The organism is Allobosea sp. 47.2.35, assembly GCF_024655635.1.
Classification (GTDB): domain Bacteria; phylum Pseudomonadota; class Alphaproteobacteria; order Rhizobiales; family Beijerinckiaceae; genus Allobosea.
Window position 1 is genome coordinate 330945 of record NZ_JANLGI010000001.1, and the last position, 54016, is coordinate 384960.

At 66.8% G+C, this 54016-nt stretch carries 60 protein-coding genes and 1 pseudogene (2 of these 61 only partly in view); 29 read left to right on the forward strand and 32 right to left on the reverse strand.

Annotated features, from left to right (window positions below; translation table 11 throughout):
* Together uvrC and NUV79_RS01670 are read right to left on the reverse strand one after the other, a co-directional pair.
* Nucleotides 1–432, reverse strand: the 5' end (the start) of a protein-coding gene (gene uvrC, locus NUV79_RS01665) for an excinuclease ABC subunit UvrC (RefSeq protein WP_257731335.1). It extends 1662 nt beyond the left edge of the window; only the first 432 of its 2094 coding nucleotides appear in the window; the start codon lies at nt 430–432; the stop codon falls past the left edge of the window.
* A gap of 91 nt (nt 433–523) precedes the next feature.
* On the reverse strand, nt 524–745 hold the full coding sequence (locus NUV79_RS01670) for a hypothetical protein (RefSeq protein WP_257731336.1): 222 nt from the start codon (nt 743–745) through the stop codon (nt 524–526).
* 105 nt (nt 746–850) lie between these two features.
* Between NUV79_RS01670 and NUV79_RS01675 the strand changes: the two genes are divergently transcribed.
* From NUV79_RS01675 to NUV79_RS01720, 10 genes are all read left to right on the forward strand, one after another.
* Entirely contained in the window at nt 851–1060 is a 210-nt protein-coding gene (locus NUV79_RS01675) for a cold-shock protein (protein ID WP_257731337.1), read from the forward strand.
* A gap of 138 nt (nt 1061–1198) precedes the next feature.
* Nucleotides 1199–1474: a 30S ribosomal protein S21 gene (gene rpsU, locus NUV79_RS01680; protein WP_257731338.1), complete on the forward strand. Its 276-nt coding sequence runs from the start codon at nt 1199–1201 to the stop codon at nt 1472–1474.
* Nucleotides 1475–1515: 41 nt separating this feature from the next.
* Nucleotides 1516–1776: a hypothetical protein gene (locus tag NUV79_RS01685; protein WP_257731339.1), complete on the forward strand. Its 261-nt coding sequence runs from the start codon at nt 1516–1518 to the stop codon at nt 1774–1776.
* Between the two features lie 102 nt (nt 1777–1878).
* Complete coding sequence (locus NUV79_RS01690) at nt 1879–2457, forward strand: chloramphenicol phosphotransferase CPT family protein (protein ID WP_257731340.1); 579 nt, start codon at nt 1879–1881, stop codon at nt 2455–2457.
* A gap of 141 nt (nt 2458–2598) precedes the next feature.
* The gene (locus NUV79_RS01695) at nt 2599–3618 is read left to right on the forward strand and encodes an NADP-dependent oxidoreductase (protein WP_257731341.1); all 1020 of its coding nucleotides are present in this window, start codon (nt 2599–2601) and stop codon (nt 3616–3618) included.
* A gap of 83 nt (nt 3619–3701) precedes the next feature.
* Nucleotides 3702–4556 (forward strand): prolipoprotein diacylglyceryl transferase, encoded by an 855-nt coding sequence (lgt, locus tag NUV79_RS01700; protein WP_257731342.1) that lies wholly within the window; start codon nt 3702–3704, stop codon nt 4554–4556.
* On the forward strand, nt 4553–5644 hold the full coding sequence (locus NUV79_RS01705; protein ID WP_257731343.1) for a class I SAM-dependent methyltransferase: 1092 nt from the start codon (nt 4553–4555) through the stop codon (nt 5642–5644). Before lgt ends, NUV79_RS01705 begins: the two co-directional genes overlap by 4 nt.
* A gap of 50 nt (nt 5645–5694) precedes the next feature.
* The gene (gene pgeF / locus NUV79_RS01710; protein WP_257731344.1) at nt 5695–6459 is read left to right on the forward strand and encodes a peptidoglycan editing factor PgeF; all 765 of its coding nucleotides are present in this window, start codon (nt 5695–5697) and stop codon (nt 6457–6459) included.
* Nucleotides 6460–6596: 137 nt separating this feature from the next.
* Entirely contained in the window at nt 6597–6881 is a 285-nt protein-coding gene (locus NUV79_RS01715; protein ID WP_257731345.1) for a hypothetical protein, read from the forward strand.
* A 132-nt stretch (nt 6882–7013) separates the two neighbouring features.
* A complete protein-coding gene (locus NUV79_RS01720) occupies nt 7014–7643 on the forward strand; it encodes a 2-hydroxychromene-2-carboxylate isomerase (RefSeq protein WP_257731346.1) in 630 nt (209 codons plus the stop codon).
* A 3-nt stretch (nt 7644–7646) separates the two neighbouring features.
* On the opposite strand, the gene NUV79_RS01725 is transcribed toward NUV79_RS01720, so the two are convergent.
* Both NUV79_RS01725 and NUV79_RS01730 read right to left on the reverse strand, forming a co-directional pair.
* On the reverse strand, nt 7647–8393 hold the full coding sequence (locus tag NUV79_RS01725; protein ID WP_257731347.1) for an SDR family oxidoreductase: 747 nt from the start codon (nt 8391–8393) through the stop codon (nt 7647–7649).
* Nucleotides 8386–9201 carry a glycosyltransferase family 2 protein gene (locus tag NUV79_RS01730; protein WP_257731348.1) on the reverse strand — a complete coding sequence of 272 codons (816 nt, stop codon included), beginning with the start codon at nt 9199–9201 and terminating at the stop codon, nt 8386–8388. The genes NUV79_RS01725 and NUV79_RS01730 overlap by 8 nt, the downstream gene beginning before the upstream one ends.
* A gap of 374 nt (nt 9202–9575) precedes the next feature.
* Between NUV79_RS01730 and NUV79_RS01735 the strand changes: the two genes are divergently transcribed.
* A complete protein-coding gene (locus NUV79_RS01735) occupies nt 9576–10223 on the forward strand; it encodes an outer membrane protein (protein ID WP_257731349.1) in 648 nt (215 codons plus the stop codon).
* A 159-nt stretch (nt 10224–10382) separates the two neighbouring features.
* Here the strand turns inward: NUV79_RS01735 and NUV79_RS01740 are convergent, their stop codons facing one another.
* From NUV79_RS01740 to NUV79_RS01755, 4 genes are all read right to left on the reverse strand, one after another.
* Complete coding sequence (locus tag NUV79_RS01740) at nt 10383–10985, reverse strand: glutathione S-transferase (RefSeq protein ID WP_257731350.1); 603 nt, start codon at nt 10983–10985, stop codon at nt 10383–10385.
* Nucleotides 10986–11021: 36 nt separating this feature from the next.
* Nucleotides 11022–11873: a 23S rRNA (adenine(2030)-N(6))-methyltransferase RlmJ gene (locus tag NUV79_RS01745; protein ID WP_257731351.1), complete on the reverse strand. Its 852-nt coding sequence runs from the start codon at nt 11871–11873 to the stop codon at nt 11022–11024.
* Between the two features lie 63 nt (nt 11874–11936).
* Complete coding sequence (locus NUV79_RS01750) at nt 11937–12602, reverse strand: ribonuclease T2 family protein (protein WP_257731352.1); 666 nt, start codon at nt 12600–12602, stop codon at nt 11937–11939.
* Between the two features lie 14 nt (nt 12603–12616).
* A complete protein-coding gene (locus NUV79_RS01755; RefSeq protein WP_257731353.1) occupies nt 12617–13075 on the reverse strand; it encodes a hypothetical protein in 459 nt (152 codons plus the stop codon).
* A 186-nt stretch (nt 13076–13261) separates the two neighbouring features.
* On the opposite strand from NUV79_RS01755, the gene NUV79_RS01760 reads away from it, so the two are divergent.
* Nucleotides 13262–13894 (forward strand): pyridoxamine 5'-phosphate oxidase family protein, encoded by a 633-nt coding sequence (locus NUV79_RS01760; protein ID WP_257731354.1) that lies wholly within the window; start codon nt 13262–13264, stop codon nt 13892–13894.
* Between the two features lie 24 nt (nt 13895–13918).
* Here the strand turns inward: NUV79_RS01760 and NUV79_RS01765 are convergent, their stop codons facing one another.
* On the reverse strand, nt 13919–14821 hold the full coding sequence (locus NUV79_RS01765; protein ID WP_257731355.1) for a DMT family transporter: 903 nt from the start codon (nt 14819–14821) through the stop codon (nt 13919–13921).
* 136 nt (nt 14822–14957) lie between these two features.
* Here NUV79_RS01765 and NUV79_RS01770 point away from each other — a divergent pair, with 136 nt between their 5' ends.
* Nucleotides 14958–15281 carry an ArsR/SmtB family transcription factor gene (locus NUV79_RS01770; protein WP_257731356.1) on the forward strand — a complete coding sequence of 108 codons (324 nt, stop codon included), beginning with the start codon at nt 14958–14960 and terminating at the stop codon, nt 15279–15281.
* Nucleotides 15278–15832, forward strand: coding sequence for an SRPBCC family protein (locus NUV79_RS01775; protein WP_257731357.1), 555 nt, complete (start codon nt 15278–15280; stop codon nt 15830–15832). Before NUV79_RS01770 ends, NUV79_RS01775 begins: the two co-directional genes overlap by 4 nt.
* Here the strand turns inward: NUV79_RS01775 and NUV79_RS01780 are convergent, their stop codons facing one another.
* From NUV79_RS01780 to NUV79_RS01795, 4 genes are all read right to left on the reverse strand, one after another.
* Nucleotides 15833–16363 carry a winged helix DNA-binding protein gene (locus NUV79_RS01780; protein ID WP_257731358.1) on the reverse strand — a complete coding sequence of 177 codons (531 nt, stop codon included), beginning with the start codon at nt 16361–16363 and terminating at the stop codon, nt 15833–15835. It abuts the gene before it with no gap.
* A gap of 81 nt (nt 16364–16444) precedes the next feature.
* The gene (locus NUV79_RS01785) at nt 16445–17434 is read right to left on the reverse strand and encodes a TRAP transporter substrate-binding protein (RefSeq protein WP_257731359.1); all 990 of its coding nucleotides are present in this window, start codon (nt 17432–17434) and stop codon (nt 16445–16447) included.
* Between the two features lie 35 nt (nt 17435–17469).
* On the reverse strand, nt 17470–18774 hold the full coding sequence (locus NUV79_RS01790) for a TRAP transporter large permease (RefSeq protein ID WP_257731360.1): 1305 nt from the start codon (nt 18772–18774) through the stop codon (nt 17470–17472).
* Between the two features lie 2 nt (nt 18775–18776).
* Entirely contained in the window at nt 18777–19325 is a 549-nt protein-coding gene (locus NUV79_RS01795) for a TRAP transporter small permease (RefSeq protein ID WP_257731361.1), read from the reverse strand.
* A gap of 220 nt (nt 19326–19545) precedes the next feature.
* Here NUV79_RS01795 and NUV79_RS01800 point away from each other — a divergent pair, with 220 nt between their 5' ends.
* Both NUV79_RS01800 and NUV79_RS01805 read left to right on the forward strand, forming a co-directional pair.
* The gene (locus tag NUV79_RS01800) at nt 19546–23145 is read left to right on the forward strand and encodes a hydantoinase B/oxoprolinase family protein (RefSeq protein ID WP_257731362.1); all 3600 of its coding nucleotides are present in this window, start codon (nt 19546–19548) and stop codon (nt 23143–23145) included.
* 176 nt (nt 23146–23321) lie between these two features.
* The gene (locus NUV79_RS01805) at nt 23322–24017 is read left to right on the forward strand and encodes an SDR family oxidoreductase (RefSeq protein ID WP_257731363.1); all 696 of its coding nucleotides are present in this window, start codon (nt 23322–23324) and stop codon (nt 24015–24017) included.
* A gap of 12 nt (nt 24018–24029) precedes the next feature.
* On the opposite strand, the gene NUV79_RS01810 is transcribed toward NUV79_RS01805, so the two are convergent.
* Nucleotides 24030–24647: a LysE family translocator gene (locus tag NUV79_RS01810; RefSeq protein ID WP_257731364.1), complete on the reverse strand. Its 618-nt coding sequence runs from the start codon at nt 24645–24647 to the stop codon at nt 24030–24032.
* 57 nt (nt 24648–24704) lie between these two features.
* Here NUV79_RS01810 and NUV79_RS01815 point away from each other — a divergent pair, with 57 nt between their 5' ends.
* On the forward strand, nt 24705–25322 hold the full coding sequence (locus NUV79_RS01815; protein WP_257731365.1) for a GNAT family N-acetyltransferase: 618 nt from the start codon (nt 24705–24707) through the stop codon (nt 25320–25322).
* 17 nt (nt 25323–25339) lie between these two features.
* On the opposite strand, the gene NUV79_RS01820 is transcribed toward NUV79_RS01815, so the two are convergent.
* Both NUV79_RS01820 and NUV79_RS01825 read right to left on the reverse strand, forming a co-directional pair.
* Complete coding sequence (locus NUV79_RS01820; protein WP_257731366.1) at nt 25340–26194, reverse strand: alpha/beta fold hydrolase; 855 nt, start codon at nt 26192–26194, stop codon at nt 25340–25342.
* A gap of 19 nt (nt 26195–26213) precedes the next feature.
* Nucleotides 26214–27203, reverse strand: coding sequence for an alpha/beta hydrolase (locus NUV79_RS01825; RefSeq protein ID WP_257731367.1), 990 nt, complete (start codon nt 27201–27203; stop codon nt 26214–26216).
* A 183-nt stretch (nt 27204–27386) separates the two neighbouring features.
* Here NUV79_RS01825 and NUV79_RS01830 point away from each other — a divergent pair, with 183 nt between their 5' ends.
* The 5 genes from NUV79_RS01830 (at nt 27387) to NUV79_RS01850 (ending at nt 33509) form a co-directional block, all read left to right on the forward strand.
* Nucleotides 27387–29063 (forward strand): methyl-accepting chemotaxis protein, encoded by a 1677-nt coding sequence (locus NUV79_RS01830; protein WP_257731368.1) that lies wholly within the window; start codon nt 27387–27389, stop codon nt 29061–29063.
* Between the two features lie 81 nt (nt 29064–29144).
* Entirely contained in the window at nt 29145–30236 is a 1092-nt protein-coding gene (locus tag NUV79_RS01835) for an ATP-dependent DNA helicase (protein WP_257731369.1), read from the forward strand.
* A gap of 22 nt (nt 30237–30258) precedes the next feature.
* Nucleotides 30259–30657, forward strand: a complete 399-nt coding sequence (locus NUV79_RS01840; protein ID WP_257731370.1) for a DUF1801 domain-containing protein — start codon at nt 30259–30261, stop codon at nt 30655–30657.
* A gap of 153 nt (nt 30658–30810) precedes the next feature.
* Entirely contained in the window at nt 30811–32253 is a 1443-nt protein-coding gene (locus NUV79_RS01845; RefSeq protein WP_257731371.1) for a DUF1800 domain-containing protein, read from the forward strand.
* 5 nt (nt 32254–32258) lie between these two features.
* Nucleotides 32259–33509, forward strand: a complete 1251-nt coding sequence (locus NUV79_RS01850; RefSeq protein ID WP_257731372.1) for a DUF1501 domain-containing protein — start codon at nt 32259–32261, stop codon at nt 33507–33509.
* Nucleotides 33510–33564: 55 nt separating this feature from the next.
* Here the strand turns inward: NUV79_RS01850 and leuD are convergent, their stop codons facing one another.
* From leuD to NUV79_RS01880, 6 genes are all read right to left on the reverse strand, one after another.
* Complete coding sequence (gene leuD, locus NUV79_RS01855; RefSeq protein ID WP_257731373.1) at nt 33565–34167, reverse strand: 3-isopropylmalate dehydratase small subunit; 603 nt, start codon at nt 34165–34167, stop codon at nt 33565–33567.
* Between the two features lie 49 nt (nt 34168–34216).
* A complete protein-coding gene (locus NUV79_RS01860; RefSeq protein ID WP_257731374.1) occupies nt 34217–34849 on the reverse strand; it encodes a LysE family translocator in 633 nt (210 codons plus the stop codon).
* Nucleotides 34850–34852: 3 nt separating this feature from the next.
* Entirely contained in the window at nt 34853–35302 is a 450-nt protein-coding gene (locus NUV79_RS01865) for a metallopeptidase family protein (protein WP_257731375.1), read from the reverse strand.
* Entirely contained in the window at nt 35302–35547 is a 246-nt protein-coding gene (locus NUV79_RS01870; RefSeq protein WP_257731376.1) for a hypothetical protein, read from the reverse strand. The genes NUV79_RS01865 and NUV79_RS01870 overlap by 1 nt, the downstream gene beginning before the upstream one ends.
* 23 nt (nt 35548–35570) lie before the next feature.
* Nucleotides 35571–36989, reverse strand: coding sequence for a 3-isopropylmalate dehydratase large subunit (leuC, locus tag NUV79_RS01875; RefSeq protein WP_257731377.1), 1419 nt, complete (start codon nt 36987–36989; stop codon nt 35571–35573).
* A 109-nt stretch (nt 36990–37098) separates the two neighbouring features.
* Nucleotides 37099–37251, reverse strand: a complete 153-nt coding sequence (locus NUV79_RS01880) for a hypothetical protein (protein ID WP_156134498.1) — start codon at nt 37249–37251, stop codon at nt 37099–37101.
* A 251-nt stretch (nt 37252–37502) separates the two neighbouring features.
* On the opposite strand from NUV79_RS01880, the gene NUV79_RS01885 reads away from it, so the two are divergent.
* Nucleotides 37503–37820, forward strand: coding sequence for a hypothetical protein (locus tag NUV79_RS01885; protein WP_257731378.1), 318 nt, complete (start codon nt 37503–37505; stop codon nt 37818–37820).
* Nucleotides 37821–37837: 17 nt separating this feature from the next.
* On the opposite strand, the gene NUV79_RS01890 is transcribed toward NUV79_RS01885, so the two are convergent.
* From NUV79_RS01890 to rplS, 4 genes are all read right to left on the reverse strand, one after another.
* Complete coding sequence (locus NUV79_RS01890) at nt 37838–38878, reverse strand: HlyD family secretion protein (RefSeq protein ID WP_257731379.1); 1041 nt, start codon at nt 38876–38878, stop codon at nt 37838–37840.
* 5 nt (nt 38879–38883) lie between these two features.
* Entirely contained in the window at nt 38884–40452 is a 1569-nt protein-coding gene (locus NUV79_RS01895) for an MFS transporter (RefSeq protein ID WP_374678700.1), read from the reverse strand.
* 56 nt (nt 40453–40508) lie between these two features.
* A complete protein-coding gene (locus tag NUV79_RS01900; protein ID WP_257731381.1) occupies nt 40509–40958 on the reverse strand; it encodes a MarR family winged helix-turn-helix transcriptional regulator in 450 nt (149 codons plus the stop codon).
* Nucleotides 40959–41135: 177 nt separating this feature from the next.
* Nucleotides 41136–41531, reverse strand: coding sequence for a 50S ribosomal protein L19 (gene rplS, locus NUV79_RS01905; protein ID WP_257731382.1), 396 nt, complete (start codon nt 41529–41531; stop codon nt 41136–41138).
* 176 nt (nt 41532–41707) lie between these two features.
* Between rplS and NUV79_RS01910 the strand changes: the two genes are divergently transcribed.
* Nucleotides 41708–42496 carry an SDR family NAD(P)-dependent oxidoreductase gene (locus tag NUV79_RS01910; RefSeq protein WP_257731383.1) on the forward strand — a complete coding sequence of 263 codons (789 nt, stop codon included), beginning with the start codon at nt 41708–41710 and terminating at the stop codon, nt 42494–42496.
* A 12-nt stretch (nt 42497–42508) separates the two neighbouring features.
* Here NUV79_RS01910 and NUV79_RS01915 read toward each other — a convergent pair whose 3' ends face one another.
* Nucleotides 42509–42697 carry a hypothetical protein gene (locus NUV79_RS01915; RefSeq protein ID WP_257731384.1) on the reverse strand — a complete coding sequence of 63 codons (189 nt, stop codon included), beginning with the start codon at nt 42695–42697 and terminating at the stop codon, nt 42509–42511.
* A gap of 148 nt (nt 42698–42845) precedes the next feature.
* Between NUV79_RS01915 and NUV79_RS01920 the strand changes: the two genes are divergently transcribed.
* From NUV79_RS01920 to NUV79_RS01935, 4 genes are all read left to right on the forward strand, one after another.
* Nucleotides 42846–43157 (forward strand): hypothetical protein, encoded by a 312-nt coding sequence (locus NUV79_RS01920; protein ID WP_257731385.1) that lies wholly within the window; start codon nt 42846–42848, stop codon nt 43155–43157.
* A gap of 232 nt (nt 43158–43389) precedes the next feature.
* Complete coding sequence (locus NUV79_RS01925; protein WP_257731386.1) at nt 43390–45474, forward strand: elongation factor G; 2085 nt, start codon at nt 43390–43392, stop codon at nt 45472–45474.
* Between the two features lie 212 nt (nt 45475–45686).
* Entirely contained in the window at nt 45687–47402 is a 1716-nt protein-coding gene (locus NUV79_RS01930) for an AMP-binding protein (RefSeq protein ID WP_257731387.1), read from the forward strand.
* 99 nt (nt 47403–47501) lie between these two features.
* Entirely contained in the window at nt 47502–48611 is a 1110-nt protein-coding gene (locus NUV79_RS01935) for a sulfite oxidase (RefSeq protein WP_257731388.1), read from the forward strand.
* Nucleotides 48612–48739: 128 nt separating this feature from the next.
* Here NUV79_RS01935 and mtaB read toward each other — a convergent pair whose 3' ends face one another.
* A complete protein-coding gene (gene mtaB / locus NUV79_RS01940; protein WP_257731389.1) occupies nt 48740–50011 on the reverse strand; it encodes a tRNA (N(6)-L-threonylcarbamoyladenosine(37)-C(2))-methylthiotransferase MtaB in 1272 nt (423 codons plus the stop codon).
* Nucleotides 50011–50895 (reverse strand): diaminopimelate epimerase, encoded by an 885-nt coding sequence (gene dapF, locus NUV79_RS01945; protein WP_257731390.1) that lies wholly within the window; start codon nt 50893–50895, stop codon nt 50011–50013. The genes mtaB and dapF overlap by 1 nt, the downstream gene beginning before the upstream one ends.
* Before the next feature lie 336 nt (nt 50896–51231).
* On the opposite strand from dapF, the gene NUV79_RS01950 reads away from it, so the two are divergent.
* Complete coding sequence (locus tag NUV79_RS01950) at nt 51232–51936, forward strand: GyrI-like domain-containing protein (protein ID WP_308218145.1); 705 nt, start codon at nt 51232–51234, stop codon at nt 51934–51936.
* Between the two features lie 56 nt (nt 51937–51992).
* Here NUV79_RS01950 and NUV79_RS01955 read toward each other — a convergent pair whose 3' ends face one another.
* The 3 genes and pseudogenes from NUV79_RS01955 to NUV79_RS01965 all read right to left on the reverse strand — a co-directional run.
* The gene (locus NUV79_RS01955) at nt 51993–53051 is read right to left on the reverse strand and encodes an MBL fold metallo-hydrolase (RefSeq protein WP_257731391.1); all 1059 of its coding nucleotides are present in this window, start codon (nt 53049–53051) and stop codon (nt 51993–51995) included.
* A 33-nt stretch (nt 53052–53084) separates the two neighbouring features.
* Nucleotides 53085–53693: pseudogene (locus tag NUV79_RS01960) on the reverse strand (class I SAM-dependent methyltransferase).
* A gap of 8 nt (nt 53694–53701) precedes the next feature.
* Nucleotides 53702–54016 carry the 3' portion of a LysE family translocator gene (locus tag NUV79_RS01965; RefSeq protein WP_257731392.1) on the reverse strand. It continues 312 nt past the right edge of the window, so only the last 315 of its 627 coding nucleotides appear in the window; its start codon lies off the right edge, out of view — the gene reads right to left on this strand; it ends in the stop codon at nt 53702–53704.

A 54016-nucleotide genomic window follows, 5' to 3' on the forward strand; every position in this document is an offset into this window, starting at 1 on the left:
CAGGATATAGGGGAACGACTTGTCGTCGCGCAGCAGCACGTTGTAGCGCGGCCGGAGCTGCTTGATCAGGTTCGACTCGAGCAGCAAAGCCTCGGTCTCGGTGCCGGTGGTGACGAACTCCATATTCGCCGTCTCGGCGATCATCCGGGCGACGGCGTTGGTATGCGCCATGCCGCGGGCATAGGAGGTCACGCGGTTCTTCAGGCTCTTTGCCTTGCCGACATAGAGCACCTCGCCGGCGCGATCGAACATCCGGTAGACGCCGGGCCGGTTCGGCAGGTGCTTCGCGAATTGCTGGATGACCTCGATGCCGGCCTTGAGCGCGCCGGGCGCGGCTTCCGCGAGGGCGAGCGCGGGCTCGGCGCCGGGGAGGGTGTCCTCCTCGTCCTCGAACTCGTCCTGCGGCAGATCGTCCTGGCGTTCGCGACTCATGCGCTTGCGTACTCTATCCCGCGTCGTCTTGCCTGCGCCGTCTTGGGCCTGCGTTGTCTCGGCCTCCATGTAGGATGCCGGAGCCACTTCGTCATGTCAGGAGAGGTGCGGTTTCCTGCGTCGAATGAACGGTCGTGATCCGCCTGATAAAACCGATGTGAAGCTGAGCGCGGCGATCGTCTTCCACGGTTGTTCTTGGTTGTTCAGGCCGGTCATTTTCGTTTTCCGGCAGCGGCATCGTTGTTGTCGATTTGACATCGGGGTAGTCGGAGCCTATCTCTTGGTCTCGATTTAGGCCTGATGACTTGGCCATTCGCGCCTCTTGAGCGCGACACGCTGATGATTTTCTTCCTCTGATCGAATTCGCCGCCGCATGTTTTCCATGGGGCTTGGATAAGCATGTTTGCGGGAGGCTCAGATGGCTTCTGGTACGGTCAAGTGGTTCAACGCCACCAAGGGTTTCGGTTTCATTCAGCCTGACGATGGCGGGCAGGACGTGTTCGTCCATATCAGCGCTGTCGAGCGCGCTGGCATGCGCGATCTGCGCGACGGCCAGAAGATCTCCTACGAGATCGTCCAGGACAAGCGTTCGGGCAAGAGCTCGGCCGACAACCTGCGGGCCGAATAAGCCGCCTGGAGGCGGAACGACGACGCTTTGAGGCGACCACGGACGTACCGGCGCCACGACACGACGTTTCGCACAAGCGGTTGATGGAGGGTCGGGACCAACAAGCCCGGCCCTTTGTGCTTTCTGGAAAGGATGACCATGCAAGTTCTCGTTCGGGACAACAATGTCGAGCAGGCGCTGCGCGTCCTGAAGAAGAAGCTGCAGCGCGAAGGCGTGTTTCGCGAGATGAAGCAGCGTCGCGAATTCGAGAAGCCGTCCGAGCGCCGGGCCCGGGAGAAGGGCGAGGCGGTTCGTCGCGCCAAGAAGGCCGCCCGCAAGCAGGCGCAGCGCGAAGGCCTGCTGCCGGCGCCGAAGCGCAAGCTGCCGGCCGGCAAGGCCCGTCCTGGCGCCCCGCGTCCGCCGTCTGCCGTCTGATCGACGGAAGGCCGATCCGCGCCGTTGAGCAGGAGTTTCGCATGTCGAGCCGCAGCATGAAGCTGGACGAGATCGCTGCCCGCGCGCAGGAGGCCGTCTCGGCGACCGAGCAGCGCCGCCAGGACGCGCTCGATGCGTGGCAGGCGCTCGAGGATGAGGCCGGTCAGGCCCGCCTCAAGACCGAGAAGCTGCGGGCGCTGCGGCTGGCCCGGGACGCCGCGGAGGCCGCTGCCAAGGCGGCCGCCCCGGTTCGCAAGGTCGCTTCGAAGCGCCCGAGCCGAGCCGCCGCGAAGGCGCTCTGACGTTCTTCCCTTGACGAGGTTTCGGACGGGCGGCCATCAGGATGTGCCGCCCGTTTGCGTTTCTGCCGACGGGGCCTGCGCTTTGCCGGGAGAACGCGTGTCATGAACGATTCCTCTCCGGCACCCGGCCGCATCATCCTGCTCAACGGCGCGTCGAGCAGCGGCAAGTCTTCAGTCGCTCGCGCCATCCAGGCGCGGATCGATACTCCGTTCTGGCATATCTCGATCGATCACCTGCGCGATGCCGGCGTGCTGCCGAGCGCCCGGATCAAGAGCGGTGAGTTCGATTGGCGAGCCATGCGGGAAGCCTTCTTCCTCGGCTTCGAACGCTCGCTGCTGGCCTATGTCGAGGCCGGCAACGACCTGATCGTCGAGAACATCATGGAGAGCGAGGCCTGGCTGCTGCGACTGGCCGATACGCTCGCCGGCCATGACGTGTTCTTCGTCGGGGTGCATTGCGCGCTAGAGGAATTGGAACGACGCGAGCGTGAGCGCGGCGACAGGCCGATCGGCGATGCTCGGCGCGACTTCTACCGCATTCATTCCTATTGCCTCTACGATGCCGAGGTGGATGCGATGCAGGATCGGGACGCCAATGCCGACGCCGTCATCGCGGCATGGCGGGCGCGTTTGCTGCCGTCTGCCTTCGAAAGGTTGCGCGAGCGTCGCGACGGCGGCTGAGCCAGGTTCGACGACCAGGTCGCCATGTCGTCGACGCGTTTGCGTTGGCTGCGAATGCAGGGCGAGGGGACTGCCGATCGCTTCGGGCCGAGCCAATATGAGGACACTGGCCTGCGCCATTCACTACGAGGATCGAAACCCATGTCCCAGTCCGACAGCGTTCGCATCGTTCTCGCTTCCCGGCCCGAGGGGCGTCCGGCGCCGCAGAATTTCCGGCTGGAGCATGCCGCGATCCCGGCGCCCGCCGAGGGGCAGGTGCTGCTCAAGATTCTCTATCTCTCGCTCGACCCCTACATGCGCGGGCGAATGAGCGCGGCGAAGTCCTATGCGGCCGCGACGGAGATCGGGCAGCCCATGGAAGGCGGGACCGTCGGCGAGGTGATCCAGAGCCGTGATCCGGCCTTCAAGCCGGGCGACATCGTGCTCTCCCATTCCGGCTGGCAGTCCTACGCGGTCGCCAATGCCGCCCAGTTGCGCAAGCTCGACCCGAAAGCAGCGCCGTTGACCACGGCGCTCGGCGTGCTCGGCATGCCCGGCTTCACCGCCTATGCCGGCCTGCTCACCATCGGCCAGCCGAAGCCGGGCGAGACGGTCGTGGTCGCGGCGGCGAGTGGGCCGGTCGGTTCTGCCGTGGGGCAGATCGCCAGGATCAAGGGCGCGCGGGCAGTCGGCATTGCCGGCGGCCCCGAGAAATGTGCCTTCGTGCGCGACACCTTCGGTTTCGACGCCGTGATCGACCATCGCGATCCCGAGATGGCGGCGAAGCTCGCTGCCGCCTGCCCGGATGGCATCGACGTCTATTTCGAGAATGTCGGCGGCCATGTCTGGGATGCGGTCTTCCCGCTGCTCAACACCTTCGCGCGCATTCCGGTCTGCGGACTCGTCGCGCATTACAATGCGAGCGGCGAATTTCCGGGGCCGGACCGCTTGCCGGGGATGATGCGGCAGGTGCTGTCGAAGAGCCTGACCATCCGGGGCTTTATCCAGCGCGAATTCGCGGCAGCGCAGGGGCCGACCTTCCGGGAGGAGATGGCTGGCTGGATCGCGGAGGGCGCGGTCAAATACAAGGAAGATATCGTGACCGGGCTGGAGAACGCGCCGGAGGCCTTCATTGGCCTGCTGGAAGGCCGGAATTTCGGCAAGCTGATCGTCAAGCTTTGAGAGGGGCGCCACGCGCCAGCCTTTTTCCTTGACCATTCAGCGGGCGCGCGGCCATCTCGCCGCGCCCGCCACCGGACTTTGCCATGCCCGTCTTCGCCATTCCCTTCCCGATGATCGATCCCGTCGCGGTGCAGCTCGGGCCCTTGGCGATCAAATGGTACGGGCTCGCCTATGTCGTCGGGCTGCTTGGTGGCTGGTGGTATGCGCGCAAGTTGGTCGCCGCCGATGGCCTGTGGGGCGGGCGGGCGCGGCCTCAAGCCATCGAGCTCGACGACATGCTGCTCTTCGTCGCCTTCGGCGTGGTGCTCGGCGGGCGCATCGGCTTCGTGCTGTTCTACGATCTCGCGCGCTATCTCGAACGCCCGCAGGACATCTTCGCGATCTGGCAGGGCGGCATGTCCTTCCATGGCGGTCTGATCGGCGCGACGCTCGGCCTATGGCTCTTCGCGAAGCGGCGCGGCTATCCGGCGCTGTCGGTGTTCGATCTCGCCGCCGCGGTGGTGCCGATCGGCCTCCTGCTCGGGCGCATCGCCAATTTCATCAATGGCGAACTCTGGGGCCGGCCGGCGCCTGATTTCCCCTATGCGATGGTCTTCCCGAATGGCGGGCCGCTGCCGCGCCATCCGAGCCAGCTCTACGAGGCCTTTGGCGAGGGCCTGCTGCTGTTCATTCTCGTGAACGTGCTGGTCCGGTTCGGCGGCTTCAGGCGGCCGGGCTTCGTCGCCGGCGTCTTCGGCATGGGCTATGCGGTCGCGCGGATCGTCTGCGAGTTCTTCCGCGAGCCCGATCCGCAGCTCGGCTTCCTGTTCGGGACATCGGTCGATGCGCTCTCGGGCGGCATCACCATGGGCATGCTGCTCTCGCTGCCGGTGTTCTTCGCCGGCCTGTGGCTGGTGCTGCGCAGCAAGCGCGAGGTGCCGGGCGAGGCGCGGGCGTGACCACGCTCAAGGCCGAGATCGTCGATCTGATCCGGCAGGAGGGGCCGATCGGCATCGGCCGCTACATGGCGCTGGCGCTCGGCCATCCCCGCCATGGCTATTACATGACGCGCGATCCGCTCGGGGCTGAGGGCGACTTCACCACTGCGCCTGAGATCAGCCAGATGTTCGGCGAATTGATCGGGCTCTGGGCGGCCCATGCCTGGCAGGCGATGGGCGCGCCGGCACGCTTCCGCCTGATCGAGCTCGGGCCCGGGCGCGGCACGCTGATGGCCGACATGCTCCGGGCGACGCGGATCGTTCCCGGCTTCCATGCGGCACTCTCCGCCCATCTCGTCGAGACCAGCCCCGTGCTGCGCGGCAGACAGGCTGCCGTGCTGAAAGGCTTTGAGCCGGTCTGGCACGACACGGTTGCCGGCGCGCTCGATGGCCCGGTGATCGCGGTCGCCAACGAGTTCCTCGACGCCCTGCCGCTCGACCAGTTCGTGATGACGCCCGAGGGCTGGCGCGAGCGACTGGTCGGGCTCCGCGATGACGGCGATCTCGCTTTCGGTCTTGCTGCCGCAAGTGAGGATGCGCTGCGAATCGCGGCTCCGGTCGGTTCCGTGTTCGAGCAGCCTGCCATTGCGCTCGACATCGTCGCGCAACTCGCCGGCCATCTCGCTTCGGCCGGTGGTGCCGCGCTGTTCATCGATTACGGCTCGGTGCGCTCGGGCTTCGGCGATACGCTGCAGGCGATGAAGCGGCATGAATTCGTCGCGCTGCTCGCCGAGCCCGGCGAGGCGGATTTGACCGTCCATGTCGATTTCGAGCGGATGGGGCAGGCCGCCCTCAAGGCGGGCGCCGCCTTGCACGGGCCGGCGACGCAGCGCGATTTCCTGGTCGCGCTGGGGTTGCCGCAGCGGGCGCAGTCCTTGTCGCTCAAGGCGAGCGCCGACCAGCGCGCGGCGATCTCCGATGCCTTCGATCGCCTGATCGCGCAAGGCGAGACCGGCATGGGCGATTTGTTCAAGGTTCTCGCGCTATCGCAGCGGAACCTGCCGCCTCTGCCCGGATTTGACCTTCATCGGCTGCCAGATCAGGGCTGATTTCAGCGGGGCCATTCGCGGCCTCGCGCCAGAACCGGACCGCCACGCCCATGTTCATCACCGCCCGCGAACTCGCCGGAGAAGCCGGTATCCGTCACGCGTTCTTCACCCGAGAGGGCGGGGCCTCGACCGGAATCTACGCTTCGCTGAATGGCGGGCTCGGTTCTGCCGACGATTCGGCGGCGATCACGGAGAACCGGGCACGGATAGCCCGCCATCTCGAAGTCGCGCCGGAAAACCTGATCAGCCTCTATCAGGTCCATTCCGCCGATGTGGAGGTGGTGACGGGCCCATGGCCGGGGGACCGCCCGAAGGCGGATGCCATGGTGACCACCGCCCCACATGTCGCGCTCGGCGTCTCCACCGCCGATTGCGGACCGATTCTTTTCGCCGATGGCGAGGCGCGCGTGATCGGCGCCGCCCATTCCGGCTGGAAGGGCGCCTTTACAGGCATCGTCGGCGCGACGGTGACGGCAATGGAGAAGCTCGGCGCCCGGCGCGAGCGCATCACAGCCGTGCTTGGGCCGACGATCAGTGCCAAGGCCTATGAGGTCGGGCCGGAATTCATCGAGCGCTTCAAGGCGGAAAACCGGACCTACTCGCGCTTCTTCACGCCGTCCGAGCGTGCCGCGCATGCGATGTTCGACCTGCCGGCCTTCATCGGGCTCAAGGCGCAGGAGGCGGGAATCGGCCGCTTCGTCGACATGGGTCTGTGCACTTATGGCGACGAGCAGCGCTTCTTCAGCTATCGGCGCACCACGCATCGCGGCGAGCCCGATTACGGCCGCCTGATCGCGGCGATCGCTCTCGACTGAACAGATTGCGGTTGACGGAGCAGTGCGGCGGCTTGTCGCATGGCTCCGGTGGGAGCATCGTTCCTCTGGCCGGGGGACGCATCGCTCCCTTCAGGCACGTGTTCTTCGGGCGATGCATCGAGATGCAGGGGGCCGAGATGGAACAGATCCTGATAAACCTGATCGCAGGTGCGATCGGTGGCAACGCGGCCGGCAAGGCCAGCCCGAGCTTCGATCTCGGCACGATCGGCAACACGATTTCCGGCCTCGTCGGCGGCGGTGTGCTCGGACAACTGATCCCGATCCTGCTGCCCGCGATCAGCGCGGCGGCGCAGGGCGGCAATCTCAGCGTCGGCGGCATCCTGACCAACCTGATCTCGGGCGGCGCCGGCGGAGCGATCCTCACCGCGATCATCGGGGCGCTGAAGAACAAGGCCGCCTGATCGGCCTCTAGCGTTCTCATGAATTCCGGCTCCTCGCGGGGCCGGGCTGCGCAAGGCGCACGGCAGCGGCCTTGCACGAAGGGCCGAGCGGCGGCGATGCTTGCGCTGTCTGCAAAAGCCCGCGAGGCGATCTTGTCCCGTTCGATCACCTATTACTTCTCGCTGCACTCGCCCTGGACCTATCTCGGCAATGCGGCCTTTCACGAGATCGCCCGGCGGCATGGCTGCGGGGTCGACTATCGGCCGATGCCGCTGCGCTCAGTGTTCGACGAGACGGGCGGTTTGCCGCTGCCGAAGCGCCATCCGGTCAGGCAACGATATCGGTTGCTCGATCTCCAGCGCTGGCGCGCGGCGCGGAGCTTGCCGCTCGTGCTCCAGCCGAAGCATTTTCCCTTCGACCCGTCATTGGCCGACCGCATGACGATCGCGATCCGGGCCGAGGGCGGCGATCCCTTCGCCTTCATCAGCGATGTGATGGCCGGCTTGTGGGCGCGGGACGAGGACATGAGCCGCCCCGAGGCGCTGCTGGCCTGCGCGGCGCGGGCCGGTCTCGACGGGACGGCCTTGCTCGATGCGGCCGAGGGGGCTTCGGTCAAGCTCCGCTACGAGGAGACACTGGGCCAGGCCGTCGAGGCCGGTGTCTTCGGCGCACCGAGCTATGTGCTCGATGGCGAGGTGTTCTGGGGGCAGGATCGGCTTGACCTGCTGGATGCGGCGCTTGCCAGCGGCCGCGCGCCGTATCGCGTCGAGGGCGCTCTCTGAACTTCAGCCGATGATGTCGGGCGTACGCCAGCCGAGATGCTGCCCGGCATCGACGGCGGTCATCTGGCCCGTCACGGAGCTGGCGCGGGCGAGATAGAGAACGGCCTCGGCGATTTCCTCAGGCGCTATCCTGCGCCCGAGCAGGGTGCCCGCGGCTTCCTGCTCCAGCCGGTCCGCGCCGTCATAGGCATTCGGGAAGGTCGGGCCGGGGCCGACGGCATTGACGCGGATGCGCGGAGCCAGCGCCTGCGCCAGCGTTCGGGTCGCGGTGAGCAGCGCGGCCTTGGTCAGGGTGTAGGAGTAATATTGCGGCGTCAGTTTCCAGACGCGCTGATCGACGATATTGACGACGGCGCCTGTCGCATCGGCGGGCAGGCGCTCCGCCATGATGCCCACCAGTTGCGACGGGGCGCGCAGGTTGATCGAGAACTGGCGGTTCCAGGTGGCGATGTCGAGCGAGCGGACATCGTCGGCGACGAAGCTCGCGGCATTGTTGACGAGAAGCGTGACGGGACCGAGCGCTGCCTCCGCAGCGGGGATCAGGGTCGCTACCGCCGCGGGATCGACGAGATCGGCGGTCAGAAGGCAGGCCTTCGCCCCGCTCGCCTCGAGTTGCCTCAACAGAGCTTCGGCATCCTCGTGGCTGTCGCGGTGGTGGATCGCGACCGCATAGCCGGCGCTCGCCAGCTTCTCGACGATGGCGCGACCGATTCGGCGGGCTCCGCCGGTGACGAGTGCGACTTCAGCCATCGCGGCCACCGCGATTCGTTGGGTACGTCGGTGTCTGGACCGAAGCGCGCCGCTTGAGGCGACGCTCCCAGTGCTTGGCGACGCGCAGATAACGATAGAAGGCGTAGTTCATCGCGGTCATGAAACCGTAGATGCCGCGCAGCGCATGGCGCCGCCCGATATAGGCCTTCAGGAAATTGGCGGGGAATTCAGCGACCAGCCGGAAGACGGAAAGCGTGCCGCCGCGCGCATCGAGATCGTCAGCCTGCGCATCGCTATAGGCGTTGAGCTTGTCCATCTGTTCGCCGAGCGAGCGGACGGAGAAATGATGCACGGTGCCGCGCAGACGCCCGACCCGCGCATCCGGCGCGAGATCGACGCGATCATGCACGGGAGAGGCTGAGTAACGGCCCTTGCTCTTGCGGTAGAGGCGCACGGGGGCGAGCGCATAGGCGAATCGATGCGGCGCGCCTTCGCCGGGAAATATCTCGGCGATTCTTACCTTATAAGCGTCGCTTGCCGGCGAGCCCTTGGCGAAGAGAGCGACGATCTCGGCGGCCAGATCCGGGGGGACGACCTCGTCGGCGTCGAGATTCAGCAGCCAGTCGTGGCGGCATTGGTCCTCGGCGAAGCGCTTCTGCTGGCCGTAGCCGGGCCAGGCATTGAAGATGACGCGGGCGCCGAGCGACACGGCCAGGGCCTGGGTGCCGTCGCTCGATCCGGAATCGACCACGACGATGTCATCGCTCAGCGCCCGCGCCGCTTCGATGGTCCGGCCGATCCGGTCTGCCTCGTTCTGGGCGATGATGAAAATCGAGAGGGGCGGCACGGTTCTTCTTCGGTTCCTGTCGTCTCAAGGCTTAAGCACGGGCGGGACGGAGCGGCAAGGCAGGCGAAAAAAGCCGCAATCGCCGCGGGAACCTTGGGAAAGCAGCCGCGTTTGTAGGCCGGGCCATGTTCCTAGGGCGGCGTGGGGTCGAAATACTGTTAGTATTCGATTTACCATGGTGGCTAGTCGCTGGTTGGTTAACCTGGTTTTACCTATTTGCGTTCAGTTATCGCATTCGTGCCGCATTTCTGCCGCGGTCTGCAAGGCAGATGTGCTTCCGATGCAACAGACAAAGCCGGCTCCCGGTCTTATAACGGGTTCATCGAAATCAACCGCCGGGTTTGCCGGCGACAGCGACGACTAAGGAGTTTGTCATGAAGAAGTATCTGCTTGCGAGCGTTGCCGCGCTCGGTCTCGTCGCCGCTGGCGCCGCTTCGGCCGCTGACCTGCCGTCGCGCAAGGGCCCGGTTGTGGCTCCGGTCTACGTTCCCGCCTTCACCTGGACCGGCTTCTACGTCGGCGCCAACGCCGGCTACGGCTGGGGCAACGTGAACGCCAACGGCTTCGCCAATGTCGGCGATCTCGACGGCTTCGTCGGCGGTGGCCAGGTCGGCTACAACTACCAGATGGGCCAGTTCGTCGTCGGCCTCGAGGCTGACCTGCAGGCTGCCGATCTCAGCAGCGGCAACAACCTCGGCCTGATCAACGTCAAGACCGACTACTTCGGCACCGTCCGCGCTCGCGTCGGCGTCGCCTTCGACCGGTTCATGCCCTACATCACCGGTGGTTGGGCTTACGGCAACGTGAAGACCTCGATCCCGGGCATCGGCTTCTCGTCGGATCGCAGCCACACCGGCGGTTACGCTGTCGGCGCCGGCCTCGAGTACGCTGTCACCAACAACATCATCGCTGGCGTCGAGTACCTCTACGTCGACCTGGGCGAGAAGAACATTCTCGGCGCCAACACCAAGATCGGCACCGACTTCTCGGTCGTTCGCGCCCGTCTCAGCTACAAGTTCTGATTCTCTCCTCCCGGAGACAGAACGGACCCGGTGGCCTCGGCCACCGGGTTTTTTGTTGCCTGTGCCCGGGGATGCCCCGGCTGAGCTCAAGAAAAAAGCCGGCGAATCGGGTCGCCGGCTTTCGCCATTTGCGGGACGTGTCGCTGCCATTCGGCTGGATCAGCCCTTGAAGCGGGTCTCCTCGAAGGCCGGGACACGGGCGGCGAAATCGTCAAGCCAGGCGACGAGCTTCGGATGAGCAGCGCGCCAGGAGCCTTCGAAGCGCAGGTCGAGATAGCCCAGCGCACAGGCGAGCGCGATTTCGCCAACGCGCGGGCGCCCCGGGAAGGCCGGCGGTGCCGCCTCGAGCGAGGCCAATCCACGTGAGACCTTGCCGTCCTGATGGGCGACCCAATTGGCGTTGCGGGCTTCCTCGGGGCGGAAACGCCCTTCATAGACCTTGAGCAGCGCCGCATCACAGATGCCGTCGGCGAGAGCCTGCAGGCGCAACTGAACGAAGCGCGCCTCGCCGCCGGGGATCAGCTTCCCGCCGCTGAGATGGTCGAGATAGTCGACGATGACGCGCGAATCGAACAGCGTCGTGCCGTCCTCCAGCACCAGCGTCGGAATCTTGCCGAGTGGGTTCTGCTGGCGCAATACCTCCGCCGGATCGGTCGTATCCGCCGCCACGATCTCGATCTTGCTCATCAGCCCGAGTTCAAGGGCCGCCATCTTGACCTTGCGGCCGAACGGGGAGGCGGGTGAGGAGCGCAGGACGAGCATCGGCGATATCCTTGAGGCGGAGCGGCAACTGATCGATCAGCCGTCGGGGCGGATCGTCTCGCAGTGATAGCGCGGGCGCGGCCCTTGGGCGAGCCGCTCGGTCAACGCCGGCAGCAGGATTTCGGCCTCTTCGGCCAGCCGCCAGGGCGGGTTGGCGATCAGGAGGCCGGTCGCGCTGAGACCGCCGGCGGCTTCCGGACGGTCGACATCGATTTCGAGGCGCAGGAGCCGGCCGATTCCGGCATCGAGCACTGCGTCCATCGCGGATCCGATGCCGCTGCTCCCCTTGATCGGGTACCAGAGGGCGTAGATTCCGGTCGGCCATTTGCGATGCGCCGCGATGAACTGGTCGGCAAGCGTCGTGAACTCGTCCTTTTCCTCGAAGGGCGGGTCGATCAGGACGAGGCCGCGGCGCTCTTTGGGCGGCACATTGGCCCGCAGCGCCGTCCAGCCGTCGATGGCGAGTGGCTTACAGCGCTTGTCGCGGCCCATGGCCTCGGAAAGCTTCTTGTAGGTCGGGGGGTGGAGTTCCGCGGCGATCAATCTGTCATCGGGCCGCATCGCGTGGCGGCAGAGCCAGGGCGACCCCGGATAGGCGCCGGTGCCGTAAAGCGCGCGAGCGCCTGCCAGCGCGGCGCGATAGGGAGCGAGCAGGGCCTCGACCGCCGGGGATAGCGGCGAACGGTCGATCCGCGCGACGCCGTCCTTCCATTCATGCGTCCGCAGAGCCTCTTCCGAATCGAGATCATAGCGGCCGCTGCCGGCATGCGTGTCGATGATGCGGTAGGGCGTCGGCTTGGCGTTGAGATGCAGCAGGATGCGCGTCAGCACGACATGCTTCAGCACATCGGCAAAGTTTCCGGCGTGGAAGCCATGGCGATAGTTCATGCCGCCGTTGGTAGAGGAAGCCGCTCCCGACCGGAAGCGGCAAAGTCCTGCCTGGCTCGGCCTTCAGCGCGGCGCGACGACAGTGAACTCACGGGCGCGGCAGCCGGAGCGGTCGACCTGTTGGCAAGTGCGGAAGTCGCGGAGATCCCGGGTAATGCAGATCTTCACCTCCTGCAGCACGCCGCGCTTGCAGGCGACCGACATCATGTCCGGGCGCAGACCGGGGTTGGCGGCGGCGAAGGCGCGTTCGAGATCGATCGCGGTCCAGGTCTGGTCGCGGTCCGCCTTGGCCAGCACCGGGGGAATCACGACCTTCTCGCGAGCGCGGCGGACGTCACGAAAATACTCGCTCGGGCTGGAGCCGGTGCAGGTCCCATGCTTGCGCCATTGGTAGCGGGCGAGGCCCTCGGTCGGGAACAGGCCTTCGGCCTGCTCCATCGCGATCCGCGAGGGTGTGCGGCCGGCCGGGCCGCATTCGCTGGGATAGCCGCGTTCATTCTGCGGCCAGAGGCCGTGCACGACGAAGCGCAGGCCGGCGCCTTCGCCGCATTGCTCGCGATTGCGCGAACGGTCGCCATCGAGCTCGCAGAAGCCCGGCGACCAGGACAGGGCCAGCACATAGAAGTCGAAATCGCCCGGCGTGCCGCCGCGCTGGCCGAAATCCTCCGCATGGCCGGCCCCGGCGAAGCCGAACAGCGCCAGAGCCGCGATTGCCAGCGATTTCAACATCGGAGAGCCTGCGATCAGGGGCGGGCCATCTTGCAATCGGGCGCGTGGGTGCGCTGCCGGTCGAGGCCGCCAACGCACCAGTTGACGTTCCAGGTGAGGCCGAAGAGGCCGAGATTCTCGCGCACGGAGTAATCGACGCGGCGGAACTTGCCGTCGTTCAGCAGAACGCGGCCGCTGCAGAACCGCCGTGGGATGAAATCGTCACCCCAGGTGCGGAAACCGATCTGCCCGATGCGGTCATAGGACACAGCCTGGAGCGGCCCCCAGAATGTGCTCTCGCGCGAATTGAAGCGGTTGGTGACCTCGCTCAGCACGGCCGGATCGTCGCAGCCCGGAAGATTTCCGTACATCGCGAAAGTGCGGTTCTCCGCGCGGTCCAGCGGATGGACCACGCGGCCATTCGCTGCGTTGGCTGCGAAGCCCGCAAGGCAGGCGATGGAAACAAGGGCGGTTCGCAGCAGGGCGCGGCGCATCGAATCAGGCCTCGTATGGGAGGGCGAAGATGCCGCGCACGATGGCGATGTGCCGGTCACCGGTCAAGGCGCATGCGCGCGACAAGGGCGCCATGCGGGCGAAGGCGGGCCGGCAGAAGCCGCCCGCGCTGGCGTCCCGAGCTGCGATCGGACAGATTGGCGGCAGAAACACGGGGAAACGACATCATGGACTGCTTCGACGATCCGGCTGCGCGCATCGAGGACGCGGACGCCCTGCGCGGCCATATCGGGCCGGTGCACCCGCTGGCGACCGGCAAGGTGCTGCGCCGGCTCGATCAGTTCTGCAAGGACTTCATCGCGCTCTCGCCCTTTCTCGTGCTGGCAAGTAGCGACGCGCAGGGCAATGCCGATGCCAGCCCGCGCGGCGACGGGCCGGGCTTCGTGCGCGTGCTCGACGACAAGACCCTGCTGATCCCCGACCGGCGCGGCAATAACCGGGTCGATTCACTGGGGAACATCATGTCGGCGCCGGGCGTCGGGCTCGTCTTCATGGTGCCTGGAATTCCCGAGACCCTGCGTGTCAACGGCAAGGGGCGGGCAACCCGCGATGCGGAGCTTCTGGCGCCTTCCGCGATGCAGGAGCGCGCGCCGGTGACCGGCCTGATCGTCGAGGTCGAGGAAGCCTATTTCCACTGCGGCAAGGCGCTGATCCGCTCGAAGCTGTGGGACCCGGCGACGCAGGTGCCGCGCCACTCCTTCCCGACGCTCGGCCGCATCATCGCCGACCAGACCAAGGCGGTCGATGGCGACGAGGCCGATCGCAATCTTGAGGAAGGTTATCGCACGCGCCTCTATTGAGGGTGCTCGGCAGCGGCGTTCCCGTCAGGGCGCGCCGGCTCCGGTCGCTTCGAGCACCGCCGGCGCCGTGGCGGACTTGCGTTCGAGGATGAGCAGGAGGAGGCCTGCCGCGACGATCAGCGCCGCGCCGCAGAGCATGGCCGGCGTCGGCCAGTCACCGAAGATGAACCAGCCGAAGACCAGTGCCCAGACGATCAGCGTGTACTGATAGGGCACGACGACCGAGGCTTCCGCGAGCTTGAGCGAGCGGGTGACGCAGATATGCGCGCCCATCGCGACGATGCCGAGCAGGCCGAGCAGGGCGGTATCCTTCAGGCTTGGCGTCACCCAGCCGAAGGGCAGGAGGGCCAGCCCCATCAGCAGGGCGCCGAGCGTCTGCCAGGCGACGAGCGTGACATCGGGCGTGCCGCGCAGCTGGCGGCCGGCGATCATCATCGCGGCGAAGAGGAAGCTGCCGAGAAGCGCGATCAGCGCGGGCATCGACAGGCTGGCGCCGCTCGGGTTGAGCGAGATGGCGACGCCGGCGAAGCCCAGCGCGATGGCGAGCCAGCGCCGCCCGTCGATGCGCTCGCCCAGCAGGAGCGCGGCGAGGATCACGACCCAGACCGGCGCGGCAAGCCAGATCGTCATCGTGTCGGCGAGCGGCAGATAGCTGACGGCGAGATAGAAGAGCGCGACCTCGCCCGAGGAGAACAGCACGCGCAAAGCCTGCAGGCCGGGGCGTTCCGGCTGCAAGGTCCGCTGCACGCCCTGCTTGAAGACGAAGGGCAGGATGACGACGAGCGCCGCGAGGCTGCGCACCACCAAGAGCTGGCCGACCGTGTAGGTGGCGACCAGCCATTTGCCCATCACGTCGTTGAGCGAGAACAGCAGGATGCCGAGCAGCATCATGGCGATGCCGGCGAGCGAGGCGTTGCGGGCGGTCATGGCAGGCGAAAGGGTCCCAAAGGCGCGTCACCACTGGCGGAGTCCGGTGCGCGTGGCAATCCGCGTTTCCGCATGGCCTCATGATCTCCAAATATTAAGCATTGACTTAATTAAGTAGATGACGAAATTATAGCCCATGGATCGCTTCGCCGCCCTTGCTGACCCGACACGCCGCAGCATCGTCGAGATGCTGGGGGAGCGGGCGTTGTCGGCGGGAGAGATCGGAGCTCGCTTCAGCGCGAGCGCGCCGGCGATCTCGCAGCATCTCAAGGTGCTCAGAGAGGCCGGTCTGGTGACCGTCGAGGTCCGGGGACAGCAGCGGATTTATCGGCTCGATCCGGCCGGGCTCGAAGCGTTCGACGCCTGGCTCGACAAGGTCCGGCGCTTCTGGGGGCGCCATCTCGATATCCTGGAACAGGAACTCGCAAAGCCCGAACCGGGCGAGGGAGAGACCGAATGAACGAATATGGTGTCGTGCTGGAAAGTGGCGCGGTGCGCTTCGAACGCCTGCTGCCGGGGCCCGTCGAGCGGGTCTGGTCCTATCTCACCGAGTCGGAGAAGCGGGGGCAATGGCTGGCCTCCGGTGCCTTCGACCTCAAGGTCGGTGGCCGTACGGAGATGCTGTTCAAGCATTCCGAGATCACCGACGAGGCGCCGCCGGAAGCCTATCGCGAGGTGCACGAGAACGGGGTGCGTTCGACCGGCACGATCACGCGCTACGAGCCGCCGCGGATCATAGCCTTCACCTGGGGCGGTGGCGGGGAGCCGGAATCGGAGGTCGAGTTCGAGCTTCTGCCGAAGGGCGAGAAGGTCCTGCTGGTGCTGACGCATCGCAAGCTGCCCAGCAAGGCGGAGATGACCAGCGTCTCCGGCGGCTGGCATATGCATCTTGGCCTGCTGGAGGATGTGCTCAACGGCAGCAAGCGGCGCGGATTCTGGTCGCGGTTCGCGGCGCTCGATGCGGATTATGCCGGTCGTTATGCCGGTCTGCCCGAGCCAGGCAAGAGCTGATCAGAGGCTCGCCGCTGCGCGCGCGGCCTGGTCGTACTGGCCGGAGAGCGAGCGCATCGCGGCAGCGATCTCGGACAGGCGGGCCGGGTCTGCGCCGGTGGCGCGGACGGATTTGACCAGGAGCTGCTCGCGGATCTGGGCATAGCGCCGGCAGGCCTCCTCGCCGGCCGGCGTGACCTCGACGGTCTTCTCCTTGCCCTTGCGGCCGCCCTTGAGCAGCTTCAGCCGCTCGAGCTTCTTCAGCGAGTAGTTCACCAGATGCGTGTCCTCGATATTGAGGACGAGGCAGATATCGGCGAGGCGCTTGGCCTTGCCGCGGTGATTGACGTTGTGCAGCACGAGCACGTCGAGCGGCGAGAGATCGGGCATGCCGGCTGCCGCCATGCCGCGCACGATCCAGCGGTGGAAGGCATGGACCGTCATGCTGAGTGCGAACTCGAATTCCGAGAGCGCCGGCAGGGCTCCCGACGCGAGATGGCCGGAGGAGACGATCGGGCCGAGGTCGTCGGGTGGAGGAGGCGATGCGGGCACGGTTCGATCCGGAAGCGGAAGCAGGGTCTCCCTCTCCTTATGGAAAGGAAGACCCCGTCGGGACTGGGCTTGAGGCCGCCGTTACATCTTCTTGTAGGCGTCGACGATGGCCTGGCCTTCGGCGCCGGCCTTCTTCAGCCAGTCGGCGGTGAGCTGCTCACCGGCCTTCTTGAAGCCGGAAGCGAGCGCGGGCGAGGGCGCCTGCACCTTCATGCCCTTGGCCTTGAGCTGATCGAGATACCAGCCGGCCTTCTCCTGCCACATCTTCCAGCCGCGCTCCTCGGCGGTCGCGGCAGCCTTGAGCAGTGCGTCCTGCGTCGCCTTGTCGAGCGCGTTGAAGGTGGCTTTGTTCACGAAGGTCGCGTCCTTCGGAATCCAGGCCTGCGTGTCGTAGAAATGGGTCAGCGATTCCCAGACCTTGGAATCATAGCCGGTGCCGCCGGACGACATGAAGGAGTTGACCACGCCGGTCGCCAGCGCCTGGGGCAGCTCGGCCGCCTGGATCGTGACCGACTGCATGCCGGCGATTTCGCCGAGGCGCGAGGTTCCGACATTGTAGGAGCGCCATTTCAGGCCGCGCAGGTCCTCGAAGGTGTTGATGTCCTTCTTGGTGTAGATGCCCTGCGGCGCCCAGGGGACCATGAACAGGAGCTTGATGCCCTGCGCGTCGAGTTTCTTTTCGATCGCGGCCTTCGACGCCTTGTAGAGCTTCATGGCATCGGGATAGGAGGTCGCGAGGAAGGGAACGACGTCGACGCCGAAGATCGGGTCCTCGTTCTCGTGGATCGAGAGCAGAACCTCGCCCATCTGCGCCTGACCGGACTGCACCGCGCGCTTGATCTCGGGCGCCTTGAAGAGCGAGGCGCCGGGATGGACGGTGATCTGGAGCTTGCCTGATGTCGCGGCCTCGACATCCTTGGCGAAGAGCACGAGGTTCTCGCTATGCGGGTTGTCGGCGGGGTAGGCCGCGGGCAGGTTCCATTTGGTCTGTGCGGAGGCCGGGGCGGCGAAGGCGAGCGCGCTGACCCCGAGGGCGAAGGCGGCCGTGGTGAAAGTCCTGCGGTTGATCATGATGCTGGTCCCTCTCTTGTGGTTGGCTTCTGTGGTCAGTCTGGAAAGGCGAGCTTCGGCAGGTAGAGCACGATCTGTGGGAAGCTGGTGATGATGATGACGGCGATGTTCAGCAGAATGAAGAACGGAAATGCCGCTTTCGCAATCGTCCAGGTGTCCTTGCCGCTCATGTTCTGCAGCACGAACAGATTGAAGCCGACCGGAGGGGTGATCTGCGCCATCTCGACATGGATGACGAGGTAGACACCGAACCAGACGAGGTCGAAGCCAGCTTCCTTGACCATTGGCAGGACGATGACGGCGGTGAGCACGATCATCGAGATGCCGTCGATCAGGCAGCCCAGGATGATGTACATGCAGGTCAGTGCCAGCACGAGCATATGCGTGGAGAGCTGCTGGCCCTTGACCCATTCCGCCAGGGCGGCGGGGATGCCCGTATAGGCCATCGCCGCCGTGCAGAAGGCCGCGCCCGCCAGGATCAGCATGATCATGCAGGTGAGGCGGGTGGCGCTCATGATGCTCTCGAAGAGCTTCCTCCAGGTCAGCGTGCCGCTCCACCAAGCCAGGAACAGTGCACCGCTGACGCCCCAGGCGGCGCATTCGGTCGCCGTGGCGAAGCCCAGGATCAGCGCCAGGAAGACTGCGGCGATCAGCACGAGGCAGGGCAGTAGCTTCATCGACTGCCGCAGCTTCTGCCTGAACGGCATCGAGGGGTCGCGCGGCGGTGTCTTGTCCGGATTGAGCAGCGACCAGATGATGACGTAGCCCATATAGAGCGCCATCACGAGCAGGCCGGGCAGGAAGCCGCCGAGGAAGACCTGCAGCACGGAGACGTTCGCCGTCACCGCGTAGACCACCATCGGGATCGAGGGCGGAATCAACAGGCCGAGCGTGCCGGAGCCGGCCAGCGTGCCGAGGCTGAGCTTCTCGTCATAGCCACGCTTCTGAAGCTCAGGCAGCGAGATCTTGCCGATCGTCGCGACCGTCGCCGCCGAGGAGCCAGACACGGCGGCGAAGATGCCGCAGCCGACGATGTTGGTATGGATGAGCCGGCCGGGCAGCCATTGCAGCCAAGGCGAGAGCCCGAGGAACATCTGCTCGGACAGGCGTGTACGGAACAGGATTTCGCCCATCCAGATGAAGAGCGGCAAGGCCGTCAGCGTCCAGCCGCTGGCGGAGCTCCAGACCGTGGTAGCCAGAACCTGGCCGATCGGCACGTCGGTGACGAGCCACATGGCGAGCAGGCCGACGAGCCCGAGGCCGACGGAGATCCAGATGCCGGAGCCGAGGACGAGGACGAGGAAGCCGAGCAGGACGAGCGAGAGAACGGGTAGGCTCATGATCAGACGCCTCCGCCCTGAGCGACGCGCTCGACCAGCTCCTCCACCGATTTCGGCGGCTCGGGCTCGTAGGTCGGGCGGCCCGTCCGCAGGACGATGACGAGCTCGTCGACGATCGCGATCAGGAGCGTTCCGAGGCCAAGCACGAGGGAGAGCTGCGGAATCCAGAGCGGCACCGACACCACGCCCGTGGACATGTCGAAATACTGCCAGGAATCATAGGCGAGCTTACCAGTCTGCCAGGTGAAATAGCCGATGAAGAGCGCGGCGACCGTGAGGGCGAACAGCTCGGCCGCCTTCTTCGCGCGCCCGTGCAGGCGCTCGATCAGCAAGCCCACCCGGATCATCTCGCCCTTCTTGAAGGTATGCGCCAGGCCGAAGAAGGCCATGGCGGCGAAGGCCCAACCGGCAAAGTCGTCGCCGGACGGCACGTTGAAATTGATATCGCGCCCGACCGAAAGCAGCATCATCAGGACGAAGATCACGATCAGGCACAGACCGGCGATGTAGCCGGCGGCGAGGTAGAGGACATCGAGTGCGCGACGGATCATCGAAGGCGCTCCCATCCGATGGGAGCGCAGCTGCGCCCGGTTGCCAGGGTTGCTCGCATGGTCGCATCCTCCGCTTTCGCGCCGGCCCGGCCCCTCAGCCATGTTCCAGCCACAATCGGGATCGTAGCCGGCAGAATCGCCTTGTCAACAACTCATCGACGATTTATCGATGATTTGTCATTGTCGGGCGATCCCGGCTTGTCCAAGGGGGAGAGGGTCTATGTCGGCGGCTCATTGGGACTTCTGGATCGATCGCGGCGGCACCTTCACCGACGTGATCGGCCGCGATCCGGCTGGCAATCTCCATGCCAGGAAGATGCTCTCGGAAAATCCCGGCGCTTATCGCGACGCCGCCGTGCAGGGCATCCGCGAGCATCTCGGGCTGAAGGCGGGCGAGCCGATCCCGACCGGGATCATCGGCGAGGTGCGCATGGGCACCACCGTCGCCACCAACGCGCTGCTGGAGCGCAAGGGCGACCGTACGCTGCTGGTGACCACCAAGGGCTTCCGCGATGCGCTGCGCATCGGCTACCAGGCGCGGCCGGACATTTTCGCCAAGCAGATCATCCTGCCCGAGGCGTTGTATGATGCGGTCGAGGAGATCGACGAGCGCGTGCTGGCCGATGGCACGGTCGAGCGTGCGCCCGACGAGGCGGCGATCCGCAATGCCTTGCAGGCGCAGTACGATGCCGGTTTCCGCACTGTGGCGATCGTCTTCATGCATGGCTACCGCTACATGGCGCATGAGCAGGTCGCGGCCCGCATCGCCCGCACGATCGGCTTCCCGCAGGTTTCGGTCAGCCACGAGGTCTCGCCGCTGGTGAAGCTGGTGGGCCGCGGCGATACCGCCGTGGTCGATGCCTATCTCTCGCCCATCCTGCGCCGTTATGTGCAGCAGGTGTCGGAAGAACTCGATGTCGCCCGCACCGGCGCGCGCCTGATGTTCATGATGTCCTCGGGCGGCCTCACCGCTGCCGAATTGTTCCAGGGCAAGGACGCGATCCTCTCCGGCCCGGCCGGTGGTGTGGTCGGCCTGGCCGAGACCGGCCGCTCGGCCGGGTTCGACAAGGTGATCGGCTTCGACATGGGCGGCACCTCGACCGACGTCGCGCATTTCGACGGCGAATATGAGCGCGCCTTCGAGACCGAGGTCGCCGGCGTGCGCATGCGCGCGCCGATGATGCTGATCCATACGGTGGCGGCCGGCGGCGGCTCGATCCTGCATTTCGACGGACGGCGCTTCCGCGTCGGGCCGGATTCGGCCGGCGCCAATCCTGGCCCGGCCGCCTATCGCCGGGGCGGGCCGCTGGCGGTGACCGACGCCAATGTCATGGTCGGCAAGCTGATCCCGTCCTATTTCCCGGCGATCTTCGGCCCCAAGCAGGACGAGCCGCTCGATGTCGGCATCGTCCGCAACAAGTTCGCGGTGCTGGCGGCCGAGGTCGGCGACGGGCGCAGCCCTGAGGAGGTTGCAGACGGCTTCATTCAGATCGCCGTCGCCAACATGGCTGAAGCGATCAAGAAGATTTCGGTGCAGCGCGGCTACGACATCACGCGTTACGCGCTGAATTCCTTCGGTGGCGCCGGCGGGCAGCATGCCTGCCTTGTCGCCGACGCGCTCGGGATCAAGACCGTGTTGCTGCACCCGTTCTCCGGCCTGCTTTCGGCCTATGGCATGGGGCTCGCCGAAATCCGCTCGACGCGGACATCGGCGCTGGATGTCGCGCTCGATGGCGAGGCCAAGGCCGCGATCGAAGCTGTCGCCGCGAAGCTTGCCGCAGATGCGAAGGCGGAAGTTGTCGGCCAGGGCGTGGCGGAAGGCGATATCGCGATTCATGTGCGCGCCCATATCCGCTATTCCGGCACCGATACCGCGATCGCGGTTCCGGCCGGCACGCGCGCCGAGATGCAGACGGCCTTCCAGACCGCGCACAAGGCGCGTTTCGGCTTCATGGACGAGACCAAGGCGCTGGTCGTCGAGGCCGTCGAGGTCGAGGCTGTCGGCGGCGGCGCGAAGTTCGAGGAAGCTGCCGGGTCCGAGCAGGCAGGCGAACCGGTTGCCGCCGAGCGCACGCGCTTCTTCGCCAAGGGCCAGTGGCATGATGCGGCGATCGTCCGCCGCGAGGCTATCAGGCCCGGCCAGAGCGTCGCGGGTCCGGCCATCATCATTGAGCCGAACCAGACCGTCGTCGTCGAGGAGGGCTGGAGCGCCAAGCTCACCGCCCGCGACCATCTCGTGCTCGTCCGCGTCAAGGCGCTGATCCAGCAGGCCGCGATCGGCACCAAGGCCGATCCGGTCATGCTCGAGATCTTCAACAACCTGTTCATGTCGATCGCCGAGCAGATGGGCGTGACGCTGCAGAACACCGCCTATTCCGTGAACATCAAGGAGCGGCTCGACTTCTCCTGCGCGGTCTTCGACCAGACCGGCGCGCTCGTCGCCAATGCCCCGCATATGCCGGTGCATCTGGGCTCGATGGACCGTTCGGTCGAGACCGTTATCGCCAACAACCCGGTGATCAAGCCGGGCGACGTCTATTGCCTGAACGCGCCCTATAACGGCGGCACGCATCTGCCGGATATCACGGTCTGCACGCCGGTCTTCGACCCCGAGGACAAGGACATCCTGTTCTGGGTGGCGAGCCGTGGCCACCATGCCGATGTCGGCGGCACGGCGCCGGGCTCGATGTCGCCGCTCGCGACCAACATCGAGGAAGAGGGCGTCTATATCGACAATTTCAAGATCGTCGATCAGGGCCGCTTCTGCGAGGAGGAATTGGTCAAGCGCCTGACCGGCGCGCGCTATCCCGTCCGCAACGTCGTGCAGAACGTCAACGATCTGAAGGCGCAGATCGCCGCCAACGAGAAGGGGCTGGCCGAGCTGAAGAAGATGATCGGCTCCTTCGGTCTCGATGTCGTGCAGGCCTATATGGGCCATGTCCAGGACAACGCGGCCGAGAGCGTGGCGCGGCTGCTGACCAAGCTGCACGATTCCGAGTTCACCTATCCGATGGACCAGGGCTGCGCGATCAAGGTGAAGATCACCATCGATCGCGAGAAGCGCGAGGCGACGGTCGATTTCACCGGCACCTCCGAGCAGCGGCCGGACAATTTCAACGCGCCGGCCCCGGTGACGCGGGCCGCCGTGCTCTATGTCTTCCGCGTCATGGTCGACGACGCGATCCCGATGAATGCCGGTTGCCTGCGCCCGATCCGGATCGTCGTGCCGGAGGGTTCGATGCTGGCGCCGCGCTATCCGGCGGCCGTCGTTGCGGGCAATGTCGAGGTCTCGCAGGCGGTGACGAACACGCTGTTCGGCGCGCTCAAGGCAATGTCCTGCTCGCAGGGCACGATGAACAACCTGACCTTCGGCAACGACCAGTATCAGTATTACGAGACGATCTGCTCGGGCTCGCCGGCCGGCCCCGGCTTCCACGGCACGTCGGGCGTTCATGTCCACATGACCAATTCGCGCCTGACCGACCCGGAGATCCTGGAGACGCGCTTCCCGGTCGTGCTGGAGGATTTCCACATCCGGAAAGGCTCAGGCGGCAAGGGCGAATGGACCGCTGGCGACGGCACCTCGCGTACCATCCGCTTCCGCGAGACGATGGATTGCGCGATCCTGGCCTCGCATCGCCGGGTCCGGCCCTTCGGCGTCGATGGCGGCGAGGCGGGCGAGCTTGGCAAGACGCTGGTGCGCAGGCTCTCGGGCGCGGTCGAGGAGCTGAAGCCCTCCGACCAGACGCTGCTCCAGGCCGGCGAGGCGGTGACGGTGATCACGCCGACGGCGGGCGGATACGGCAAGGCGAAGGACTGAGATACACTCGCCGTCATGGTCGGGCTTGTCCCGGCCATCCACGTCTTCCCGTGCCGGGGACCGTGTTCAAGACGTGGATGCTCGCCACAAGGGCGAGCATGACGCGTGCGCGTTCGAGCCTCTGGTCAGAATGCGCGGATCGTCCTTAGCTCCGTCTCCTGACCATGGAGACGGACATGCCCCAGACCTGGATGATCACCGGCGCCAATCGCGGCATCGGACTTGCCATCACCATCGAATTGCTGCGCCGGGGCGATCGGGTGATCGCGGCGGCGCGCAATCCCTGGGGCGGGGCGCTGGCCGAGCTTGCGGCCGAGCATCCGGCGGCGCTGATCCCGGTGGAACTCGACGTCACTTCCGATGCCAGCGTCGCGGCGGCGAAGGAGGCGTTGGCCGGGCAGCCGATCGATGTGCTCCTGAACAATGCCGGCCTTTACGGTCCGCGTGATCGGCAGAGCGGGCTCGATGTCGATTTCGATGCCTGGCGCGAGGTCTTCGAGGTCAATGTCTACGCGCCGATCCGCGTGGCGCAGGCCTTCCTGCCGAATGTCGAGGCGGGACAGGGCCGCAAGATCGCGACGATCTCCAGCCGCATGGGCTCCATCGCCGCCAACCCCGGCAATGCGCTGATCTACCGCTCGTCGAAGTCGGCGGTGAACATGGCGATGGTCGTGTTCGGCAACAGCGTGCGTTCGCGCGATGTCAGCGTGATGTTGTTCCATCCCGGCTGGGTGCAGACCGACATGGGCGGCAGCGGCGCCGATATCACGCCGGCCGAGAGCGCCAATGGGCTGATCCGGACCATCGACGCTTCGGGCATGGCGGAGACCAACAGCTTCCGCGACTATACCGGCGAAAAGATCGCCTGGTGAGCGCTGACGGCTTCAGCTCGCCCGCGTCGAGGCGAGCCAGGCCCCGCCGCCGATCAGGAAGCCGCCGCTGAGCTTCGACAAAAGCCGCACGCGATTGCGCGACAGCAAATGCCCGGCCTTGCCTGAAAGCAGGGCATAGGCGCCGTCGCTGAGCGCGGCAAAGAACAGCGCGGTCGCGCCCATGATCGCGATCTGGGTGGCGTGGTCGCGGGCGGGATCGAGGAACTGCGGAAAGAAGGCGCCGAAGAACAGCAGCGTCTTCGGGTTGCTGAGGGCGACCAGCGCGCCCTGCAGGAAGAAGCCGCCGCGCGGCGGCTTCGCCGGAGCCGTGCCGTCGAGATCGGCGCCGGCCGAACGGAACATCTTCCAGCCCAGCCAGATCAGATAGGCGGCGCCGGCCAGCCGCAGCCACTCGAACCCGTGCCCGAGCGTCGCGACGACGGAGCTCAGCCCGATGCCGGCGACGAGAACCATGATGCCAAGCCCGAACTGGGTTCCTGCCACGTTGAGGAGGCCGGCGCGGGTACCGTGCTTCAGGCTGTTGGCGACGATCAGCGTGACCGTCGGCCCGGGAACGATGATGATGACGATGCAGGCGATGAGATAGGCGGCATAGGTTTCGAGCGACATGGCGCTGGTCTCCGGCGGTGTCGCCTAGTGATCTGCCGATCTTGATGACCTGTCCAGATGCTCCGCCTTGCTGCGGATTGGGAGATGGCGATGGAGCGGACGAGTTTTGTCGTGGAGCCGCTGACGCCGGAGCGCTGGGGCGATCTGGAGGATCTCTTCGGCCCGCAGGGCCCCTGCTACGGCTGCTGGTGCAACCATTTCCGTATGCCGCAGCGGCTGCGCAAGCCCTTGCTGGGCGAAGGCGCGCGGCAATTGTTCGAAGACCGCGTGAAGAAGGGGCCGCCGCCCGGCGTGCTCGCCTATGCCGAAGGCAAGGCGGTCGGCTGGCTGCAGGTCGGCCCGCGTGCCGATGTTCCCGAGTGGAACAACCCGCGCCGCGCCTCGACGCCGCTGCCGGATGCGCCGGCCGAGGATCCCCGCAATTGGGCGGCATCCTGTTTCTTCGTGCGCAAGGGCTTTCGCGGCAAGGGCGTGACCGGCGCGCTCCTCGACGGGGCGGTGGTCTTCGCGCGGGAGAGCCAGGCGCGATTGATCGAGGCCGCGGCCATGGACAACGAGGACAAGCGCAGCGCCGAGGGGCTCTATGTCGGGCCGGAAAGCGTGTTCCTGCGCGCGGGCTTCGTCGAGGTCGCCCGCCAGAAGCCGGGCCGGCCGCTGCTCAGGCTGGTGCTGTAGGCCGCGCTGGCTTCGCCCTATGTGAGGATGAAGTCGCGGATTGCCTGCAAGGCGCCGTCCCGGTCGTCGGCGACGATGCCGTGCCCGCAACCGGCAAAGCGCTGGAAACTGACCCGGTCAGGCGGGAGGCTGGCTGCAATCGTCTCGCTGAAGGCGATCGGCGTGATCGGGTCCTTGTCTCCGGCCATGACGAGAACCGGGCAGGATATTCGCGCAAGCGCCTCCCTGAAATCGAAGCGGCCATGCTCGTTGCCGGGGCCGTTGAAGTGGACGCCGGTTTCGTTGCGCGTGATGGCGCGCGCAACCCACGATCCGTCATCCGCTTGTTTCCGAGGCGCGTAGAGCGGGACGCAGACCTTTGCATAGATCGAGCGGGTCGCATCGGAGGGGGCGGACCAGTAACCGCGGGCCGCCTTTTCCGCTTCGGGGCCGCCGAGGCGTTCGAAGGCCTCGTAGACCTGCCGAAAGTCGAATTTTGCAGCCGTGCTGACCAAAATCAGCTTTGCGGCATGGCCGGGATGGCGCGTCGCATAGGCCTGGGCGACGAAGCCGCCGAACGACGTTCCCAGGACGATCGGCTTCTCGATCCCGAGCGTATCGCAGAGAGACCTGACATCATCGCTCCATTGGTCGAGCGTCCAGCGATCCTTCGGACCGTTCTCGCTGCGCCCGCAACCGCGATGGTCGAAATAGACGATCTGGGCAATGTCGCTCAAAGCGGAGAAGGCAGGCTTGTACATGCTGTGGTCGAAACCCGGCCCGCCATGAAGCAGGACGAGTGTCGGTTTCTCGCGCATCCGGGGGCCGTCGGGAACCAGCCCGGCGCCCTCGACATCAACATAGAGGCGAACCCCGTTCACGGTGACGTGCATGGCTTCGGTTCCCAGCCGGTCAGCGCGAGAGGCCGTTCAGGAAGGCCGTCAGCCGCTCCAATGCCTGCTTTCCTTCCGGGCGGCCTAGATCGAACTGGTATTCATGCGGCAGCTTCGGCTCGGTCTCGGCCGGGAAGAACAGGGTGTCGACCCTGACGCCGCGGTCGCGCAGGGCCTGCGCCATCACCACCGATTGCGGCGCCAGCGGGTCGCCGTTGCCGACCGAGATGAAGCTCGGCGGGAAGGCTTCCGTGACATAGCGCGGTACGGAAGCCTCGGTGATGCGCTCGCTGTCGAACGGGTTCGAGGTGCCGAAATAGGCCAGCAGCACGGAGCGGATGAAGCCGCCGAAGGGGCCTGTCAGTTCGAAAGCCGTCGGATCGAAGGCGCCGCAGAACAGGACCGTGCCGCGCAAGCTTGCGGGCGCGACGGCCGGCTTCAGGCCGAGCAGCTCGGCGTAGTCCTTGCCGGTCAGGCCGGCCGCGAGCTGGGAGGCGATATGAGCACCGGCCGAATCGCCGGCCAGCACGATCCGCGTGGGATCGAGACCGAGGCGCTGGCCTTCGCGCTGCAGGAAGCCGAGCGCGGCATTCGCCTGGAGTACGGGCAAGGGATAGGGGGCTGTCGGTGCGCGGGTATAGCCGATAGCGACCGTCGCGAAACCGCGCCCGGCCAGGATCTTGAGATAGGGCGCCACATCCTGCCGGTCGCCCGCGACGAAGGCGCCGCCATGGATCCAGGCGACGACCGGGCGGCCCGGCTGGTCGCCGTCTGGTGGCAGGTAGATGTCGAGCCTCTCGTCCTCCGCGCTGCCGTAGCGGATATCGCGCTGCTCGCGGATGCCGGCCGGGACATGCGGGGCGAGTGCGGCCGTGGTCTTCGACGCTCCGTAGCTGAAGGCGAGGCGCGTCAGCAGGGCCGAGGGCCAGGGCGACAGCACGAAGGCGGCATAGCCGATGAAGGCCAGACCGAGACAGAGCAGGAGGATTCGTTTGGCGCGGCGTCTCATGGCGTGAAGCTAGGCCGGCCCGCGATCCGTCGCAATCTCGCCGAAACATGACCTCCCATGCGGCGAGGCGGGTCATTGTGTATCCGGCTAAGATATTGATATCGTTGCGCCATCTTGTGTTGCGTTAACTCCGTGTTCGTTCACCTCTGTCAAAGGAGCGGGGACTACGAGACCGAGGCTACGATGCGGCGACTGGGACTGACGGCGAAGATCATGATTTTCTTCGCGCTGCTGGGTCTCGCCGGGGCGCTCGGCCTCGCCAGCGCCCTGCGCGGTTTCGATGAAGCCCGGCGCATCGATGCCGGCGCCTTTTCGGATATCCGCCTCGCCGGCAGTGCTTCGCTTTTATCCAGCCGGATCGCGGCCACCGCGCTGCTCAGCCGGGTGGAGGCGGACAGCGCCCCTCGGGATATCGAGGCGATGCTCGGCAAGCTCGATGCGGCCATCGATCTGGTCGACGCGGCGCGCGCGCATCTGATCTCGGCCCTGCCGAAGAACCTGCTTGAGGCCAATCCGACGCTCGATGCCCGGATCAAGACCTTCATCGCCTTCCAGCACGGCATCGTCGATATCGGCCAGCGCGTCTCGGCCAAGGCCGCCCTGCTGGAGGCGGGCGCGGAGGACGCGCGCACCAATGTCGACGAGATCGTTGCGACGACCGCCGCGCTGCGCGACCAGCTCGCGAAGCGGGCAGGCGATGCGTCCTTGCGCGCCGCGGCGCGGGCTGAGGCGGTCCGCTTCCGGACGATCCTCTTCGCGGTTCTCCTGCCGCTGGGAGGCGCGCTGCTCGCGTTGTTGATGCTGCGCAGCCAGTTGACCAGGCCCCTGCGCAACCTGATGGAGGCGATCCGGCAGGCCGTGGCATCGGATCGGGTCATCGACGTGCCGCATCGCGACCGGGCCGACGAGATCGGCCAGCTCGCCCGCGTCGTGCGCCAGCTCAGCGAGGTCAGGGCGACCTTGGTGACACGCGAGAGCGAGGCCGACGATGCGCGGCGCCTGGAGCAGCTCCGCAACGCTGAACTGGCCGGGATCGCCGATGAGTTCGAGATGCGGCTCGGCGTCCTGCTCGGCGAGATCGGGCGGGAGAGCGAGGTGCTGCGCATGGCCTTGCAGGACGCGGCGGTTCGCGTGCACCAGATCTCGCGGAGCACTGAGACGGCGGCGGCTTCCGTCGATGGTGCGGGGATCGATGCGCGCCGCTCCAGCGAGGCCGCCATGCGGCTGGATTTCGTCGTCGGCCAGATCAATACCGAGGTCCGGCGCGTCTCGGAAATGGCAACCGAGGCGACCCGGGAGGCGGCTGGCACCCATGCGCTGGTGACGCGCCTCACCGAGAATGCCGCGCAGATCCGCGATGTCGTGGGGATCATCGATGCGGTGGCGCGCCAGACCAACCTGCTGGCTCTCAATGCGACGATCGAGGCTGCGCGTGCCGGGGCCCATGGCCGTGGCTTCGCGGTGGTCGCGGCCGAGGTGAAGACGCTTGCCAACCAGGCCTCGGACGCAGCCGGGCGGATCGTCAGCCGGATCGCGCAGGCGGACGAGGCCCTGTCCCATGCCGCCGATGCAGTGTCGGCGATCGGGGCCAGCGTGGCGGCGGTGGAGCAGACCGGCACCGAGATCGCGACCATGGTCGGGTCGCATGTCGAGTTGCTGGGCTCGCTTGGCGAGACCGTGGCGCGGATTTCGGATGTAACCGGCACCGCCGCGCTTGCCATGGGCGAGATCGCCGCCGCCAATCTGCAGACCGTCGGTCAGGCGGATACCGGCGCGGCGAGCGCACGGGAACTCGACCAGCGGATCAATGCCTTACAGGCCGAGGCCGAGGCTTTCGTCAGGCGATTGCGCGCCGCCTGAACGGTTCGGACATCGCCGGGCTTGTCTTAAGGCCCGACTCGGCCCCATCTGCGCCATGCCCTTTTCGACGATGGTCCCGCGATGAGCTGGTCGCCCCAGCAGGATATGGCTTTGACCGCCGTGGCGCGCTGGCTGCAATCCGGCGAGCCGCAACTCTTCCGCATGTTCGGCTATGCCGGTACCGGCAAGACCACGCTCGCGCGCCACATCGCCGAGGCGGTCGACGGCGATGTCGTCTTCGCCGCCTATACCGGCAAGGCCGCGCTCGTGCTGCGCAACAAGGGCTGCCATGGCGCGCAGACCATCCATTCGCTGATCTACCGTTCGCGCGGCGTCGACGAGGAGAGTCCGATCTTCGCGCTGAATCGTGACAGCGCGGCGGCCAAGGCGAAGCTCATCATCATCGACGAATGCTCGATGGTCGACGAGGAGCTGGGCCGGGACCTGCTCTCCTTCGGCACGCCGGTGCTGGTGCTCGGCGATCCGGCGCAGTTGCCCCCGGTCAAGGGCGGCGGCTTCTTCACCGAGCAGGAGCCCGACGTCATGCTGACCGAGGTCCACCGGCAGGCGGCTGACAACCCGATCGTGCGGATGTCGATGATCGTGCGCGAGGGTGGGCAGCTCGAGCTCGGCGATTACGGCCCAAGCCGGGTGATCCGGCGCGGCGAGATCAATCCCGAGATTGTCATGGGGGCCGACCAGGTGCTGGTCGGCATGAACAAGACGCGGCGCAACTACAATGCCCGCATCCGCCAGTTGATGGGCCGTGCCGATAACAGTCCCGTCGCCGGCGAGAAGCTGGTCTGCCTGCGCAATGACAAGAGCAAGGGCCTGCTCAATGGTGGCTCCTGGATCGTACAGGAGATCAAGACCTCGAAGAAGGGGCTGATCACCATGCGCGTCACGCCGGAGGACGATGCCGGCGGCAAGGCGGTGAAGGTCTCGGTGCTGCCGAATTTCTTCGACGGCACCGAGGATGAGGTGCCGTGGGAGCTACGCAAGCATACCGACGAGTTCACCTTCGGCTATGCGCTGACCGTGCATAAGTCGCAGGGCTCGCAATGGGACGATGTCGTGCTCTTCGACGAGAGCTTCGCCTTCCGCGAGCACCGGGCGCGCTGGCTTTATACCGGCCTGACGCGTGCGGCTGAGGCGATCACGGTCGTGGTCTAGGCGCTGGAGTGAGGGAACGGTCATGGCGAAGGACGAGATTCAGGGCCAGGCTGCTTCCGAGCTCATCGACGCGAAGATCGCGGCACTCGGCGACTGGCGCGGTGCGACGCTGGCGCGGATGCGTGGGCTGATCCGTGAGGCCGATCCCGATGTGGTCGAGGAGGTGAAGTGGCGCGGCGTGCCGGTCTGGTCCCATGGCGGCATCATCTGCACGGGCGAGACCTACAAGAGCGTGGTCAAGCTGACCTTCATGAAGGGTGCTTCGCTGGCCGACCCTGCCGGCCTGTTCAATTCGAGCCTGGAGGGCAATGCCCGCCGCGCCATCGATATCCGCGAGGGCGAGGCGGTAGACGACGACGCCTTCAAAGCGCTTATTCGCGAGGCTGTCGCGCTCAATATGTCCGGCAAGAAAGCGCGCTGAGCCTGATTGACCAGAATTTCGAGCAAAGCTCTTCATTTTGCCCCGGCTTCGTTGATCGATCCGCCAAACATTGCCGAATTGTCATGAAAGCGGCCGGCTTTTCGCCATAGTCCATATCGATCCTCTTCGTCACGACCAGCGGAGGCCTCGCAGATGGCGGAAACCGGCGAGCTGAAGGCAGGGGCGATTGCACTGCAGCGGTTCGGTCTGGGGCCGAAGCCCGGACAGGGCGAGGCGGCGCGTGCGCAGGTTCGTGACAGGCTTCTGGCCGAGATCGCGGTCGGCAGCGTCGCGCAGCCCGAAGGCGTGACCTTCTCCGGCGCGGCCGAGATCGGCAAGGCGCTCTATGATTTCGAGGATCAGGAAAAGCGGGAGCGCGAGGCGCGCCGTGTCTCCGTCGCGCAGGCGCCCCAAGGCGCGCAGGTCGCGAATGCCGCGCCGCAGAGCCAGATGGCTTCCGCGCCAAAGCCCGCAAACGAGCCGGCGCTACCCTATCGGACCTATCGCGACGAGGTGAAAGCCCGTGTCGATCTCGCGCTCGCGGCCGAGACCGGCTTCGGCGAGCGGCTGGTGATGTTCTGGTCGAACCATTTCTGCATCGGCGCGACCAAGAGCAACATGAGCCGGATCATGGCCGGCGCCTATGAGCGCGAGGCGATCCGCCCGCATGTCTTCGGGCGCTTCGAGGACATGCTGATCGCGGCGGAAAGCCATCCTGCGATGCTGGATTTCCTCGATAATCGCCAGTCTGTCGGCCCGAATTCGCCGGCCGGGCGCCGTCGCGGGCGCGGCCTCAACGAAAACCTCGCCCGCGAAATCCTGGAACTGCATACGCTCGGCGTCTCCGGCGGCTATGCCCAGGCGGACGTGACCAATCTTGCCCGGATCATCACGGGCTGGACCGTGGTGGGGCGCGAGGGCGTGCTCGGCTTTCCCGGTTCCTTCGCCTTCAACGCCGGCTTGCACGAGCCCGGCGTGACGCCCTTGCTCGGGCGCCGCTACGACCAACCGGGCAAGGCGCAGGGCATCGCCGCGCTGACCGATCTGGCGCGTCATCCCGCGACGGCCAGGTTCATCGCGATGAAGCTCGCCCGCCATTTCGTGGCCGATGCGCCACCCCGCGCATTGGTCGACAGGCTCGCCCTGACATTCCGGCAGAGCGGCGGCGACTTGCCAACGGTTTATCGCGCCCTGATCGAGGATGACGCCGCCTGGCGGGCGCCGGCCAGCAAGATCAGGTCGCCGCAGGAATTCCTGCTGGCGTCATATCGCGCACTCGACCGCAAGCCCGACTTCGGCCAGATCATCGGGCCGGCCGGCGTGATGGGGCAGCCTTTCTGGCAGCCCTCCGGGCCCAATGGCTATGCCGACGACAACGCGGCCTGGGCCTCGGCCGAGGGGCTGAAGACGCGCGTCGATGTCGCTGCCGGATGGGGGCGGCAGGCGGCAGGATCGGTCGCCGATCCGCGCGTGCTCAGTGAGGATGTGCTGGGGCCGCTGCTCTCCCCCGAGACGAAGCAGGCAGTGGCGCGGGCCGAGAGCAAGCCGCAGGCGATCGCGCTCCTGCTGATGTCGCCCGAATTCCAGCGGAGGTGACGCCGATGGTCGATCACGACGACGATGATTGCGAACGGATGACGCCATCGCGCCGCGCCATCCTCGGTGCGGCGGGTGCGCTCTTCGCCTGGTCCTTCGTGCCGAAATTCGCCTATGCGGCGGCGGGTTCGCGTGATCCGCGCTTCCTGCTGGTGATCCTGCGCGGCGCGCTCGACGGGCTCTCGGCCGTGCCGCCGATCGGCGATCCCGATTATGCCGGCTTACGCGAGGGCATCGCGCTCGCCAAGGACGGGCCGGAGGCGGCGCTGCCGCTCGATGGCTTCTTCTATCTGCATCCGGCCATGCCGAACCTCGCGCGGCTCTACAAGCAGGGGCAGGCGACGATCGTCCATGCCGCGGCGACCGGCTATCGCGAGCGCTCGCATTTCGACGGGCAGGACGTTCTGGAAAGCGGCCAGCCGGGAGCGGGCGCGACCCAGACCGGCTGGCTCAACTGCCTGATCGCGAACCTGCCGGCCGGTGAGGGCATCTCGCGCAAGGGCGTGCTCGGCGTCGGCGTCGTGCCGCCGCTGGTGGTGCGAGGCGATGCGCCGGTGCTGGGCTGGGCGCCGCCACGCATGGCGCGTGCCGGCAGCGACCTGACGATGCGGCTCGCCGATCTCTACGGCCAGCGCGACCCAGGCCTGGCGCGCGCGCTGGCGCAGGCGATCGAGACCGAAGGCCTGGCGCAAAGGCGCGGCATGGCCGGTGAGCAGAAGGGCGGCGGCGGGCCGGATACGGCCGATGGCATGCGCCGCATCGCGGAGGGCGCGGCAGCGCTGGTCGGGGCCGATGACGGGCCGCGCATCGCGGCGCTCGCCTTCGAAGGCTGGGATACCCATGCCAACGAGGGTGGGGCCAAGGGGCGTCTCGCCAATCTGCTCGGCGGGCTCGACGGCGCCTTCGCCGCCTTCGAGCAGGGGCTCGGTCCGGTCTGGAAGGATACGGTCGTGATGGTCGCGACCGAGTTCGGGCGGACGGCGGCTGTGAACGGCACGACCGGGACCGACCATGGCACCGGCACGGTCGCCTTCCTCGTCGGAGGCGGGGTCAAGGGCGGCCGGATCGTTGCCGACTGGCCGGGCCTGAAGCCCGAGCAGCTCTACCAGAACCGCGATCTCAAGCCGACGACGGATATCCGCGCCGTAGCCAAGGGCGTGGTCTCGGAACTCTTCGGCGTGTCCGGCCCCGTGCTGGCCGAGACGGTGTTTCCGGAGACCGGTGATCTCAAGCCGCTGCAGGGGCTGGTGGTCTAAAGGGCGCTGTCATTCTCGGGCGACGCCAGGCGCGGCCCGAGAATGACGTTTGAGCTCAAGCCCAGGCGCGCTGCTTCAGCTTTTCCTCGTAGGCGTCGATCTTCGTGCCCTTCTCCATGGTCAGGCCGATATCGTCGAGGCCGTTGAGCAGGCAGTGCTTGCGGAACGGGTCGATCTCGAACGTGATCTCGCCGCCGTCCGGGCCCTTGATCGTCTGGTTCTGGAGGTCGATCGTCAGCGTCGCGTTGGAGCCGCGCTCGGCATCGTCGAACAACATGTCGAGCTGCTCGGGTGTGACCTTGATCGGCAGGATGCCGTTCTTGAAGCAGTTATTGTAGAAAATGTCGGCGAAGCTGGTGGAGATCACGCAGCGGATGCCGAAATCGAGCAACGCCCAAGGCGCGTGCTCGCGCGACGAGCCGCAGCCGAAATTGTCGCCGGCAACGAGGATCTCGGCCTTGCGATAGGCCGGCTGGTTCAGCACGAAATCGGGGTTCTCCGAGCCGTCGTCCTTGTAGCGCATCTCCGAGAACAAAGCGGTGCCGAGGCCGGTGCGCTTGATTGTCTTCAGGTACTGCTTGGGGATGATCATGTCGGTATCGACATTGACCACCTTCATGGGGGCGGGCGTCGAGGTCAGGGTGGTGAAGGGCTGCATGGCGGAAGCTCCGATGGGCCTTTTGGCGATGTTCTTGCGGTGAAGTTTTTCAGAGTTGCGAGGTCAGCAGCTTGAAGCTGGCGAAGGTGAAGAAGGCGGCGAGGCAGGCCTCGGCCTTGCGGCGGATGCGGCGGTAAACCGCGATCATCGATGCCGTCGAGAACAGCACGGCATAGAACTGGTTGATCGCGAGCGAGATCAGCATGCAGCCGATGATGATGGCGTAGAGGACGACCGGCGGCGTATCGGGCCGCAGGGCCAGCGCGATGATCGCCGTCCAGCTCAGGATCGCCTTCGGATTGGTGATATGCATCAGGTAGCCGCGCAGGAAGGTGCGGCGACCTGATGCCACCAGCTTCGCCGGAGGCATCTCGGCGCGCATCGCCGAGCGTGCGGAACGCCAGGCGAGGAAGAGCAGGTAGAGGCCGCCGACGATCTTGATGGCGTAGAGCGCGCCCGGATGGGCCACGATCAGACCCGTGACGCCGATCGCGGCCAGGATACCCCATGTCAGGGAGCCGGCGGTGACGCCGAGCGCCAGGGTGGAGCCGGCGCTGCGGCCGCGTTCCATCGAGGTCGCCATGATCTGGAGATTGCTCGGACCGGGGCTCGCGACCGCCAGGATGAAGGCGGAATAGACCAGCATCAGGCCGGGCAGGTTGCGGATCAGCTCGTCCAACATGGCCTAACGCTCCGCCGCGGCTTCGATGGCTTCCATGTCCTCGTCGGAGAAGCCGAAATGGTGGCCGATCTCGTGGACCATGACATGGGTGACGATCGAGCCGAGGCTCTCGTCATGTTCAGCCCAGTAGTCGAGGATCGGACGGCGATAGAGGTGGATGGTGTTGGGCATCTGGCCGGTCTGCGGAGCATAGCCCTGCTGCGGCAGGCCGATGCCGCTGAACAGGCCGAGCAGGTCGAACGGGCTTTCCGCCTCCAGCTCCTTCAGCACATCGTCCTCGGGAAACTCGGTGACGTTGAAGATCACGTCCGAGCAGAGCGCGCGGAATTCCTCCGGCAGGCGGTCGAAAGCGGCCTGGGCCAGAACCTCGAACGCTGCCTGCGACGGCGCCTTGACGCCGTCCCAGTCGATCTCTGCTGTTGTCGTGACCCTGGCGTCCACGGTCTTGCCCATCACCAGATTTTCAGTTGGTGGCCGAGCCACCAGGCCAGCACGATGACGCCGAGGAGCGAGAGGGAACGGCCGATCCGCCGGCCCCAGAGCTCGACCTTGTCGCCTTCGGGCGCATCGGCGCCCGAGAAATGATCGGCCGCCCGGCCCATAGAGGAGCCGAGCAGGCTTTCATTGTCGCGCTTGACCCGGTCCAGCGCCGCCTTGGATTCGGCGGCGCGGCCGGCCTCGCGGGGATCGTTCGACATGGTCAGCTCCCCGCCTCTTCGCCTCAGCCCAGCGTGCGGACGTCGACGAAGCGGCCGGTGAGGGCCGCCGCCGCCGCCATCGCCGGCGAGACGAGATGCGTGCGGCCGCGATAGCCCTGACGACCCTCGAAGTTGCGGTTCGAGGTCGAGGCGGCGCGCTGGCCGGGCTTGAGCTGGTCGGGGTTCATGCCCAGGCACATCGAGCAGCCGGGCTCGCGCCATTCGAAGCCGGCGGCGATGAAGATCTTGTCGAGACCTTCGGCCTCGGCCTGCTCCTTCACCAGGCCGGAGCCGGGAACGATCATGCCGTAGTCGAGGCTCTCATGGAGCTTCTTGCCTTCGACGATCTTCGCGACGGTGCGCAGATCCTCGATGCGGCCATTGGTGCAGGAGCCGATCCAGATCACGTCGAGCGGGATGTCGGTGATCTTGGTGCCGGCGGTCAAACCCATATATTCGAGCGCGCGCTTCTTCGACGCGCGCTTGACCTCGTCGGCGATCAGCTCGGGATCGGGAACCGCGCCGGTGACCGAGATCACGTCCTCGGGGCTCGTGCCCCAGGAGACAATCGGCGGCAGGTTGGCGGCGTCGAGGCGGACGACGCGGTCGAAATGCGCGCCCTCGTCGGTGCGCAGCGTCTCCCAGTAGCGCACGGCGGCGTCCCAGGCGGCGCCCTGCGGCGCCTTTGGGCGGCCCTTCAGATAGGTGAAGGCCTTCTCGTCCGGCGCGACCATGCCGGCGCGGGCACCGCCCTCGATCGACATGTTGCAGACCGTCATGCGGCCTTCCATGGTCAGGCCGCGGATGGCTTCGCCGGCATATTCGATCACCGAGCCGGTGCCGCCGGCAGTGCCGATCTCGCCGATGATGGCGAGCGTGATATCCTTGGCGCCGACGCCGGGAGCTGGCGTGCCGTCCACCTGGACGAGCATGTTCATCGCCTTCTTCTGGATCAGCGTCTGGGTGGCGAGCACATGCTCGACCTCCGAGGTGCCGATGCCGTGAGCGAGCGCACCGAAGGCGCCATGCGTCGAGGTGTGGCTGTCGCCGCAGACGATCGTCGTGCCGGGCAGGGTGAAGCCCTGCTCGGGGCCGACGATGTGGACGATGCCCTGGCGCTTGTCGAGCTCGTTGAAATACTCGACGCCGAAGTCGCGGGCGTTCCTGGCGAGCGCCTCGACCTGGATGCGGCTTTCCTCTTCGGCGATGCCCTTGGTGCGGTCGGTCGTCGGGATGTTGTGGTCGACGACGGCGAGCGTCTTTTCGGGCGCGCGGACCTTGCGGCCGGTCATGCGCAGGCCCTCGAAGGCCTGCGGGCTCGTCACCTCATGGACGAGGTGACGATCGATATAGAGCAGGCAGGTGCCGTCATCCTGCCGGTCGACGACATGGTCGTCGAAAATCTTGTCGTAGAGCGTCTGGGGACCCTTGGTCGCAGTCATGGCTTGTTCTCGGTCTTCTGAAATCTGCTTGTGAGATCATGCGCCGGTTCGCTGGAGCCGGCACGCAAAAACAGGTCGCCTGTCGCCGGCCGCACGGAGGCGGCCGGTCTCAGGCGCCGGTAAGGCCTGCGGCAATCGAAGCGGTGAAGCGGCCGAAGAAGCGCCAGGGCAAACGGGCATGGTCGTGCAGCGCGGCAAAGTCCTGCGTCGTCGGCAGGGGTGGCAGATGGCCCTCTCCCTGCACGGCGCTGAAGCGCTGCAAATGATGCTCACACGGCGACATGGCTACTGTTTAGCAGTTCCAATCAAGACGGACAATCGATGCCGTTGCAGCCGCGCCATCGGCGTGACGCAAGGGTGACGGCGCGATAGCATCCCTTGCACGGGCCTGCATCTTCACGGCGTTTCCGACCAGGGAGTGGAAGCATGAGGATTTCGGCAATCGCGGTTGCGGCCGCTCTTCTGCAGTTCGCTCCAGCCTTCGCGCAGGCTCAGGGGAAAGCGCCTGCGGCCGTGCAGAAGGAGTTCGATGGCTTCATCGGAAAATTCCGCGCGGCGCTGAAGGCGAATGATGCAACAGCCGTCGCTGCACTGACGCAACTGCCCTTCATGGCCGACGATACCGTTCGCGACGCGGCGCAGTTCCGCGCCAAGGCCTATCAGCGCGATTTCACGGCCAAGAACCGCGCCTGCCTCCAGCGCACAAAGCCCGTCTACGCCGTCGACGGTAACAAAAACGACGTCTATTCCGTCATCTGCGGAGGGAGCATCTTCACCTTCACAAGAACGCCCGCCGGATTCCTCTTCACCGATCTGGACACGAACGATTGATCGTCCGTACCGGCCCGTCAGGGCCGTGAGGTGTCGACGCTGACGACGACGGACATGCCGGGCGCCAGACGCTCGGCGAGGGGCTGGCCGGGATCGACGGCGATCCGCACCGGCACGCGCTGGGCGATCTTGATGAAGTTGCCGGTGGCGTTCTCGGGCCGGATCACGCTGAACTCGGAGCCGGCCGCCGGCGAGAAGCGCTCGATCGTTCCCGTCAGGCGGGCATGGCGCAGCGCATCGACGGTGAAGCTGACCGGCTGGCCGGTGCGCATGCCGGCAAGTTGCGTCTCCTTGAAATTGGCGACGACCCAGACCTGGTTCGGCACCAGCGCCATCAATTGCGTGCCGGCCGAGACGTACTGCCCGAGCCGCGCCTGGATCTCGCCCAGCCGGCCGTCCTGTGGAGCGGTTATGCGGGTATTGCTCAGGTCGATCTCGGCGAGATGGACGGCGGCCTCCGCACCCTCGACCGCTGCCACCAGCGACTGGCGATTGACGATCGCGGTCTGGACATCCTGCCGGGCGACGTCCACGGCGGCATTGGTCGCTGTGATGGAGGCGCGGGCCTGGTCGAGCGCCTGCTGGCTCTGGTCCGTCGAGGTCTGGCTGACGACGCCGCGCTCGCGCAGCGGCTCGATCCGGCCCCAGTTGGCCTCGGCCGTGCGGAGCGCCGCCTCGGCGCTGGCGACATTGGCGACGGCGGCGCGCAGGCGGGCCTCGGCCGCCGCACGCGACTGATCCGAATTGGCGAGCGCGGCGCGCTGGGCGGCGAGGCCGGCGCGGGCCTGCTCCAGCTTCTGGGTGAAGATGCGGTCGTCGATGCGCAGGAGCAGGTCGCCCTTCTTCACCGTCGCGAAATCCTGCACCGGGACCTCGGCGACATAGCCGGCGAGCTGCGGCGCGATGATCGTGACCTGCCCGCGCACATAGGCGTTCTCGGTCATCTCGATCGCGCTGGCGAAGGGTGGCAGCCGCCAGGCGTAGAGGATGATGCCGAGGCCGACGAGGCCGATGGCGAGCGCGACATAGGTCGAGACGGAGCGGAGGATGCGAGACATGGCGGTCAGGGTGCTGGTTGAGCGACGGAGGCGGCGGGCTTGCGCAATTGCAGATAGGCGAGATGCGCGAGCAGGCCTGCTAGGGCGAGGGCGGCGATCGTGGAAATCAGCATGAAGGCGTCGTTGTAGGCGAGGACGATGGCCTCTTGAGAGGCTCGCTGGGTGAGCAGCGTCACGCCTTCCGCCCGCAGCAGCGTCGGGTCGGTCAGGACATGGCTATAGATCCCGCCAAACTGGTTGACGCGCTGGGCGAAGAACGGATCGGACAGGACGAAATGCTCGGCCAACACGTTGAAGTGGAACGTGGTGCGCAAGGTGATGAAGGTTCCGAAGATGGCGGAGCCGAGCAGGCCGCCGATGCTCTGCGTGAACAGGAACACCGTGATGAAGCTCAGGATGTAGAGCGGGCCGCGCGCGATCGCGCTGCCCATGCCCTGCGCCATCGCGGCCGGCAGAAAGAGCCCGGAGCCATAGGCGACCAGCGTCTGGCTCAGCCAGATGTCGTGCGGCCTTGTCTGGCTGGTGGCGCCGCTGTCGAGCCAGGCGCCGAGCGCGACGCAGGCGAGGGCCGTGCCGTAGAACCAGTTCTCCCGGCCCGGCCGCAGCAGCAGCGCGCAGGTGACGCCGCCGGCGAGGATCGCGCAGAGGATCACGCCGTAGAGCGACAGGGTCTGCTCGTTCTGGATGCCGAGCGCCTGGAAGAAATTGGAGGCGCCGACCGTCTGCTCGGCCAGCACGATGCGCATCAGCAGCAAAGCGCCGGCGAAATGCAGCGTCGTCGGGCTGGTCAGCCAGCGGATGTCGATGAGTGGGCTGTCGCGGTGGAGTTCGGCGATCACCGCCAGCGTCAGGCAGATCACGGCGCAGGCGAGGAGCCAGCCCAGCCAGGGCGCCTCGAACCACCAGTAGATGCGGCCCAGGCTGAGCGCGACGGCGATCGAGCCGAAGCCGATCGCGATCAGGATATAGCTGACGATATCGCGCGGGCCGATGCATTTGACGCGCGGCGGCGTGGTCAGGGGCAGCGCATAGACGAAGCCGAAGGCGACCATGGCGAGGCCCATCTCGAACAGCGTCAGGCCATGGAAGCCGCCGAGATCGAGCAGCCAGGGTGAGATCAGGCGCGTCACGGGGATGCCGAGCGTGGTGTTGGTCAGCGCCAGCGAGAGGCCGACGGTGAGCTTCTTCTGCGGCGGCAAGGGCTCGATCATGTAGAAGAAGGCGAGCGAGGACATCGGCGCCGCCGCCATGCCGCTCATGAAGCGCACGATCACGGCCGAGGGTAGGTCGTGGACGACGGTGAGGTTCAGGAAGGCGGCGAGCACGAAGCCGGCGAGGCTCACCTCGGCGAAATTGCGCAGGCCGTACTGCATCCGGATCTTGATCAGGGCGATCGAGAGCGAGACGTTCGGCGCCATATAGGCGGCGATCAGCCAGTTGGTCTCGGCGATGGTGGCGCCGAGCTGGCCCTGGATCTGGTAGACATTGGTGTTGACGAGGTTCGCGCCGATCTGCTGCGTCATCGCCAGCGTCACCGAGGCGAGCATATAGGCCAGCGCGCGAGACCGCGGCATCGTCAGCCCGGCCGGCGTAGGCGGCGCGACAGGCGCGGCGGATGCTTCGGGCGTGCTCACGGGGCAGCGCTCCGGCCTGCCGCGATATTGCGCGAGGTGCGGCGCAGGACGTCGAGCGCCATCTCCAGCTCTTCGGGTTCGATGCCCTGCAGGATGCCGGCGCGCAGTTCGGCGAGGAAGTCGAGGATGTCCTGCGCCTGGGCGCGGGCGGTCTCGGTCAGGAAGACGCGGCGGGCGCGGCGGTCGCCCGCGACGGCGCGGCGTTCGATCATGCCGTTGCGCTCCAGCCCGTCGAGGAGCCGGACCAGAGTCGGCTGCTCGATGTCGAGCAGGCCGGCAAGATCGGACTGGATCGGGCCGTCCGCCTTGGCGAGTTCCATCAGCAGGCGCGCCCGCGACAGGGTCAGGCCCATGTCGCGCGCACGGTCGTCGACGAGCGCGCGCAGCTTGCGGTTGACGGCGGCAAGCTCGCCGGTGAACGCGGCCTGAAGCTGGGTGAGGTCCATGGCGCCAACATAAATAGCATGCTAATGATCATCGTACTTATGTGTTCTGAAAATGCATATCAAGTTGAATTTTTCTCATTTGATATGCGTTTTTGGCATGAGACCGTGTGACTGAAGGCAAGAAAAAACGCGGCCCCGAAGGACCGCGTTTCAAACTTTTCGCGTTGAGGGTTCGGCTTACTTGCCGGCGCCCTTCTGGCCCTTCGCGGGCTTGGCATCGACGCGCTCGGCGATGCGGGCCGACTTGCCGCGACGATCGCGCAGGTAATAGAGCTTGGCGCGACGCACCTTGCCCTTGCGGATGACCTTGATCGAGTCGAGGTTCGGCGAGAACAGCGGGAAGACGCGCTCGACGCCCTCGCCATAGGAAATCTTGCGGACGGTGAAGCTCTGGTTGAGGCCGCCGCCATTGCGGGCGATCACGACGCCTTCATAGGCCTGGACGCGGCTGCGCTCGCCTTCCTTGACCTTGACGTTGACCTGCACGGTGTCGCCGGGCTGGAAGGCGGGAATGGCCTTGCCTTCGCTCAGCTTGGCAATCTGCTCGGCATCGATCTGCTCGATGATGTTCATGGGTCTCTCCATGGCCGTATTCGCGCGGAAGCGCGGGCTTTCGGCTCGCTGTTTTCAGTTGAGTGCGGGGCCATACAGGAGCGCGGCGGGTTTGTCGAGCGGCAATCCCGGCTTGTTGGCCACGCTGCCGGCATGCATAGCCTGTGCGGGAGCGACCTGCCACCGGACGAGATGCCATGACCGATCCCGTTATCAAGACCGCCCTCGTGACCGGCGCCGCGCGCGGCATCGGCCTCGCCGCCGCCAAGCGCTTCCTGACCGAGGGCTGGCAGGTCGGCCTGCTCGATATCGACGGGGCGGGGTTGCAGCGGGCGGCGGCCGAGATCGCGACGCCCGAGCGGGTGCTGGTGCTGACCTGCGACGTGGCGATGCCGGCGCAGCTCGAATCGGCCTTCGCGGGCATGGCCAAGCGCTTCGGGCGGCTCGATGCCCTCGTCAACAATGCCGGGACGGCGGTGTTCAAGCCGCTGCTGGAAACCACGCATGACGAGTGGCAGCGGGTGATGGCGGTGAATCTCACCGGCCCGTTCCTGGCGACGCAGCTCGCGTCGCGCGCCATGGCCGACAATGGCGGTGGCGCCGTCGTCAACATCACCTCGATCTCGGGCCTGCGCGCCTCGACGCTGCGGGTCGCCTACGGCACTTCGAAAGCTGCGCTGGCGCATCTCACCAAGCAGCAGGCGGTCGAGCTCGCGGGGCTTGGCATCCGCGTCAACGCGGTCGCGCCCGGGCCGGTCGAGACGGCGATGGCCAAGGCGGTGCACAGCCCGGAAATCCGGGCGGATTATCGCGATGCCGTGCCGCTTGGCCGCTACGGGCTGGAGGAGGAACTGGCCGAGGCGATCTTCTTCCTCTGCTCGGACCGGTCGAGCTACATCACCGGGCAGGTGCTGGCCGTCGATGGTGGCTTCGACGCGGCCGGCATCGGCCTCGCGACCCTGCGCGGCGAGCGCCGCAACCTCTGACGGCCGGCGCCGCTAGCCCTTGGCCTCACGCTGCTTCAGCAGCTCGTTGAGCATGTCCTGCTGTTCGCTGAGCCGATCGGCGAGGGCCTCCTCGACGGCCGCGCCGGAGGCACCTGTCGCCTGTTCCATCAGCTCGGCGATGTTGCGCCGAAGGAGGGCGATGCGCTCGTCCAATTCCGTCTGCGAGGCATTCTCGGGCATCGGCTGTCTCCATGCTCAATCACGGCCGTAGCGGCCGCCCGCCTCGTAGAATGCCCCGCGGCCGTCCGGGTTCCCGCCGGAACCGTGCCCGGTCCGGCAACGTTGGTCGACCGTGGTCCTCCGTGCGAGGCAGTCCGGAGGACAAGCGATGAAATCATATGCCGTGGGCATCGCGATAGCCCTGCTGGCCGCGACGGGGATGGCTGAGGCCCAGACGCCTTCGCCGCCCTCGACCGCCCGGGAAGGAACAGGCAGCGGTTCGGGATCGAGCGGGATGGCGCCCCAGCAGGGAACCGGCTCCGGCGCGACGCAGCATGCGCCCGGCGTCAATCGCCCCGCAACTGGCGGCGCTGCCGCAACTGAGGCGCCGCAGAATCGTGAATACGGACGGGAGACGGCTCCGACCGGCCAGCCGATGCATCAGAGCAATCCCGCAGGCGGCGCGAAGCGGCCGGACTGAGCGGCGTCGCCGCGCGTTTTCACGATCACCGACAAAGCCCTTGCGTCCGCTCCCGATCGGCGCGAACCTCCGCCCAACTGCCTCTCCGACGGCCGCCCGACCCTGTCGGGCCCGAGCGACCGCCGCCCATCCGGCGTGAGCGCATTCGCGGTTCCCGCCGGCTTTCCGCCGCGCCGGAGCCGGGGTTGCCAGACCTTCTCCTCCTTCGCGGCCAGACCCGAAGGAGGAAGCCATGCCCGCATCGGCACAGAACGGAGTCTCCGCAAACGGCACCCGACGCGCGGGGCCGCGATGCATCGCGATCGTCGGCCCCTTCCAGAGCGGCAAGACGACGCTGCTCGAAAGCATCCTGATGCGATGCGGCGCGCTGACCCGCACGGGCACGGTCAAGGGCGGCAACACGGTCGGCGATGCGGCGCCGGAAGCCCGCGCCCACCAGATGAGCACGGAGCCCACCGTCGCGAGCGTCGATTTCCTCGGCGATACCTTTCATTTCATCGACTGCCCCGGCTCGGTCGAGTTCCTGCACGAGATGCGCCATGTGCTGCCCGCGGTCGATGCGGCCGTCGTGGTCTGCGAGGCGGATGATCGCAAGGCGCCGGCGCTGGAGCTCGTGCTGCGCGAGCTGGAGGAAGCCGACATCCCGCGCTTCCTGTTCCTCAACAAGATCGACACGGCTTCGCGCCGGGTGCGCGAGACGCTTGCCATCCTGCAACGGGCCTCCCGCACGCCGCTGTTGCTGCGCCAGATCCCGATCTGGCAGAAGGGCATCGCGATCGGCTTCATCGACCTCGCCCTGGAGCGGGCCTTCATCTACCGCGAGCATGCACCGAGCGAGATCGTGCCCCTGGCCGTCGACGAAGCCGGCCGCGAGAAGGAAGCCCGGTTCTCGATGCTGGAGCGGCTCGCCGATTACGACGACGAACTGATGGAAGAATTGCTCGGCGACATGGAGCCGCCGCGCGACCGCGTCTTCGACGATCTCGCCCGCGAATTGCAGCATCGTCATGTCGTGCCGGTGCTGATCGGCGCGGCCGAGCGCGGCAATGGCGTGACGCGGCTGCTCAAGGCGCTCCGGCATGAGGCGCCGGGGCTGGCGGAGACGCGCGGGCGGGCCGGAATTCTGCCGGAAGGCCCGCCGCTCGCGCAGGTGATGAAGACCTGGCATTCGAGCCAGGGCGGCAAGGTTTCGCTGGCGCGGGTGATGCGAGGCCGGCTGGCGGAAGGCGATGCCGTGACCTCCTCGGGCGGCGTCGAGGCGCGCATCGCCGGTGTCGTCTCCCTGAAGGGCGCCGAGCAGAGCCGGAAGCCCGCGGCGGAGGAGGGCGATGTCGCCGGCTTCGCCAAGCTCGACGGCATCGCGACGGGCGAGGCCTTCATGCTCGGCAAGACACGCGCGAGCGTGGTCAGCGCGGTCGCGCCGCCGGAGGCCGTGCATGCCTTCGCCATCGCGGTGAAGGAGCGCAAGGACGATGTCAGGCTGGCGGCGGCGCTCCAGCGCCTGACCGAGGAGGATACGGCGCTCGCGGTGACGCAGGTGCCCGAACTCGGCGAGACCCGCCTGTCTGGCCAGGGCGAGATGCATCTGCGCGTCGCGCTGGAGAAGCTCGCCGGGCGCTATGGCGTCACTGTCCTCAACAAGACGCCGCAGGTCGGCTATCGCGAGACCATCCGTGGCCAGGCCGGGGCGCGCGGCCGGCATCGCAAGCAGAGCGGCGGCCACGGTCAGTATGGCGACGTCGTGATCGAGGTCGCGCCGCTGCCGCGCGGGGAGGGCATCCAGTTCGTCGACAAGATCACGGGCGGGGTCGTGCCGCGCCAGTATATCGGCTCGGTCGAGGCCGGCATGCGCGATTTCTGCGAGAAAGGGCCGCTCGGCTTCCCAATCGTCGACGTCGCGGTGACGCTGACCGACGGCTCCTATCACACCGTCGATTCCTCCGACATGGCGTTCCGGCAGGCGGCCCGGCTTGCGATGAACGAGGCGATGCCGCAGGCGAAGCCGGTGCTGTTGGAGCCGATCCTCTCGGTCGATGTGGTGATCCCGTCTGAGGCGATGTCGCGGGCCTCGGCGCTGATCTCCGCCCGGCGCGGGCAGATCCTCGGCTACGACACGCGTCCGGGCTGGCGCGGCTGGGACCAGATCAAGGCGCTGGTGCCGGAAGCCGAGATGACCGGGCTGATCGTCGAATTGCGCTCGGCCACATCGGGCGTCGGCTCGTTCAGCGCACGCTTCGACCATCTCGCGGAACTTGCCGGCAAGCCGGCCGAGGCCGTGGTCTCCGCGCAGGCGCTCGCCCTCGCGCAAGGTCGCTGACCCGGGAATTCAGGACTGCCCTCCCGCCGGGAGCCAATCGTTGGCTCCCGGATCGGGCTTGATTTCGTGCTGCGTGGACTGTTTATATGTGAACATTCGACAGCCTATGGTGGCTGGAGCTTGCGCTCCCGGCCGCTGTTCCGCACTGTACGATCATGAAAATGCACCGGAACCCGTCGCAAGGCGGCTAACCGGGCGAGAGGGAGGGAAGAATGACTGCGACTGGCGCCACGCAGGCCAGGAATGTCTCGCGACCCTGGCTAGCGCATTATCCGCCGGCCGTTCCGCCGGAACTCGACGATGCCAAGGTCGGCACGCTGGTGGACCTGATCGGCTCGGCCTGCTCGACCTATGCCAGCCGTCCCGCCTTCGAGAGCTTCGGCAAGACGATCACTTTCGCCGAGACCCGCCAGGCGGCCGAGGCCTTCGCCGGCTGGCTGCAGTCCAGGGGGTTGAAGAAGGGCGACCGTGTCGCCCTGATGATGCCGAACATCCTGGCCTATCCGGCGGCGATCTTCGGAGTGCTGCTCGGCGGCTTCACCGTCGTCAACGTCAATCCGCTCTACACGGCGCGCGAACTGACCCACCAGATCAACGATTCCGGGGCGCGGGTGCTCGTGGTGATCGAAAACTTCGCCCATGTCGTCGAGGAGGCGCTGCCGAACCTGAAGCTCGACGCGATCGTCGTCGCCACCGCCGGCGATTTGATGGGCTTCAAGGGCAAGATCGTCAATTTCGTCGCTCGCCGCATCAAGAAGGTGGTGAAGCACTACAACCTGCCGGGCTCGATGGGCTTCCAGCAGGTTCTGCAGGGCGGCGCCCGGATGGCGCCGGTGACGGTCACGCCGGACGATGTCGCCTTCCTGCAATATACCGGCGGAACGACCGGCGTCGCGAAGGGCGCCACGCTGACGCATCGCAATGTCGCGTCGAATGTGCAGCAGGCCGGCTTCTGGCTGGAATGGGTGCTGGAGCCGCCGCTCGGCCGCAGCGACTACCAGCATGTCATGGTGACGGCGCTGCCGCTCTACCACATCTTCGCGCTGACCTGCTGCTGCATGTTCATGCTGCGCATCGGCGCCAAGAGCCTGCTGATCGCCAATCCCCGCGACATACCGGGCTTCATCAAGACGCTGAAGGCGAGCCGCTTCACGCTCTTCTCCGGCGTCAACACGCTCTACAACGCGCTCGCCAATCATCCCGAGATCAGGCAAGTCGATTTCTCCGAGATGCGCTTCGCGGTGGCCGGCGGCATGGCGACGCAAGCCGCGGTCGCCAAGCAGTGGAAGGCCGTGACCGGGCGCCCGATCATCGAGGGCTATGGCCTGTCGGAAACTTCGCCGATCGCCACGATCAACCGGCCGGACCTGACCGAGTTCAGCGGCACGATCGGCTATCCGATCCCCTCGACGGAGATCGCGATCCGCGACGCCGAGGGCAACGACATGCCGATGGGCGAGGCCGGCGAGATCTGCATCCGCGGCCCGCAGGTGATGGCCGGCTACTGGAACCGCCCTGACGAGACCGCCAAGTCGATGACGGCGGACGGCTATTTCCGCAGCGGCGATGTCGGCGTGATGCTGCCGGACGGGCAGGTCAAGGTCGTCGACCGGATGAAGGACATGGTGCTGGTCTCCGGCTTCAACGTCTATCCGAACGAGGTCGAGGACGTGCTGGCCTCGCATCCGGGCGTGCTGGAATCGGCCGTGATCGGCCTGCCGGACGAGCATTCGGGCGAGGCGGTCACCGCCTTCGTCGTGCGCAAGGACCCGATCCTGACGACCGATGCTCTGCGTGCCTACTGCAAGGAAAATCTGACCGGCTACAAGGTGCCCAAGCAGATCTTCTTCCGCGAGAGCCTGCCGAAGACCAATGTCGGCAAGGTGCTGCGCCGCGCGCTGCGCGAGGAGGTCGTCGCCAAGCGCTGACGCTGGGCGACGGTCGACAGGCAGGCGAGCATCGTGCCATCTCTTGTCGGCTTTCGCGTGGGCGGGTGACCGCCGCGCGCCGCCGGAGACCATCGCCGCTTGCCTCATCGCCTCGTCGAACTGCCGCTGCTGCGCCGCCTGAAGCCCGGCCTCCATGTCTACGAGGAGGAGGCGCTGAACGCCGAGCCGGCGCTCGCGCTGCTCGACGAGCCGATCACGCCGGTCGATTCCTTCTTCATCCGCAATAACGGCCATCTGCCGGAGATCGACGACAGTAGCGAGTGGACGCTGACCATCGATGGCGAGGTCGAGCGCCCGGCCGTCTGGACCGTCGAAGGCCTGCGCCAGCGCTTCGAAACCGTCACGGTCACTGCTGTCCTGGAATGCGCCGGCAATGGCCGCTCGCGCTTCTCGCCGGCGACGGACGGTTTGCAATGGCGTCTCGGCGCCGTCGGCTGCGCACGCTGGACAGGTGTGCGGCTGGCGGATGTGCTGGAACATGCCGGCCCCAAACAGGGCGCCGTGTATACCGCCCATCACGCGCCGGACCGTCAGATCGGCAAGCCGGAGAAGGCGGCGCTCTCGCGTGGCCTGCCGATGGCCAAGGCGGTGGCCCCCGAAACCCTGATTGCTTTCGCCATGAATGGCGAGCCTATGCCGCGCCTGCATGGCGGGCCTTTGCGGATCGTCGCGCCGGGCTATCCCGGCTCGGCCTGGCAGAAATGGCTCGACCGGGTCACGCTGCGCGCTATCGAACATGACGGCGAGAAGATGCGCGGGACGGATTATCGGATGCCGATCCGGCCGGTGCGCCCCGGCGAACCGCTCGACCCCGCGAATTTTGCCGTCATCACCGATATGCCGGTCAAGTCGTTGATCACGACGCCGCTTGACGGCTTCGTCGCGAAGCAGGGCGAGCGATTGAAGGTCGCGGGCTTCGCCTGGAGTGGCGCCGTGCCGCTGGAATCAGTCGCGATTTCCAGCGACGGCGGCGAGAACTGGAGCGAGGTCGCATTGCAGGCCGGCGAGGGGCGTTTCGCCTGGCAGCGCTTCGAGGCGGAGATCGTCGCCGGGCAGGCCGGCCCATTCGTCGTCATGGCACGCGCGCGGGACGCAGAGGGCGGCGTCCAGCCGCTGGAATCGGTCTGGAACCCACGGGGATATTGCAACAATCAGGTCCAGCGTGTGCGCGGCTCGATCATTGCTTAGCCTTTGAACCTTTTGGCAGGTTGCTGCGTCTAAGGAATGGGTCTGCCATTCCGGGCATGGCTCTGCCGCCTCGGTCACTCCTCCTCCCATCGGCGACCGAGGCGGCCACTCTTCCCAGGAAAACGAGTTCAGGCCGCGAGAAGCGCCTTGCCGTCGGCGGCGTGGCCGGTGACCGGCACGATCTCGCCCGGCGCGATGTCGCTGCCGAAGCGAACCAGCGTGAAATCCTCGGCTCGGCCGGTATTGCCGCGTTCGGTCAGGACGCTGAGCGGGCGGCCGATACGCGCGGCGAGGTGACGCTGCTGGGCTGCGCCTGCTGCCGCGCGCAGCCTTGCAGCGCGCTCCGAGACGATCTCTCCCGAAAGCTGCGGCATGCGCGCAGCCGGCGTGCCGGGGCGGGCCGAATAGGGGAAGACATGGACGAAGCTCAGCCCGCATTCCGCGACGAGGTCGAGCGAGCGGGCGAACATCGCTTCGTCCTCGGTCGGGAAGCCGGCGATGAGATCGGCGCCGAAGACGATATCGGGACGCAAGGCCCTGATCTCCGCGCAGAAGCGGATGGCGTCGTCGCGGCCGTGGCGGCGCTTCATGCGCTTGAGGATGAGGTCATCGCCGGCCTGCAGCGAGAGATGCAGATGCGGCATCAGGCGCGGCTCTGTCGCGAGCAGGTCTCGCAAGGCGTCGTCGACCTCGACGGCGTCGATCGAGGAGAGGCGCAGGCGCGGCAGTTCGGGCAGGGCACGCAGGATCGCGCCCGCGAGCGCGCCCAAAGACGGCTCGTTGGGAAGGTCGCGGCCATAGCTGGTGAGGTCGACGCCGGTCAGCACGATCTCGCGGGCGCCGGCTTCCAGCAGGGTGCGGCATTGCGCGACGACATCGGCTATGGCGAGCGAGCGCGAATTGCCGCGTCCGAAGGGGATGACGCAGAAGGTACAGCGATGGTCGCAGCCGTTCTGGACCTGGACAAAGCCGCGCGTATGGCCGGCGAAGCGGCCGGTGATCGGCGCGCGCATGGCCGTGGGGGCCATGATGTCGCCGACATCGAGCTTGTCGGCCGTGGCCGTGTCGGGGTGGCCGAGGCTGTTGGAGCGGGCGAGCGCCGTCCAGTTCTCGGGCCGCAGCTTCTCGTCATTGCCGAGGACGCGGTCGACTTCCGGCATATCGGCGAAGCGGGCGGGCTCGATCTGCGCGGCGCAGCCGGTGACGATCACCGGCCGGTCCGGCTGCTCGCGCTTGAGGCGTCGCACGGCCTGCCGGGCCTGCCGGGTCGCCTCGGCCGTGACGGCGCAGGAATTGACGATCGCGGCATCCTTCAGCCCGGCGGCTTCCGCCTGGAGCCTCAATGCCTCGCTCTCGACGATGTTGAGGCGGCAGCCGAAGGTGACGACCTCAAGGGTCATTACGCGGCGCTCGAAAACAACGCCGGGTCGAGCGTGCCTTCCCATTCGAATTCGACCGGGCCGGTCATCAGGACATGGCCGTCGCGCTCGCGCCATTCGATGGCGAGATCGCCACCGGGCAGGCTGACGGTGGCCTTGCGGGCGGTGAGCTCGCGGCGCACCCCCGCGACCAGCGCCGCACAGGCCCCCGAGCCGCAGGCCTGGGTGATGCCGGCGCCACGCTCCCAGACGCGCAGCACGATATGGTCGGGCGCCTTCACCGCAGCGAGCTCGATATTGGCGCGATCAGGGAAGATCGGGTGGTTCTCGAGCAGCGGGCCGATCTGTTCGAGATTGTAGGCATAGGGGTCGGCGACGAAGAAGACCGCGTGCGGATTGCCCATGTTGACCGCGCAGGGCGTATGCAGGATCGGATTGTCGATCGGCCCGATCTGAAGCTCAAAGCGGCTGGTATCCTCGAAGGGCTCGGCCAGCGGAATCTGGTCCCAGGCGAGGCGCGGCGCGCCCATGTCGACGGTAAAGAGGGTCTCGCCCTCGCGCACCGCCGGCAGCAGGCCGGCCCTGGTCTGGAGCGCGAGGCGGCTCTTGCTGGCATCGCCCATCTGCGGGTCGGCGATCATCGCCCAGGCGACGCAGCGCGTGCCGTTGCCGCAGGCGCCGGCCTCCGAGCCGTCGGTATTATAGATGCGCACGAAGGCGTCTGTGCCGGGCGTGATGGCATCGTGCAGGACCATGAGCTGGTCGAAGCGGGCGCGCGGCTCGGAGGCGATGGCGCGGGCCTCGCTTTCGCTGATGAGGTGCTTGCTGCCGCGCAGGTCCAGCACCGTGATCTGGTTGCCGAGCCCGTTCATCTTCAGGAACCGGCGATTGGCCAGAGCGTTCATTTGGTCACACGTCCCATGAATAAGGGGTCTATGGCCGAGGCGACGTGAAAAAGCCACCCTCGTCCCCGTTCCTGAGACAAGGTGGACATTCTATGTTGCGCCGCAAGGGCGCGAATCGCGTGAAACTCTAAGGCCGTGACAATGCGTGATTCTCGGCGGTATTCCCGGATTTGTGCCTTGGCTCTCGTCGGCTTGACGAGCTTGTCGAGCGGAATGGTCGTCGCACAGACGCGCGTTGCGCCGCCTGTCGCCGTCGAATCGGCGCCGCTTGCTCCGCCACCCGGCGCAAGCCCTGTCCAGATACCGTCGGCTCCGGCGCAGACCCCGCCTGCGCCCGTGCCCGAATCCCAGCCGGGACCGCAGCCGGTCCAGCCCGCTCCGCCGCCGCCGAACCCGGTGGTGCCGCAGCCGATGCAGCCCGCGCCGACCTTGCCGGGACCAGCCGAGCCGCAGCCGGTGCAGCCGCCGCCGACCTTGCCGCCGCCGGGCCAGCCCTTGCCGGCGCCGCCCGTGCAGCAGCAGACCGGCGTGCCCGATCCGAACGCTACGCTTGCCGGCAAGCGTAGCGATTCCAGCGATATCGAGGAGGTCGTGCTGGCCGCGAAGCCTGTTCTGCAATTGTCGGGGCAGGCCAGCTGGGACCAGGGTTTCCAGCGACTGTCGGAGAGCTTCAACGCCTTGCGCGCGGAAGCGCAGAGAGCTGGCCTGCCGGTCGCTGGTCGGCCGTTGTCGCTCTTCGTCGAGACGACCGATGACGGCTTCCGCTTCGAGGCGATGCTGCCCGTCGCGGTGCCGGCCGGGGGGCAGCCTCAGGCGTTGGGGCCCGGGATCAAGCTGAGCGCTTCACCCGCGGGGCGGGCGCTGCGTTTCCAGCATGTCGCGCCCTATGACGACATCGATTCCACCTACGAGACGATCACGGCCTATCTCGAAGCCAAGAGCATCGCCGTGAAGGACGCGTTCCTCGAGGAATATGTCAGCGACCTCAGGGACCCGGGCGACCCGAATCTCGAGATCAACATCTACGTCCAGCCGAAATAGCTTTCGCTGTCATTCCGGGTTCGGCGCGATGCGCCGTCCCGGAATGACAAGGGGCGTCACACGCTCCAGCTCAAACCCGGCCGCATCGGCCTGAAGCGCTCCTCCGGCAGCCCGGCCTCTGCCAGCGCGACCTTCAGCGCCTCGGGCGGCCGCTCGACGCCTTCGTCGGTGAGCTGGAAGGTGCCCCAGTGATGGCCGATCGCCTGCTTGGCACCCAGCGCCAGCATGACCTTGACCGCCTCATCCGGGTTCATGTGGTTGTCCGACATGAACCAGCGTGGCTCATAGGCGCCGATCGGCAGCACGGCGAGGTCGAACGGTCCGTGCTGGCTGCCGAGCTCCCGATAAAGTGAGCCGTCATGGTAGCCGGTATCGCCGATATGGAAGATCTTCGAGGCCGGCGTTTCCAGGATGTAGGAGCACCACAAGGCCATGCGCCGGTCGAAGGCGCCGCGCGCCGACCAGTGATAGCTTGGCACCAGCGTGACCGCGATCTTGTCCGAGAGCGTGAGCCGGTCGTTCCAGTCATGCGCCTCGGCGCGGGCATCGGGGATGCGGGATCGGACAATCGCGTCATTGCCGAGCGGCATGATCATGCGCGGCTGGTCGCGGCCGTGCAGCTGCGCCAGCGTCTCGATGTCGAGATGGTCGTAATGGTTATGCGTGACCAGCACCGCGTCGATCTTCGGCAGGTCGGCGAAGGCGACGCCCGGCGCATTCACGCGCTTCGGACCAAGGAAGGAGAAGGGGCTCGCGCGCAGCGAATAGACGGGGTCGATCAGCAGGTTCAGGCCCGCGACCTGATAGAGGAAGGAGGCGTGGCCGAGATGGACGATCCGGACGCCGTCGACACGCGCCGGCGGCTTGTCCTGCGGCGGCGCCTGATAGGCGAGGGGAAAAGCCTCGCGCTCGCGCTTGCCGGTCTGCCAGCGCAGCACATCGGCGAGGCCCTTGGTCACCGGGCGGCCGTCGCTGAAGACGAGCCCGTTGAAATGGTCGCTGACGGGGCCCTGATAATAGGGATTGCGCGAACGGGAGATCGCGCCCCAGGCGGCGCCGGTCGAAGCCAGCAGCGCACCGAGGCCGACGAAGGAGAGGAGTTTGCGACGGGTCATGGTCCAGAACAGGTAGGCCGCCGCGACCTTCCGTCAAGGCTCCGGTCGTTTGATCGCCAAGGCGTGAAGCCAGCGTGTCGGCTGGCGGTCATAGCCGGAGCCGGTATCCTCATCGATCGTCAGGGATTGCCAGCGAGCGCCGTTGCCGAAGGCGGCACGCAGTTCGGCTTACGAGAGATAGTTGAAATAGCGGCCGAGGCCGTCGCGCCCTTCGGCCTCGCCAGCCTTGAAGCTGGCATAGAGGACGCCGCCTGGACGCAGGGCGCGGTATATCCGGTCGATGATGCCGGGCAGGGCCGGGCGCGGTGCATGCAGCAGGCAGGCATGCGCCCAGACGCCGTCATAGGCCGCGATGTCCTCCAGATCCTCGAAGAGCAGGACACGGACCGGGCGGCCGAGGCGCTGTTCGGCTTGCGCCGCCAGTTCCGGGGAGCCGTCCGTCGGCACGACGTCGAAGCCGCGCCGCAGCATCTCCTCGCTATCCTGTCCGCCGCCACAACCGAGTTCGAGAATCCGCGCGCCGGGCCTGAGCCCGGCGATGAAGGGATCGATGCGGCTGTGCTCCGCCAGCCGGGCGCGACCGGCATAGGCGCTGGCTTCCTCGGCATAGAAGCCGAGCGTCTGGTCGTCCTTGCTCGACATGATCGGCGTCAGTTGTTGCCGGAGCGGATCGCGACGGTCGCGACGCCGGCGCCGATCAGGAGCGTGCCGCCGGTCTTGTTGAACAGCCCGATTGCGCGTGGATTGCTGACCACGGCCCGTGCCCGCGAGGCGATCAGCGCGTAGCCCATGGCATTGGCGAAGGCGAGCGTGATGAAGGTCGCCTCGAAGATCAGCATCTGCGTCCAGAAATCGCCCTTGGTGTCGAGGAACTGGGGCAGGAAGGCGACGAAGAAGGTGATGCTCTTCGGGTTCAGCGCGGTCACCAGCCAGGCATGACCGAGCATTTTCCAGCCGGGAGCGGC

Bases quoted from the DNA above. Each gene is read 5' to 3' on its own strand.
- NUV79_RS01785 (WP_257731359.1), bottom strand. From the start codon at position 17,434: ATGATCAACCGCAGGACTTTCACCACGGCCGCCTTCGCCCTCGGGGTC.
- NUV79_RS01695 (WP_257731341.1), top strand. From the start codon at position 2,599: ATGTCCCAGTCCGACAGCGTTCGCATCGTTCTCGCTTCCCGGCCCGAG.
- NUV79_RS01915 (WP_257731384.1), bottom strand. From the start codon at position 42,697: ATGCCCGAGAATGCCTCGCAGACGGAATTGGACGAGCGCATCGCCCTC.
- rplS (WP_257731382.1), bottom strand. From the start codon at position 41,531: ATGAACATCATCGAGCAGATCGATGCCGAGCAGATTGCCAAGCTGAGC.
- NUV79_RS01760 (WP_257731354.1), top strand. From the start codon at position 13,262: ATGGACTGCTTCGACGATCCGGCTGCGCGCATCGAGGACGCGGACGCC.
- NUV79_RS01895 (WP_374678700.1), bottom strand. From the start codon at position 40,452: ATGCCGCGGTCTCGCGCGCTGGCCTATATGCTCGCCTCGGTGACGCTG.
- NUV79_RS01920 (WP_257731385.1), top strand. From the start codon at position 42,846: ATGAAATCATATGCCGTGGGCATCGCGATAGCCCTGCTGGCCGCGACG.
- NUV79_RS01810 (WP_257731364.1), bottom strand. From the start codon at position 24,647: ATGTCGCTCGAAACCTATGCCGCCTATCTCATCGCCTGCATCGTCATC.
- NUV79_RS01955 (WP_257731391.1), bottom strand. From the start codon at position 53,051: ATGACCCGTCGCAAACTCCTCTCCTTCGTCGGCCTCGGTGCGCTGCTG.
- NUV79_RS01685 (WP_257731339.1), top strand. From the start codon at position 1,516: ATGTCGAGCCGCAGCATGAAGCTGGACGAGATCGCTGCCCGCGCGCAG.
- NUV79_RS01745 (WP_257731351.1), bottom strand. From the start codon at position 11,873: ATGAACTATCGCCATGGCTTCCACGCCGGAAACTTTGCCGATGTGCTG.
- NUV79_RS01845 (WP_257731371.1), top strand. From the start codon at position 30,811: ATGGCGGAAACCGGCGAGCTGAAGGCAGGGGCGATTGCACTGCAGCGG.
- NUV79_RS01805 (WP_257731363.1), top strand. From the start codon at position 23,322: ATGCCCCAGACCTGGATGATCACCGGCGCCAATCGCGGCATCGGACTT.
- NUV79_RS01725 (WP_257731347.1), bottom strand. From the start codon at position 8,393: ATGGCTGAAGTCGCACTCGTCACCGGCGGAGCCCGCCGAATCGGTCGC.
- NUV79_RS01870 (WP_257731376.1), bottom strand. From the start codon at position 35,547: ATGTCGAACGATCCCCGCGAGGCCGGCCGCGCCGCCGAATCCAAGGCG.
- NUV79_RS01815 (WP_257731365.1), top strand. From the start codon at position 24,705: ATGCTCCGCCTTGCTGCGGATTGGGAGATGGCGATGGAGCGGACGAGT.
- NUV79_RS01715 (WP_257731345.1), top strand. From the start codon at position 6,597: ATGGAACAGATCCTGATAAACCTGATCGCAGGTGCGATCGGTGGCAAC.
- NUV79_RS01775 (WP_257731357.1), top strand. From the start codon at position 15,278: ATGAACGAATATGGTGTCGTGCTGGAAAGTGGCGCGGTGCGCTTCGAA.
- dapF (WP_257731390.1), bottom strand. From the start codon at position 50,895: ATGAACGCTCTGGCCAATCGCCGGTTCCTGAAGATGAACGGGCTCGGC.
- NUV79_RS01930 (WP_257731387.1), top strand. From the start codon at position 45,687: ATGACTGCGACTGGCGCCACGCAGGCCAGGAATGTCTCGCGACCCTGG.
- NUV79_RS01800 (WP_257731362.1), top strand. From the start codon at position 19,546: ATGTCGGCGGCTCATTGGGACTTCTGGATCGATCGCGGCGGCACCTTC.
- pgeF (WP_257731344.1), top strand. From the start codon at position 5,695: ATGTTCATCACCGCCCGCGAACTCGCCGGAGAAGCCGGTATCCGTCAC.
- NUV79_RS01750 (WP_257731352.1), bottom strand. From the start codon at position 12,602: ATGTTGAAATCGCTGGCAATCGCGGCTCTGGCGCTGTTCGGCTTCGCC.
- NUV79_RS01830 (WP_257731368.1), top strand. From the start codon at position 27,387: ATGCGGCGACTGGGACTGACGGCGAAGATCATGATTTTCTTCGCGCTG.
- NUV79_RS01790 (WP_257731360.1), bottom strand. From the start codon at position 18,774: ATGAGCCTACCCGTTCTCTCGCTCGTCCTGCTCGGCTTCCTCGTCCTC.
- rpsU (WP_257731338.1), top strand. From the start codon at position 1,199: ATGCAAGTTCTCGTTCGGGACAACAATGTCGAGCAGGCGCTGCGCGTC.
- NUV79_RS01735 (WP_257731349.1), top strand. From the start codon at position 9,576: ATGAAGAAGTATCTGCTTGCGAGCGTTGCCGCGCTCGGTCTCGTCGCC.
- leuC (WP_257731377.1), bottom strand. From the start codon at position 36,989: ATGACTGCGACCAAGGGTCCCCAGACGCTCTACGACAAGATTTTCGAC.
- NUV79_RS01925 (WP_257731386.1), top strand. From the start codon at position 43,390: ATGCCCGCATCGGCACAGAACGGAGTCTCCGCAAACGGCACCCGACGC.
- leuD (WP_257731373.1), bottom strand. From the start codon at position 34,167: ATGCAGCCCTTCACCACCCTGACCTCGACGCCCGCCCCCATGAAGGTG.
- NUV79_RS01765 (WP_257731355.1), bottom strand. From the start codon at position 14,821: ATGACCGCCCGCAACGCCTCGCTCGCCGGCATCGCCATGATGCTGCTC.
- NUV79_RS01890 (WP_257731379.1), bottom strand. From the start codon at position 38,878: ATGTCTCGCATCCTCCGCTCCGTCTCGACCTATGTCGCGCTCGCCATC.
- NUV79_RS01755 (WP_257731353.1), bottom strand. From the start codon at position 13,075: ATGCGCCGCGCCCTGCTGCGAACCGCCCTTGTTTCCATCGCCTGCCTT.
- NUV79_RS01835 (WP_257731369.1), top strand. From the start codon at position 29,145: ATGAGCTGGTCGCCCCAGCAGGATATGGCTTTGACCGCCGTGGCGCGC.
- NUV79_RS01795 (WP_257731361.1), bottom strand. From the start codon at position 19,325: ATGATCCGTCGCGCACTCGATGTCCTCTACCTCGCCGCCGGCTACATC.
- NUV79_RS01850 (WP_257731372.1), top strand. From the start codon at position 32,259: ATGGTCGATCACGACGACGATGATTGCGAACGGATGACGCCATCGCGC.
- NUV79_RS01690 (WP_257731340.1), top strand. From the start codon at position 1,879: ATGAACGATTCCTCTCCGGCACCCGGCCGCATCATCCTGCTCAACGGC.
- NUV79_RS01910 (WP_257731383.1), top strand. From the start codon at position 41,708: ATGACCGATCCCGTTATCAAGACCGCCCTCGTGACCGGCGCCGCGCGC.
- NUV79_RS01860 (WP_257731374.1), bottom strand. From the start codon at position 34,849: ATGTTGGACGAGCTGATCCGCAACCTGCCCGGCCTGATGCTGGTCTAT.
- NUV79_RS01865 (WP_257731375.1), bottom strand. From the start codon at position 35,302: ATGGGCAAGACCGTGGACGCCAGGGTCACGACAACAGCAGAGATCGAC.
- NUV79_RS01840 (WP_257731370.1), top strand. From the start codon at position 30,259: ATGGCGAAGGACGAGATTCAGGGCCAGGCTGCTTCCGAGCTCATCGAC.
- NUV79_RS01825 (WP_257731367.1), bottom strand. From the start codon at position 27,203: ATGAGACGCCGCGCCAAACGAATCCTCCTGCTCTGTCTCGGTCTGGCC.
- mtaB (WP_257731389.1), bottom strand. From the start codon at position 50,011: ATGACCCTTGAGGTCGTCACCTTCGGCTGCCGCCTCAACATCGTCGAG.
- NUV79_RS01900 (WP_257731381.1), bottom strand. From the start codon at position 40,958: ATGGACCTCACCCAGCTTCAGGCCGCGTTCACCGGCGAGCTTGCCGCC.
- NUV79_RS01770 (WP_257731356.1), top strand. From the start codon at position 14,958: ATGGATCGCTTCGCCGCCCTTGCTGACCCGACACGCCGCAGCATCGTC.
- lgt (WP_257731342.1), top strand. From the start codon at position 3,702: ATGCCCGTCTTCGCCATTCCCTTCCCGATGATCGATCCCGTCGCGGTG.
- NUV79_RS01820 (WP_257731366.1), bottom strand. From the start codon at position 26,194: ATGCACGTCACCGTGAACGGGGTTCGCCTCTATGTTGATGTCGAGGGC.
- NUV79_RS01740 (WP_257731350.1), bottom strand. From the start codon at position 10,985: ATGCTCGTCCTGCGCTCCTCACCCGCCTCCCCGTTCGGCCGCAAGGTC.
- NUV79_RS01670 (WP_257731336.1), bottom strand. From the start codon at position 745: ATGGCCAAGTCATCAGGCCTAAATCGAGACCAAGAGATAGGCTCCGAC.
- NUV79_RS01675 (WP_257731337.1), top strand. From the start codon at position 851: ATGGCTTCTGGTACGGTCAAGTGGTTCAACGCCACCAAGGGTTTCGGT.